Source organism: Streptomyces sp. NPDC101237 (assembly GCF_044767465.1).
GTDB classification, from domain to species: Bacteria; Actinomycetota; Actinomycetes; order Streptomycetales; family Streptomycetaceae; genus Streptomyces; species Streptomyces gramineus.
On record NZ_JBIWNY010000031.1, the window covers coordinates 54,664 to 101,839 of the forward strand.

Genomic DNA, 47,176 nt, shown 5'->3' on the forward strand with positions numbered 1-47,176 from the left:
CGTGCGCGACCACCGGTGACGGGTGGGCTGTCGCGCGGCCCTCCCCCGGCTCTCGGCCGAGGTGACCCAGCGCCCCCGAAGGGGCGCTCCGCCTCGGGGCGTCGAGGAGCTAGGCCGTCGTCGCGTACGTGCCGGCCGGCTTCTCCAGGACGATCATCGTGACGCCGTCCGCGCCCTGCGAGGTGCCCACCGTCTCGTAGCCGACCCGGCGGTACAGGCGCAGGCTGCCCTCGCTGCGGTGGCCCGTGAAGAGGCGGAACCGCTTGGCGCCGCGTTCCTCCTGCAGCGCGCCCTCGGCCGCGCGCAGCAGCCGGGCGCCGATGCCGTGGCCCTGGAGCCGCGGGTGGACGCAGAGTTTGCCGATGGCGGCGGCGCCGTCCTCGGTGACCGAGCCGCGGACCGAGCCGACGACCTCCTCGCCGAGCCGGGCGACGAAGACGCAGTCGGACGCGAGTTCGCGGCGGACCGAGTCGAGACTCTGGACGAGCGGGTCGATGCGGTAGTTGCCGTACAGCGCCGCCTCGCTCTGGAAGCACAGGTACTGGAGCCTGAAGATCTGCTCTGCGTCCTGCTCGGTCGCCACCGAGATGGTCACGCTCATGCCCATGTGCGCACGCCTCCCGCTCACCTGATCGCCTGTCGTTCTCACTCCTATCCCCGCGCTTCGCGGGGCGCAACCTCCGGCGTCAGCAATCTGCGCAGACATCCAAGACATCTGGAACGTTCCGGTCCCAGACTTCCCTGTGAGATACCCAACTCCCCCGCGATCTCGCGGTAGGTGAGGTCGTCCGGGGAGAAGAGGGCCGCGAGGAGGCGGGGGCAGCGGCCGGGGAGGCGGGCGACCGCCTCGCGCAGGGCGCGGTGCCGTGCGGTGGTGACGACGCGCTGCTCGGGCGTGGGCGCGGCGGGGTCGGCGGGTTCGGTCCCGTAGGGGCGTTCGCGGTGTGCCGTGCGGCGGGTGCGGCGGGACTCGGCGCGCACGGCCCTGCGCAGCCAGTCCTCGGGGGACCGGGGCGGGCCGTGGGTCTCCAGCCGCTCCAGGAGGCGCAGCCAGACGCTCTGTTCGAGGTCGCCGGGGTCGCTTCCGCAGGCGTGCGCCTCGGCCGAGGCCTCGGCGGTGAGCAGCGGGCGCAGGGCGGCAACCAGGTCGTCCGTCACATGCGGAACGACGCGGCCGCCCCGGGCAGGGTTGCCGGGGCGGCCGCGGGACACCCCGAACGGGGTGCGGTGGCTCAGCCGTTGACGAAGGCCTCGCGGGCGAGGACCGCGGTGTCGGCGTTGTCCGAGAAGACGCCGTCGATGCCGGTCTCGAAGTACGCCTGGAAGACCGGGAAGACGGTGCCGTACCCGGTGACGTCGCTGCCCTTGCGGTAGGCCGGCGGCAGGAAGGGGTTCTCGTTGCGCATGGTGTACGGGTGCAGGATCAGGCCCACCTTGTGGGCGTCCGCGACCAGCGTGCTCGGCGTGGTGAAGTCGCCGTTCGCGTCCTTGGGGATGACCAGGTCCAGGGTCGGGCCGATGCCCTGCGCGTAGCCGGCGATCTCCCGCAGGCCCTTGGGCGTGATCAGGTCGGCGACGGTGCGCGGGTCGCCGGTCGCGACGAAGTCGTAGGGCCGCGTGTTCGCCGCGGACAGCAGGACGACCAGCGGGTTGTCCACGAGCGTGTTCAGGCGCTGGATGCTGGTCGGCTCGAAGGACTGCAGGATGACCGGCGAGTTCCGCTTGTCCTTGCCGTACTTGCGCAGCAGCTTGGCGACACGCTCCTCCAGACCGAGGCCGAGCTTGCGGAAGTAGGTGGGGTGCTTGGTCTCGGGGTAGATCCAGACCTGCTTGCCGCGCCTGCGGGTCTGCTCGTCCTGCCACTTGAGGACTTCCTCGAAGGTGGGGATCTCCCAGTGGCCGTTGTAGAGCGTGTTGTGCGGGCGGTTGGCCGGGATGCGCTCGATCGCGCGCAGCGTCTTCAGCTCGGCGAGCGTGAAGTCCTCGGTGAACCAGCCGGTGGTGGGGACGCCGTCCAGGACCTTGGTGGTCCTGCGGTCGGCGAACTCCTTGTGGTCGGCGACGTCCGTGGTGCCGCCGATCTCCGGCTCGTGGCGGCAGACCAGGTGGCCGTCCCTGGTGGGGACGAGGTCGCCGGCCTCGACGATGTCGGCGCCGAGGTCGAGCGCCAGCTCGTAGGAGCCGAAGGTGTGCTCCGGACGGTAGCCGCTGGCGCCGCGGTGCCCGATGATCGTCGGTTTCGGCAGGCTCTTGAGGCCGCCGTTGCCGTGGCCGACCTGCCGGGCCTCGGCCGCTCTGGCCGCGCCGGGCAGTCCGAGGACCGCTCCGCCCGCGCCGAGCACCGCGGCGCCGAGCAGGGCCCGCCGTCCGGTCGTGCCGTTCACCGGTGTCCGCTCGTCGGAACCGTTCGTGTTCATGAGCGCTCTCCTGACCTTCGCCCTTGGATGCCGGCCGATCGTAGGGGCGCGGTGGTGACCGGCGGGAGACCGCCGGCCCAACGGCCGGATGACGCCGTATGGCTGATGCACGGCGCGTCGTGACGGTCCGTCGGCGACTTCCGTCACATCGCGGGGGCCGGGCCGCAAGCTGTCCACCGGGCAGCACCGCAGGTAAACCCGCGTCAACAGTGCGTAAGACCTCGGTGAACCGGCCGTGGTCGATGTGCGCTCCCCCTGGGGCCGCGAGTAATGTCCTCACCTGCACAGACTCATACCGCCCCTCGACATCGGAGGACCCGTTGTCCCGCTTCGCGTTCATCAAGGCAGCGCTCGGACCGATCATGCGCCTGATGTTCCGCCTCCGGGTGGAGGGCGTGGAGCACATCCCGGGAGACGGTCCGGTCATCCTCGCCGGCAACCACCTCACGTTCATCGACTCGATGATCCTGCCGCTGGTCAGCAGGCGGCAGGTGTTCTTCATCGGCAAGGACGAGTACGTCACCGGCAAGGGCTTCAAGGGCCGCCTGATGGCCTGGTTCTTCACCGGTGTCGGCATGATCCCGGTGGACCGGGACGGCGCGAGCGGCGGGGTCGCCGCGCTGATGACCGGCAAGCGGATCCTGGACGAGGGCCGGATCTTCGGCATCTACCCGGAGGGCACCCGCTCCCCCGACGGCCGCCTGTACCGCGGCCGCACCGGCATCGCGCGGCTGACGCTGATGACCGGCGCGCCGGTGGTGCCGTTCGCGATGATCGGCACCGACAAGCTGCAGCCGGGCGGCGCCGGCATGCCGCGGCCGGGGAAGGTCACCGTCCGGTTCGGCGAGGCGATGGAGTTCTCCCGGTACGAGGGGATGGACCGGGACCGCTACGTGCTGCGGGCCGTGACCGACTCGGTGATGGCCGAGGTCATGCGGCTGTCCGGGCAGGAGTACGTGGACATGTACGCCACGAAGGCGAAGGCCGCCTGACACCCTTTCGGCGCAAGGGCACGGACCGGGGTCCGTGCCCTTCTGTCTGCCATCCGCCTGACATCGGTCCACGTCCGCCTGGCGGTGGAATCTGGCCCGACACTTCGGTCATTCCCGCGTATTTACCGGCCATATGAGCACACAGCATGTCTTATTTAGATATGCAGAAACCTTCTCGGCGTACCCTGCTCCGTGCTCCGTTCGCTGTCGCCGGCGCGGGGCTCCTGGCCTCCTGCTCCGACGCAGACTCCTCCTCGCGCTCCGGCCCGCAGCACACGGCCGGCACGGCGAAGTTCGTGCCGCAGGGGCCCAAGGGGTTTGTCAATCCGTCGGATCCGGAGGTGCTCGCGACCGAGCGGAAGCGCGGTGCGGGTCCCGTCCGCACGGTCACCTTCACGGCCGCCGAGAGCAAGCTGGACCTGGGCGGGCGGACGGTGCACAGCTGGGCGTACAACGAGTCGGTTCCGGGTCCGCTGGTGCGGGTCACCTGCGGTGACGTCCTGAATCTGACCCTCAGTAACCGGCTGAAGGAGAAGACCACTCTGCACGCGCACGGGGTACGGCTGCGCTGCGACATGGACGGCGTTCCGGATCTGACCCAGGCGAGCATCGAACCGGGGACGGACTTCGTCTACCGGTTCGCCGCCGCCCACCCGGGCACCTACCTGTTCCATTCGCACGTCGGCATGCAGCCCGACCGCGCGCTCTACGCGCCGTTCGTCGTCGACGACCCGAAGGAGCCCCTCAAGTACGACCAGGAGTGGGTCGTCGTCCTGGACGACTGGGTCGACGACATCGACGGCTCCAACCCCGAGCACGTGCTCGACCAGCTGAAGCCCGGCGGCTCCATGGCGATGAACATGCACATGGGCATGGGTCCCGGAGCCGGCAGCCCGAGCCCGCACCGGTCCACGAGTGCGCCTCCGGCCTCGCCGAAGGCCAAGGGCCTGGGTCCCGACCGGGTGCTGCGCGACTCCCACAGCGCCCTGCTGCACGGCGAGGGAGGCAACGTCTCCTACCCGCACTACCTGATCAACGGGCGGGTGCGGACCAACCCCTCCGTCTTCCAGTGCCGCCCCGGTGACCGCATCCGGATCCGCTTCATCAACGCGGGCTCCGAGACGGCCTTCCGGGTGGCGCTCGGCGACCACCCCCTGACCGTCACCCACACCGACGGCTACCCGGTGAAGCACCAGACGACCGACGCCCTGCTCATCGGCATGGCCGAGCGGTACGACGTGCTGGTCACCGCCAAGGACGGCGTCTTCCCGCTCGTCGCGCTGGCCGAGGGCAAGCCGGGCAAGGGGCTCGCGGTCCTCCGCACCAACAAGGGAAAAAACCTTCCGTCGCCGGATGTCCGCCCCGGCGAGCTGGACCGCGAGATCGTGTCGGCCCGCCGCCTGGTGCCCGCCGACTCCGTCCGCATGGACAACCGCAAGACCGACCGCGAGCTGCGGATCAGGATCACCGGCACGATGCAGAAGTACGACTGGGGGTTCGACCACCGGGCGTACGACGTGCGGCAGCGGCACGCGGTACGGGCCGGCGAGCGGGTACGGCTGACGCTCATCAACGCGACCGACATGTGGCATCCGATGCACCTGCACGGGCACACCTTCGCCGTCGGCGGGCTGAACTCGGAGGGAGCCCGGAAGGACACCACGATCGTGCTGCCGCACCGCAAGCTGGTGCTCGACTTCGACGCCGACAACCCCGGGCTGTGGATGCTGCACTGCCACAACCAGTACCACTCGGAGAGCGGGATGATGACGGTGCTCGGCTACCAGAAGTGAGCCGTCACACCGGCACGGTGTCGTCCAGCTGCTGCCCCCTGAGCAGGAACCAGGCCGCCACCGCCGTCGCCAGGAGGACCGCGGCGCCCGCGCCGGAGGCCAGGTGCAGGCCGTGCACGAAGGAGTCGCGGGCCGCGGCGAGCATCTCGTTCGCGGTCTGCGGCGGCAGGTCCGCCGATGCCTGCACGGCCGCGCCCAGCGATTCGCGGGCGGCGGCCGGGGTGCCGGCCGGGGCCGGGAAATCGCGGTAGACGCCCATCACGATCGAGCCGAGCAGGGCAATGCCGAGGGCCGCGCCCAGCTCGTACGCCGTCTCGGAGACCGCCGAGGCGGCGCCTGCCTGTTCCCTGGGGACGCTGGAGAGGATCACGTCCGCCGTGACCGTGAAGGAGAAGCCGGCGCCGACGCCGACCACGAGCAGGGCGGTGCCGAGGAACGGGTAGCCGGTGGCCTGCGAGAGCGTGGTGAGCGCCGCGAGGGCCACGCCGACGGCCGCCAGGCCGCCGGAGACCACCGCCCGCACCGAGAACCGGCGGGCCGCCCGGCCGGCCACCAGACCGGCCGCCACCGCGCCGAGGGCCGCGGGGATCTCGGCCAGGCCGGCCTCGAACGGATGCCTGCCCTGGACCAGCTGAAGGTACTGGGAGAGGAAGAACACCAGGCCCGACATGCCGAGCACGGTCAGCAGGTCGGCGAGGACCGCGCCGCTGAAGCCGCGCCGCCGGAAGAGCCGCATGTCGAGCAGCGGCTTGGGCAGGGTGAGCTGGCGGCGGACGAAGCCGTACAGGCCCGCGCCGCCGAGCAGGGCGGTGGCCGCGGTGACCGGGGTGAGGCCGTGGGTCGCGGCCTCCTTCACCGCGTACACGAGCGCGATCATGCCGACCAGCGACAGGACGACGCTGGCCAGGTCCCAGGGGCCGGGATCGGGATTGCGGGACTCGGGGAGCGTCCTGATGCCGACGAGGACCAGGACCGCCATCACCGGCAGGTTGATCAGGAAGACCGATCCCCACCAGAAGTGTTCGAGCAGGAAGCCGCCCACGATCGGGCCGACGGCGGTGCCTGCGGAGGCGGTGGCGCCCCAGATGCCGACGGCGAGGCTGCGCTCGCGCGGGTCGTGGAAGAGGTTGCGGATCAGGGCGAGGGTGGCGGGCATCAGCGTCGCGCCGGCGACGCCCAGCAGGGCGCGGGCCGCGATCAACGTACCGGGCGTCGACGCGTACGCGTTCAGGACCGATATCGCGCCGAACGCGGTCGCGCCGCCGAGCAGGATGCGCTTGCGGCCGATGCGGTCGCCGAGGCTGCCCATGGAGACCAGCAGTCCGGCGATGACGAAGGAGTAGACGTCGCCGATCCAGAGCAGCTGGGTGCCGGAGGGTTCGAGATCCTCGCTGATGTACGGCGTCGCGAGACCGAGGACGGTCGCGTCGACGGCGACCAGCAGCACGGCGAGCACGAGGACGGACAGCGCGAGCCAGCGGCCCGGGCGCTTCTCCTCCGTCTCCGTGGCGAACGCCGGCCGCACGGTGCTGGTCATGATTCCTCTCTCCGTCGCGCACCGCCGAGCAGCAGCTCGACGATCATGTGGGTGAAGTCCTTGGGCGCGACCCTGCCCTCCGTCACCGCCCAGGCGGCGGAGGCCAGCAGGCCGTACAGCGCCTCGGTGAGCCAGGCCGGGGTGAGGTCGATACGGAACTCGCCGGTCCGCTGGCCGCGCCGGAAGAGGGCCGCGATGCGCTCGTCGATCCGGGTCCAGCCCTGGTTCTGCTGCTCGCCCTCGAAGAGCTGGTTCTCGGTGTAGAGGAAGGCCAGCAGTCCGGCCGACGGTTCGATCTCGCGCACCAGGCGGTGGACGGCGTCGGCCGCCCGGCCCTCGTCCAGACGGGCCGCGTCCAGGGCCGCCTCGCACTCCTCGATGCCGAGCGCCTCCAGCGCGCGGACGAGCGCGTCCCGGCCGGCGAAGTGCCGGTGCAGGGTGGCCCGGCTGATCCCGGCGGCCCTGGCCACCTCGTCCATGGTCGCGGTGGATTTGCGGGTCAGCAACGCGGCTGCGCTGCGCAGCACCTGCTCACGGTCGAGGGCCATGAGACAAGAGTAACCCATGTGAGACATCTTTGTCTCATGCTGGGCATGCGTGCGTCACTCGTCGCGGGTCGGCGACGGTCCGTGTCCGCGCGTCGGGGTCCGGGCGCCTGGGGCCGCCGGACGGTCGGTGCGTCAGGCGGTCGGTGCGTCAGGCGGTCGGTACGTCAGGCGGTCGGTGCCTCGGGCGGTCGGTGCGTCAGGCGGTCGGTGCCTCGGGCGGTCGTCGCCTCAGTGCCAGGGCAGGCTGCCGCGGCGGTCCCAGTACGCGTGCGGCTCCTCGGCCAGCGCGGCGAGGCGGGCCAGCTGGTCCTCGTCCAGGTCCACCGCGGCCGCGTGCAGGTTGGAGGCGAGCTGGGGGAGCGTCGCCGCGCCGGACAGGACGACACCGGCCCACGGCTGCCGCAGGACGACGGCGAGGGCGACGGCGTCGCAGCCGAGACCGGCCTCCTCGGCCACCGCCCGCAGCGCGTCCGGGGCGTGCGGCGCGGCGAGGCGGCCGTTGGCCATGCCCTCCTTCACGATCACCGTCAGCCCGGCGTCGTGCGCCTCGGCGAGGGCGGGGCCGGCCGACGTCTCCAGCGCGTTGTACGTCGACTGGACGGTACGGAAGAGGGGCTCGCCGTCGACCGTGACGGCGAGGGCGGCGCGGACGGCGTCGGCCTGGGCGGGGCCGCTCGTGGAGAAGCCGACGGTGAGACCGCCCGCCGCCGCCTCCGCCAGGCGGGCGTGGAGTTCCTTGTCGGTGAGGGCCGGGCTGTCCGGGGTCACCGAGTGGATCTGGTAGAGGTCGAGGTGGCCGCCCAGAAGCCCGTCGGTCTCGGCCCGCTGGCGGTCGTAGGTCGCCACGCCGTGGTCCTTGACCTCGTGCGTGTCGGCGTCCGCGGACCAGCCGGCGGTGTAGGTGTAGCCCCACTTGCTGCCGACCACGACCTCGGCGGCGGCGTCGGGACGGGCGTCCAGCCAGGCGGCGAGGAACTCCTCGGAGCGGCCGTAGGAGCGCGCTACGTCGACGTAGCGGACGCCCTGGGCGTAGGCGGCGTCGAGGAGTTCGTGCGTGCGGGTGCGCAGGGCGTCGACGCTGCGGTCCTCGCCCAGGTCCTCCTCACGGCCGAGGTTGATGTAGCCGGGGCGGCCGACCGCGGCGAGGCCGAGGCCGATGTGGCAGGTGGGGGTCGTCGCTGTCGCCAGTCGGGCGAAGGGCATCGCGGGCTCCGTTTCGGTCGGCTGCGTCGGGCTGCCGACCAACGTAACCCGCGATGCCCTCCGGTCGTCCGTCCGGCTCGGGCGGTGCGGTGGGCGGGTGCGGAGCGGCCCGTCGGGGGCGCTGCGCTCAGGCCTGTTCCTTGGCCCGAGCCCACTCGTGCTGCCGAGCCAGGTCCGCCTTCACCTCGGCGAGTTGGACCGCCACCGCGCTCGGGGCCGTGCCGCCGCGGCCGTTGCGGGAGGCCAGGGCGCCGGGGACGTTGAGGACCGTGCGGACCTCCGGGGTCAGGTGGGCGGAGATCTTGGCGAACTGTTCGTCCGTCAGCTCGTCCAGTTCCTTGTTCTCGGCCTCGGCCGCCTTGACGCACTCGCCCGCCACCTCGTGCGCCACCCGGAACGGGACGCCCTGCTTGACCAGCCACTCGGCGATGTCGGTGGCCAGCGAGAAGCCGGCCGGGGCCAGTTCCTCCATGCGTTCGCGGTGGACGGTGAGGGTCGCCATCATGCCGGTGAAGGCCGGGAGCAGGACCTCCAGCTGGTCGCAGGAGTCGAAGACCGGCTCCTTGTCCTCCTGGAGGTCGCGGTTGTAGGCGAGCGGCAGCGCCTTGAGGGTGGCCATCAGGCCGGTCAGGTTGCCGATGAGGCGGCCGGACTTGCCCCGCGCCAGCTCGGCGATGTCCGGGTTCTTCTTCTGCGGCATGATCGACGAGCCGGTGGAGAACGCGTCGTGCAGGGTCACGAAGGAGAACTCCTTCGTGTTCCAGATGATGACCTCCTCGGCGATCCGGGAGAGGTTGACGCCGATCATCGCCGTGATGAAGGCGAACTCGGCCACGAAGTCACGGGAGGCCGTGCCGTCGATGGAGTTCGCGGCGCTGCCGTGTTCGAAGCCGAGGTCCTTCGCCACCGCCTCCGGGTCCAGGCCGAGCGAGGAGCCGGCGAGGGCGCCGGAGCCGTACGGGGAGACGGCCGTGCGCTCGTCCCACTGGCGCAGCCGCTCGGCGTCCCTGGACAGGGCCTGGACGTGGGCGAGGACGTGGTGGGCGAAGAGCACCGGCTGGGCGTGCTGGAGGTGGGTGCGGCCGGGCATGGCGACGTCGGGGTGGGCCTCCGCGAGGCCGGTCAGGGCGTCCTGGAGGTCGGCGACGAGGCCGCCGATGACTCGCGCGTGGTCCCTCAGGTACATCCGGAAGAGCGTCGCCACCTGGTCGTTGCGGGAACGGCCGGCGCGGAGCTTGCCGCCGAGGTCGGGGCCGAGGCGCTCCAGCAGGCCGCGCTCCAGGGCGGTGTGGACGTCCTCGTCGGCGATCGTGCCGACGAAGGTGCCGGCGGCGACGTCGGTCGCCAGCAGGTCGAGGCCCGCGATCATGCGCTGGAGTTCGTCGTCGGTGAGCAGGCCGGCCTTGTGCAGCACGCGCGCGTGGGCACGCGAACCCGCGATGTCGTAGGGCGCGAGCCGCCAGTCGAAGTGGACGGACGCGGACAGCTTCGCCAGGGCCTCGGCGGGACCGTCGGCGAACCGGCCGCCCCAGAGACGGACGTCACCGCTGTTGCTGCTCACTTGCGTTGCTCCTAGAGAGATACGGATGTGGCACCGCCTCCCCGGCCATGAACGGGGAGGCGGTCGACACGCTACTGGTTACGCCAGGTCCCGTTTCGACGCGATCTTCGACGACAGGCCGTAGATGTCGATGAAGCCCTTCGCCGCGGCCTGGTCGAAGGTGTCGCCGGTGTCGTAGGTGGCGAGGTTGAAGTCGTAGAGGGACGCCTCGGACCGGCGGCCGGTGACGACCGCTCGGCCGCCCTGGAGCGTCATGCGGATGTCGCCGGTGACGTGCCGGTTCGCCTCTTCGACGAAGCCGTCCAGGGCGCGCCTGAGCGGGGAGAACCACTGGCCGTCGTAGACGAGTTCACCCCAGCGCTGCTCCACCTGCCGCTTGTAGCGGGCGAGTTCGCGCTCGACGGTGACGTTCTCCAGTTCCTGGTGGGCGGTGATGAGCGTGATCGCGCCCGGTGCCTCGTACACCTCGCGGGACTTGATGCCGACCAGCCGGTCCTCGACCATGTCGATCCGGCCGACGCCCTGGGCGCCCGCGCGTTCGTTCAGTTCCTGGATCGCCTGGAGGACGGTGACCGGCCTGCCGTCGATCGCGACCGGGGCGCCCGCCTCGAAGGTGAGGACCACCTCGTCGGGGTCGCGCGGGGTCGCCGGGTTCTGCGTGTACGCGTAGATGTCCTCGATCGGACCGTTCCAGATGTCTTCCAGGAAGCCGGTCTCGACGGCGCGGCCGAAGACGTTCTGGTCGATGGAGTACGGGGACTTCCTGGTGGTCGCGATCGGCAGGCGCTTCGCCTCGCAGAAGGCGATCGCCCGGTCGCGGGTCATCGCGTAGTCACGGACCGGCGCGATGCAGGTCAGGTCGGGGGCGAGGGCGGCGATGCCGGCCTCGAAGCGGACCTGGTCGTTGCCCTTGCCGGTGCAGCCGTGGGCGACGGTGGTGGCGCCGTGCTTGCGGGCGGCGGTGACCAGGTGCTTGACGATCGTCGGCCGGGAGAGCGCGGAGACCAGCGGATAGCGGTCCATGTAGAGGGCGTTGGCCTTGACCGCCGGGAGGCAGTACTCCTCGGCGAACTCGTCCCTGGCGTCGGCGACCTCGGCCTCGACCGCGCCGCACGCGAGGGCGCGCTTGCGGATGACGTCCAGGTCCTCGCCGCCCTGGCCGACGTCCACGGCGACGGCGATGACCTCGGCACCCGTCTCCTCGGCGATCCAGCCGATGGCCACGGAGGTGTCCAGCCCGCCGGAGTAGGCGAGTACGACGCGCTCGGTCATGGGTCCCTCCTCACCTACATCCACTCCCTATGCATGAGTATGCAGAGGTCTGCATGATTCGTCAATCCAGCCGAGGTGATCCGGCCGATACGGAGAAGCCTTGAACGGATGAAACCGCTTACTCGTACCTCTCCCTGAACACCGGCGCCGCGTCCGCAGACCCTCCTCCGACCCAAGCGAGGTAACCGCATGTCCAGGGCTCTCCCGAAGTACAACAAGCGTCGCGTGGCATTCGTCGGCGGTGCCGCCGCCGTGGCGCTGTCCGGGGCGATCGTCGCCGGTTCGGCCCTCGCCGGTACGCCCGACCAGAGCAGCGGCACGAGCGGCGCGCGCACCCTCGCCGCCGCACCCGGCACCGTCGCCTGCCCTGACGTCGCCTCGCGGCTCCCGGCGGTCCCCGCCTCCGCGCGGGCCGAGGTCGACCGCAACCTCGCGCTCCTGCGGACCCAGATCCAGGAGGCGGACAAGCGGCTCGTGGACACGGTCGGCCAGGGCGGGCCGAACTTCGTGAACAACGCGATCCTCGGCCCCCTCAAGGACAAGCGGGTGGCGACCGTGAACCGGATCGCGACCGCGATCGGGCGGACGGCCGCCAGGCCGGCCGGCCTCGACGCGCTGGCGCCGTGCACCCTGAACGCGGGCGGGACGGCCACGAACACCGGCGGCGGCACGGCCACCGGCACGTCCTCGGCGGCGCCGAGCGCGGCGGCGACCGCGCAGCAGCCGGCGGGTGGAGCGAACGGCGGCGCGGGCGGCGTCGGCACGATCAGCTGCCCGGACGTCGCCTCGCGACTGCCCGCGATCCCCGCCTCAGCGCAGGCGGAGGTCGACCGGAACCTCGCCCTGCTCGCGACCCAGATCTCCGAGGCCGGCAGCCGGCTCGCGACCACGGCCGGCCAGGGCGGGCCGAACTTCGTCCAGAACGCCATCCTCGGCCCGCTCGCGGACAAGCGGAAGTCGACGATCGACCGCATCGCCCTCGCGATCGGCCGCGCCTCGGCCAAGCCGGAGGGTCTCGACTCCCTGGCCGCCTGCACGCTCACGCAGTGACGTGACAGGCAGCTGTGACCGCCCCGTGACAGCGCCGGCCGGGGCGGCCACAGTGATGTCCGGATGCCGGAACCTCCCGGACGGCCGACGGATACGCGCCGATAATTTCCCGGTATGGGAAAGACCTATGAGCGCATCGACGGCAGACTCCGCACGTTCATCGAGGAGCAGCCCCTGTTCTTCACCGCCACCGCCCCGCTCGCGGGCGACGGCACGGTCAACCTCTCCCCCAAGGGCCTGCGGGGCTCCTTCGCCGTACTCGACGAACTCACGCTCGCCTACCTGGACTTCGCGGGCTCCAACGCCGAGACCATCGCCCACCTCCGGGAGAACGGCCGCATCACCCTGATGTGGTGCGCGTTCCAGGGCCCGCCGAACATCGTGCGGGTGCACGGCCGCGGCGAGCCGGTCTTCCGCGACGACCCGCGCTTCGCGGACCTCCTCACCCGCTTCCCGGACATCGACCCCTCCCGGCACGGCCTGCGCGCGGTCATCGTCGTGCACGCCGAACTCATCCGGGACAGCTGCGGTTACGCGGTCCCCCACATGGCCTACGAGACCGACCGTGACCTGCACGGGAAGCGCTTCGCGCGGGAGGACGACACCTCGCTCGGCGCCTACTTCGAGAAGAAGGACCACATCGCGGTGAGCCTGGACGGCCTACCCGGGCTGCCGTTGCCGCTGCCGCCGTCTAGCGTCTGAGCCATGCGTCCAGGCGTCGTCGTCACCCTTGTCTCCACGTCCCTGCTGCTGCTCGGTGCGACTCCGGGCGACGGGGACACCGCACCGCTGCCCGCGCGGCTCGCCGACACGGGCGGCGGCGACCAGCTGATCACCGCCGAGGCGCCCACCACGGACTCGACCTCGGGGACCGTGACCTGGTGGGAGCGCAGGGACGGGCAGTGGGCGCAGGTGGGGACGGCGCCCGCGCGGTTCGGCTCGAAGGGCCTGGTCGAGGGTGCCGCACGGCAGCAGGGCACGAACACGACCCCGACGGGCCTGTACGACCTGCCGTTCGGGTTCGGCATCCGGCCCGCGCCGGCCGGGACGTCCGTCGACTACCGCGCGGTGACGGCCGATTCGTGGTGGTGCGAGGACAACGACTCGGCCTCCTACAACCGCTGGGCCGAGCCGCTGCCGGCCGACTGCCGGGCCGCCGAGGCGGAGAAGCTGTCCTCGTACACGACCCAGTACACGCACGCCCTGGTGGTCGGGTTCAACTACGAGCGGCCCGTGCACGGACGCGGCGCCGGGATCTTCCTGCACGTCAACGGCTCGGGCGCGACGGCCGGTTGCGTGTCGGTGCCGGAGGAGGCGATGCAGGAGATCCTCCGCTGGACGAACCCGGCCAGAGCACCCCACATCGCGATCGGCACCACGAGCGGGCAGACGGCGATCACGCGGTACTGAGGCACGCGGACCGAACCAGTCCGCGGCGAACCGCGCAGGCCGCTGAACACTCGGGCGTCACGCCACGTACCTGTGGGCCAAGGGTCAAGTCCCCACGGAGGAACCGTGACCACCACGCTCGCAGGCGGACGTGCCGCCCGACGACAGACGATGCGCCGCATCCGCCCGCGCCGCTCCCCGGCCGTACCGCTGCTGCTCGCCGTATGGGCCGGCGCGGCGGCCGTGCTGTGGATGTGGTGGCACAACACCCCGTCCATCGCCGACCAGAACGGCAAGATCCTCAACGCCGGCCGGATCACCGGCCTGCTGGCCGGATACCTGATGGCCCTCGTCGTACTGCAGATGGCGCGGGTGCCGGCGCTGGAGCGGCGGGTCGGCTCGGACCGTGTCGCGCGCTGGCACGCGATGAGCGGCCGCTACACGCTCTGCCTGGTCCTCGCACACGTCTTCCTCATCATGTGGGGCTACGCGCTGCAGGCCGGCAAGACGCTGAACGACATCGTCCAGCAGACCGTCGACTCCGTGAACCAGCTGCCCGACATGGGCAAGGCGGCCATCGGGACCGGGCTGTTCGTGGTCATCGGCCTCACGTCGATCGGCCCGGTGCGGCGCAGGATGCCGTACGACACCTGGTACCACGTGCACCTGCTCACGTACGCGGCGGTGTTCCTGACCTTCTGGCACCAGATCACCACCGGCAACGACTTCGCCCTCACCCCGGTCGCCAAGACGTTCTGGTACGGGCTGTACGGCGCCGTCACCGCGCTCGTGGTCTGGTACCGGGTGCTCACCCCGATCCGGCTCAACCTGCGCCACCGGATGCGGGTCGAGGCGGTCATCGAGGAGACGCCGGGCATCGTGTCGGTGCTGATCGGCGGGCGCAGGCTGCACCGGATGGGCGCGGAGGCCGGCCAGTTCTTCCGCTGGCGGTTCATGGCGCCCGGGATGCGGTTCAGTTCGCATCCGTACTCGCTGTCGGCGGCGCCCCGCCCCGACATGCTGCGGATCACCGTCAAGGCGATCGGCGACCACAGCGCGCGGCTGCGCGAACTGCGGCCCGGGACCAAGGTGTGGGCCGAGGGGCCGTACGGCGCGATGACCGCGTCCCGGCGCAGCCGCGGCAAGGTCCTGCTGGTGGCGGGCGGTGTCGGTATCACGCCCATGCGGGCGCTGTTCGAGACGCTGCCCGGCGCGGCCGGCGACCTGACCCTGCTGTACCGTGCCAACACCACGCAGGACCTGGCGCTCTGGGACGAACTGGCCAAGATCGCCAACGAACGCGGCGCCCGGCTGATGTACGCGGTCAACAGTCCGGAGGGCGAGCGGCCGGACATCTCCGCGGAGAACCTGCAGCGGAAGATCCCGGACATCGACGACCACGACGTCTTCATGTGCGGCCCGCCCGGGTTCGCGCAGGGCGTGTACGAGGCGCTGCGCGGCGCGGGGGTTCCCGCCCGCCGCATCCATCACGAGTCGTTCGAGATGTGAGCGACGGGACCACGGAATCCAGGGAATCGGGAGTTCGGAAACGATGAGGAAGAGTCACCCCGTCAGGCGTGTGGTGCTGGCCACCGCGGCGACCGTCTCCGGCGTCGTGCTGCTGCTGTCGCTGAAGCCGTCGTCCGACCCAGCGTCGGCCGCGGCGGCGGGATCGGCTCCGTCGGCCGCCGCCGCGGGCCAGGAGTCGCCGCAGGGCGGTACCGGGGCGGCCGGTGCCACCACGGTCACCGGTGACGCCACCCAGACCCAGTACGGGATCGTGCAGGTGCGGCTGACCGTCGCGAACGGCAGGATCACGCAGGCCGAGGCGGTCCAGGCGCCCAAGGGCGGCACCAGCGACCAGAAGACGGCGCTGTCGGTGCCCAAGCTCAACCAGGAGACGGTGGCGGCGCAGAGCGCGGACATAGACGCCGTGTCCGGCGCGACCTACACCAGCAACGGCTACAAGCAGTCGCTGCAGTCGGCGCTGGACAGGATGAAGGCGCAGAAGTCTCCCTCCTCGCCGTCGGGTTCGTCGTCGGGTTCGTCGTCGGGTTCGTCGTCGGGTTCGTCGTCGGGTTCGTCGTCGGGTTCGTCGTCGGGTTCGTCGTCCGGTGCCGCGTCGGGCTCCGCGCAGGCGCAGGCCAGAACGGTGACCGGGCAGGTCGCGCAGACCCAGTACGGGCCGGTGCAGGTCCGGATCACCGTCTCCGGCGGGAAGATCACCAAGGCGGAGGCGGTCCAGGCGCCGAGCGGCGGCACCAGCGACCAGAAGACCGCCCTGTCCGTGCCGAAGCTCAACCAGGAGGCGGTGGCGGCGGGGAACGCGAGCATCGACTCGGTCTCCGGGGCCACCTACACCAGTACCGGCTACAAGCAGTCGCTGCAGTCGGCGCTCGATCAGGCCGGTGGCTGAGACGGTGACGGACGCGGAGGCGCCGGCCGCGGTGCGTCATGCGGAGGAGGTCATGGGGACCGTCTTCTCCTTCGACGTCCGCGGCGGGGAGCCGGACGCCGTGCGGGCGGCCCTCGGCGACGCGGTCGCCGGCCTGCACCGGGTCGACGAGGTGTTCAGCACGTACCGCGAGGACAGCCAGGTGTCCCGGCTGGCGCGCGAGGAGATCGGCGTCGGCGACTGCGATCCCGAGGTCGCCGAGGTGCTGGAGCTGGCGGCCGAGGCGGAGCGGGTGAGCGACGGCTGGTTCAGCACCCGCTACCGGGGGCTCCTGGATCCCACCGGCATCGTCAAGGGCTGGTCCGCCGAGCGGGCCGCGCGGGCGCTGGCCGGGGTGCCCGGGGTGAGCGGTGTGAGCGTGAACGGCGGCGGTGACGTCCAGATGACCGGCGCGCCGGAGCCGACGCGGGCGTGGCGGGTCGGGATCGCCGACCCGTTGCGGCCGGGTGGGCTGGCGGCGGTGATCTCGGCGGCGGGCGTGGCCGAGCTGGCGGTCGCCACGTCCGGCACGGCGGAGCGGGGCGCCCACATCGTCGACCCGCGGACCGGGAAGTCGGCGGTGACGGACCTGGTGGCGGTGACGGTGGTGGGGCCGCGGCTGACGTGGGCGGACTGCTGGGCCACGGCGGCGTTCGCGATGGGGTCGCGGGCCGGGCTGGCGTGGCTGGAGTCGCTGCCGGGCGTGGAGGGGCTGCTGATCACCGCGGGGGACGAGGTGCGGTGCACCGGCGGGCTGGCCGCGCGCCTGGGCTGAGGTGCGGCGGGGTCGCTCACCGGTGCCGGACGGGTGGCGCCGCGCCCGCCCGTGTCGCGCCGCGGCACACCTGCCCGCGGCTCGGCGGCCGAGATGCGCCCCGCAGGGGCGCGGGGAACCGCGCGATCGGCCCCCACCGGCCCGCGGCCGAGAAAATTTCCCGGTTCGTCCCGCAAAAGGCGATCCCGATCGCTTCCCCGGCCGTATCCCCTGTGACGCAAGTTTCGGGAGGAACACCATGGCCGTCTTCAGCAATCTGATGCCGTTCAAGAACCGGCGCAACGACCACTACCGCGACCACGACGACTTCTCGCGGCACGGGCACCGGCACGACCGCGACCACGATCACGGCGACCGGCGCGGCCACGGTCACGACCACGGCGACCGGCACGACCACGGCGACCGCTACTGACCACACCGAAGGCGGAGCGGACCGGCGCCGGGTCAGCCGGTCCGCTCCGCCGGTGTTCTCCGAGGTGTCCCTGTCATGGCACACGTCCTGCGGCGTCTGCTGTCGGCCGCCGACCCTTCGGACACGGTGGTCGCGGCCGCCCCCCGGGTCTCCCCGCGGGAGGTCTTCCGGCGGTTCTGGCCGTACACCCGAGGCGGCCGGCGCTGGCTCCTGCCGCTCGTCCTGCTGAGCCTGACCGGCCCGGCCGTCGACGCCGCCGAGCTCTGGCTCTTCAAGTTCGTCGTCGACGACGTGCTCGTCGGCCGGGACCTGCGGCCCTTCCTGTGGATCGCGCCCGCCTACCTGGGCCTGGTCCTGTGCTCCGGGGTGCTCGGCTTCGCCGACGACGTGACCTCCACCTGGGTCGGCGAACGCTTCCTGCTCGCCCTGCGCGCCGACGTCTTCCGGCACGTCCAGGGCCTCTCGCTCGGCTTCTTCGAGCGCCGTCGGCTCGGTGACGTGCTGTCGCGGGTGACGGGCGACGTCGACGCGGTGGAGACCTTCCTGCTCTCGGGGGTCGCGGACGCCCTGTACTACGTGGTCAGCCTGGGCATCTACCTCGGCATGCTGGTCTACCTGCGCTGGGACCTGACCCTGCTCGCCCTCGTCGTCGTCCCGCTGTTCTGGGGCGCGGCCCGGTATTTCTCGCGGCTGGTCAGGGACGCCTCGCGGGAGCGCAGGCGGCGCGGCGGGGCGCTCGGCGCGATCGCCGAGGAGTCGCTGGGCAACGTCGCCCTCGTCCAGGCCTACAACCGGCAGGCCTGGGAGGCGCGCCGGTTCGAGCGGGAGAACGCCGGCCGGTTCCGGGCGGCGATGGCCTCGGCGCGGATCCACGCGGTGTACGCGCCCGCGGTCGAGTTCGTGGAGGTGGCCGGCGGCCTCGCGGTGCTGGCCCTCGGCACCTGGAAGCTGGCGCAGGGCCAGCTCACGCTCGGCGGGCTGCTGGTCTTCCTCGCGCTGATCGGCAAGCTGTACAGCCCGGTTCACGGGCTGTCCGGGCTGGGCACCGCCTTCTACACGGCGTCCGCCGCCGCGGAACGGATCATCGAACTGCTCGACGAGCGGCCCCAGGTGGCCGAGGCGGCGGGGGCGCGCCGGATTCACCGGGCGCGGGGCGGCGTGGAGTTCGACGGCGTGTGGTTCCGCTATCCCGGCACGTCGGCCTGGGCGCTGTCGGACGTGTCGTTCCGGGCCGATCCCGGGGAGACCCTGGCGCTGGTCGGGGCGAGCGGGTCGGGCAAGTCCACGCTCGCGAAACTGCAGTTGCGGTTCTACGACCCCGACCGGGGCGCGGTCCGGCTGGACGGGACCGACCTGCGCGAGCTGGGCCTGGCGGACGTGCGGGAGAACATCGCGGTGGTGCTGCAGGAGACGTACGTCTTCCACGGCACCGTGCGGGAGAACATCGCCTACGGCCGGCCGACGGCCACGGAGGCGGAGATCGTCGCGGCGGCGCGGGCCGCGGACGCCCACGGGTTCGTCCAGCGGCTCCCGGACGGCTACGACACGCTCGTCGGACAGCGCGGCCGGACCCTCTCCGGCGGGCAGAGCCGCCGGCTGGCGATCGCCCGGGCGATGATCCGGGACGCGCCGGTGCTCCTGCTGGACGAGCCCACCGCCGGGCTGGACATCGGGTCGGCCCGGCGGATCATGGAACCGCTGCGGCGGCTGATGGCCGGCCGGACCACCGTGATCGTCTCGCACCAGCTGCAGACCGTCCGGGACGCCCACCGGATCGTGGTGCTCGACGGCGGCCGGGTCGTGGAGGACGGCACGCACGCGGATCTCCTCCGGCGGGAGGGGCCGTACGCCCTGCTGCACCGGCTCGGCTCGGGAGCGGTGCTGTCATGACCCTTCGGGGGTCACCACCTCGCCCTTCTGCAGCCGGGCGGTGGCGAGGACGGAGCCGTCGGACGAGGCCAGACGCGCGGCCGCGTACCGGGTGAGGTCCACGGGCACGGCCGCACCCCAGCTGCCGCGGCCGTCGCGCAGCGGGAAGTCGCCGATCCGGGTGGTCGTGCCGTCGGCGCGGGCCAGGAGACAGGTGACCCGGCCGGTGTACGAGGTGCCGGCGAGGGCGACGGAGACGAACATCCAGGCGGGGCTGCCGGGATGGGCGTAGATCTCGCCGACGGGTTCTCCGCCGCCCGCCGGGATCATGTCCCCGACCAGCACGGGTTCGGACTCGGCCGGGGGCGCCGAGGCGGTGACGGCGCCCTCGACGGCGCTGCCGACCGCCCAGCCGGCGAAGCCGACCGCGACCACCGCGGCGGTGGCGACCGCGGCGAGCCGCAGCCGCAGCCGCCGGACGCGGCCGGGCCGGCGCTGGGCGCCGCGGACCGGCCGGGCCCCGTCCGCCTGCTCGGCCAGGCTCCGCGCCACCCGGGTCGCGAAGCCGGGGGGCGGGTCGCTCTCCGGCAGCAGGCCGATCAGCCGGTCGCCGACGCCGGTGAGCCGGCGCACGTACTCCCGGCAGTCGGCGCATCCGTCGAGATGAGCCATCGCCTCGGCCCGCTCGCGGCCGGGCAGGACGCCCAGCGCCAGTTCGGCGCCGACGTCGCGCAGCTTCGCGCAGTGCGCGTCACCGGGCATGGCCGCCTCCCTTCGGGGACGCGAGCGCGGTGCGGAGTTTCGCCATCGCGGCTCTGATCCGTGTCTTGGCCGTGCCCAGCGGGATCCGCTCCACGTCGGCGATCTGCTGGGCCGTCATGCCGTAGATGCCGGCCATCATCAGGGCACGGGCCTGCTCGCGGGGCAGGCGGCCCAGCGCGGCCCGCAGCTGGGTGGAGGCCTCGTCGGCCAGTGCCCACCGCTCGGGGGTGTCGGTGACGGCGTCGAGGAGGGGATCGAGGTCCTCGGGCGCCATCGGTTCGGTACGCCGTGCCCGTACGGCGTCGACGGCGAGGTTGTGGGCGATCGTGGTGAGCCAGGTCCCGACCGAGCCGCGACGCGAGTCGTAGATCTGGGCATGCCGCCAGGCGCGCTCGAACGTCTGCTGAGCGACGTCCTCCGCGAGCTGCTGGTCCCCGGTGACGGCCATCGCGACCCCGAAGACCCGGCGCTGAAACCTTCGTACGAAGACCTCGGCGAGCTCCGGGTCTCCGGTGGCCAGCCCGGACAGCAGAGCCTCGTCCGGGAGACGGCCGACAGGGAACCGGAATCCCGACACACCCCTGGGTACGTTCGACGGCCGCCAGGGGATTGCCCGCCCGCCTGACCGCTCGCCGCGGAAGATCACACGGCCATTGTCCGCCGCGGGACCGGGCCCCGCACGCGGGTCGGGGGCGGCCTGGACGGCCGCCGGTGGCGCCCGGCGCCGTCAGTGCCCGTTCTGGGCCAGCCGCAGCAGATGGTCGGCCAGCGCCTGGCCGCCGGTGGGCTCGCGGCTGATGAGCAGCAGCGTGTCGTCGCCCGCGATCGTGCCCAGGATGTCCTGCAGCTCCGCCTGGTCGATCGCCGACGCGAGGAACTGCGCCGCCCCCGGAGGGGTCCGCAGGACGACCAGGTTCGCCGACGCCTCCGCCGAGATCAGCAGCTCCTGCGACAGGCGGCGCATCCGCTCCTCCTTCGCCGACTCCCCGAGCGGCGCGCGCGGGGTGCGGAAACCGCCCTCGCTCGGCACCGCGTAGATCAGTTCCCCGTCGGTGTTGCGGATCTTCACCGCGTTCAGTTCGTCGAGGTCCCGGGAGAGCGTCGCCTGGGTGACCGTCAGACCGTCGTCGGCGAGCAGCTTGGCGAGCTGGCTCTGCGACCGCACCGGCTGCCGGTTGAGGATGTCCACGATCCGGCGGTGCCGGGCGGTCCGGGTCTGCGGTACCGCGGGCCCCGCCCCGCCGGACTGGTCGAACTCCTGCGCCTGGCTCATCGTCGTCTCATTCTCCGGATCGTCCGTCCCCGCTCGCTGCGTCGAGGATGCCGGGCAGGGCCCGCAGCAGGGCGTCCGCCTCGTCGTCGCGAAGGTTCAGCGGGGGCATCAGCCGTACGACGTCGGGGGCGGGCGCGTTCACCAGGAACCCGGCCTCCTGAGCCGCCTGCTGCACCTGGACCGCCAGCGGCTCGGTGAGCACGATACCCAGGAGGAGACCCGCGCCCCGGACATAATCGATCAACCGGTGGCCCAGACCCTCGATTCCGTCCCGCAGCCTCTCGCTCTGCCGCTTGACGTTCTCCAGCAACCCCTCGTTCTCGATGGTGTCGAGCACGGCGAGGCCGGCGGCGCAGGCGACCGGGTTGCCGCCGAAGGTCGTGCCGTGGTGGCCGGGCCGCAGCAGCTCCGCGGCCCGCCCGAAGGCCACCGTGGCGCCGAGCGGCAGACCGCCACCGAGCTGCTTGGCGAGGGTGACGACGTCGGGCAGGACGCCTTCGTGGGCCTGGTACTCGAACCAGGTGCCGGTGCGGCCGATGCCGGTCTGCACCTCGTCCAGGACGAGCAGCGCGCCGGTGGCGGCGGTGATGGCGCGGGCCGCCTTCAGGTAGCCGGCCGGCGGCACGACCACGCCGTTCTCGCCCTGCACGGGCTCGATGACGACGAGGGCGGTGTCCTCGGTGACGGCGGCGGCCAGCGCCTGCGCGTCGCCGTAGGGCACGTGGGTGACGTCGGCGGGCAGCGGGCGGAACGGGTCCTGCTTGGCGGGCTGGCCGGTGAGCGCGAGGGCACCCATGGTGCGGCCGTGGAAGCCGCCGTCGGTGGCGACCATGTGGGTCCGCCCGGTCAGCCGGCCGATCTTGAACGCGGCCTCGTTGGCCTCGGCGCCGGAGTTGCAGAAGAAGACCCGGCCGTCGCGGCCGAAGAGCTGGAGCAGCCGTTCGGCGAGGGTGACGGTGGGTTCGGCCATGAAGAAGTTGGAGATGTGGCCGAGGGAGGCGATCTGCCCGCTCACGGCCTCGACGATCGCGGGGTGGGCGTGGCCGAGGGCGTTGGTGGCGATGCCGCCGACGAAGTCGAGGTACGGCCGGCCCTCGGTGTCCCAGACCCTGACGCCCTCGCCGCGCGCCAGGGGCAGCCGCGGCGTGCCGTAGTTGTTCATGAGCGCGCCCTGCCAGCGCGTGGTCAGTTCCTCATTGCTCATGACTCCCCCTGCGGGTCGGGCACGACCATCGTGCCGATGCCTTCGTCCGTGAAGATCTCCAGCAGGATCGAGTGCTGGACCCGGCCGTCGATGACACGGGCGGTGGTGACGCCGTTGCGCACGGCGTGCAGGCAGCCCTCCATCTTCGGCACCATGCCGGAGCTGAGTTCCGGCAGCAGCTTCTCCAGCTGGGAAGCGGTGAGGCGGCTGATCACCTCGTCGGAGTGCGGCCAGTCCTCGTAGAGGCCCTCGACATCGGTGAGGACCATGAGGGTCTCGGCGCCCAGCGCAGCAGCGAGTGCCGCAGCCGCCGTATCAGCATTGACGTTGTAGACATGTCCGTCGTCCTGGGAGCGGGCGATCGAGGAGACGACCGGGATCCGGCCGTCGGCGAGCAGTGCCTCGATCGCGCCCGTGTCGATCGCGGTGATCTCGCCGACCCGCCCGATGTCGACGCGTTCGCCGTCGATCTCGGGCGTGTGCTTGGTGGCGCTGATGGTGTGGGCGTCCTCGCCGGTGAGTCCGACGGCCAGCGGGCCGTGCTGGTTGAGCAGGTTGACCAGCTCGCGCTGCACCTGTCCGGCCAGCACCATCCGTACGACGTCCATGGCGTCCTCGGTGGTGACCCGGAGGCCGGCCTTGAACTCGCTGACGATGCCGTGCCGGTCGAGGGCGGCGCTGATCTGCGGGCCGCCTCCGTGCACGACGACCGGCTTGAGACCGGCGTGGTGCAGGAAGACGACGTCCTGGGCGAAGGCCGCCTTCAGTTCCTCGTCGATCATGGCGTTGCCGCCGAACTTGATCACGACGGTCCTGCCGTTGTGACGGACCAGCCAGGGCAGCGCCTCGATGAGGGTCTGCGCCTTGGGGAGCGCGGTGTGCTTGCGGGTGGTGCTCATGACGAGTAGGCGCTGTTCTCGTGGACGTAGTCCGCGGTCAGGTCGTTGGTCCAGATCGTGGCGGTCTCCGAACCGGCCGCGAGGTCGGCGACGATGTGCACCTCGCGGTAGCGCATGTCGACCCGGTCGCGGTCCTCGCCGACGCCGCCGTTCCTGCAGACCCAGACGCCGTTGATGGCGACGTTGAGCCGGTCGGGCTCGAAGGCGGCCCGGGTGGTGCCGATCGCGGAGAGCACGCGGCCCCAGTTGGGGTCCTCGCCGTGGATGGCGCACTTGAGGAGGTTGTTGCGGGCGATGGAGCGGCCGACCTCGACGGCGTCGTCCTCGCTGGCCGCGTTGACCACCTCGACCCTGATGTCCTTGCTGGCGCCCTCGGCGTCCCTGATCAGCTGCTGGCCGAGGTCGTCGCAGACCTGCCGTACGGCTTCGGCGAACTCCTCGTACTCCGGGGTGATGCCGGCGGATCCGGAGGCGAGCAGCAGCACGGTGTCGTTGGTGGACATGCAGCCGTCGGAGTCGACGCGGTCGAAGGTGGTGCGGGTGGCGGCCCGGAGCGCCTTGTCCAGGACCTGGCTCTCGACGACGGCGTCCGTGGTGAGCACGACCAGCATGGTGGCCAGGCCCGGGGCGAGCATGCCGGCGCCCTTGGCCATGCCGCCGACGGTCCAGCCGTCCTTGGTCACCACGGACGTCTTGTGCACGGTGTCGGTGGTCTTGATGGCGATGGCGGCCTTCTCGCCGCCGTGCTCGCTCAGCGCGGCGGCGGCCGCCTCGACGCCCGGCAACAGCTTGTCCATGGGCAGGAGCACGCCGATCAGGCCGGTCGAGCAGACGGCGATCTCGATGGCGCCGCGCCCGAGCACCTCGGCGGCCTTCTCGGCCGTGGCGTGGCTGTCCTGGAAGCCCTGGGGGCCGGTGCAGGCGTTGGCGCCGCCGGAGTTGAGGACGACGGCCGAGACCTGGCCGCTCTTGAGGACCTGCTCGGACCAGAGCACCGGCGCGGCCTTCACGCGATTGGAGGTGAAGACGCCCGCGGCGGCACGGCGGGGCCCGTCGTTGACCACGAGGGCCAGGTCGGGACCGCCGTTCCCCTTGATCCCGGCGGCGATGCCCGCCGCCGTGAATCCCTTCGCTGCCGTCACGCTCACGGCGCAACTCCGATCGTGGTCAGCCCGGTGGTCTCGGCGAGACCCAGGGCGAGGTTCATGCTCTGGACGGCACCACCGGCGGTGCCCTTGGTCAGGTTGTCGATGGCGCTGATCGCGATGATGCGGCCGACGGCGTCGTCGTATGCGACCTGCACCTGAACGGCGTTGGAACCGTGGACGGACGCCGTGGCGGGCCACTGCCCCTCGGGGAGCAGGTGGACGAAGGGCTCGTCGGCGTAGGCCTTCTCGTAGGCGGTCCGCACGGACTCGGCCGTCACCCCGCTCCTCGCGGCGACGTTGCAGGTGGCGAGGATGCCGCGGGGCATCGGCGCGAGGGTCGGCGTGAAGGAGACGGCGATCTTCTCCCCCGCCACCGCGCCGAGGTTCTGGACGATCTCCGGGGTGTGCCGGTGGCCGCCGCCGACGCCGTAGGGGGTCATGGAGCCCATGACCTCGCTGCCCAGCAGGTGCGGCTTGGGCGTCTTGCCCGCGCCGGAGGTGCCGGAGGCGGCGACGATCACCGCCTCGGGCTCGGCGATGCCGGCGGCGTAGGCCGGATACAGGGCGAGGGAGACGGCGGTGGGGTAGCAACCGGGTACCGCGATGCGCCTGGACCCCTCCAGCGCGGCGCGGGCACCCGGCAGTTCGGGGAGGCCGTAGGGCCAGGTCCCGGCGTGCGGGGAGCCGTAGAAGCGTTCCCAGTCGGCCGGGTCGCGCAGCCGGAAGTCGGCGCCCATGTCGATGACGAGGACGTCCGGGCCGAGTTGCTCGGCGACGGCGGCGGACTGGCCGTGCGGCAGGGCGAGGAAGACGACGTCGTGCCCGGCGAGGGCCTCGGCGGTCGTCGCGGTCAGTGTCCGGTCGGCCAGCGGCAGCAGGTGCGGCTGGAGCGCGCCCAGGCGTTGCCCGGCGTTCGAGTTGCCGGTCAGGGCACCGATCTCGACCTCGGGGTGGGCGAGGAGCAGGCGCAGGACCTCTCCGCCCGCGTATCCGCTCGCTCCGGCAACCGCCGCACGTACCGCCATGTCCATCCTCCTCCAGATGGCATGACTATACGGTTCCATGCACTTTTATGCAACGGCCTCCACGGGGCCCCGGTCGGCCCCGCGCGGCCCTAGGCGGCCTCGACCTTCGGCAGCATGACCCAGCGCGACACCACGAACGTCACCGGGATCGCCGCCGCCGACGCGAGCAGCGGGGCGAACCGGCTGCCGTCGTGCAGGACGTCGACGATCACGTACACACCCACCGTGGTGATCACGAAATTCGTCGCGTTGGTCAGCGGGAACAGCAGGAATTTACGCCAGGTGGGCCGAATTCGGTAAGTGAACTTCGCGTTGAGGAAGAACGAACCGATCATGCTGAGCAGAAAGGCGAGAATATGGGCTGCGAGATACGGCAAATACATCAGGAACACCAGGTAGAGGCCGTAGTACGTCGCCGTGTTGATGACCCCGACCACCGCGAAGGTGATGATCTGGCCCGATATCGGGCGGGTGGGTCCGGTGGTCGCCAGGGCGTTCGGCATCAGGGGATGAGGTCCTTCGTCGTGCCGCGGGTGCGGTCGTCCGTTCGGTGCACGTTCGTCGCCTTCACCAGGAAGTGCGGACGCCCCTTGACCTCGTAGTAGATCCGGCCGGTGTACTCCCCGATGACCCCGAGCATGATCATCTGTACGCCGGCCAGGGCGGTGACGGCTGTAATGATGGTGACATAGCCCGGCGTCCGGACGCCGTTGATCATCGCTCCGCCCACGATCCACGCGGTGTACGCGCCGGCCAGGGCCAGCAGCGTCATGCCGAGGAAGAGCGCGGCGCGCAGCGGCCGGTTGTTGAAGGAGAGCAGCCCGTCGAGCCCGTAGTTGAGCAGGCCGCGGAACGACCAGGAGCTGGTGCCGTGCTCGCGCACCGCGTTCTCGTACTCGAAGGTGGTGCTGGGGAAGCCGACCCAGGCGAACAGGCCCTTGGAGAAGCGGTTGTACTCCGTGAGGTCCACGATCGCGTCCACCACCCGGCGCGACATCAGCCGGAAGTCGCCCACGCCGTCGACGAGTTCGACGTCGACGAGCCGGTTGATCAGCCGGTAGTAGAGGCGGGCGGTGAAGGTGCGGGTGAGGCGATCGCCCTGCCGGGTGCGCCGGGCTATGACCTGGTCGTAGCCCTCGCCGCGGAGTTCGACCATGTGCCTGATCAGCGACGGCGGGTGCTGGAGGTCGGCGTCCATGACGATCACGGCGTCGCCGGTGGCGTGCTTCAGGCCGGCGAGCAGGGCTGCCTCCTTGCCGAAGTTGCGGCTGAAGGAGACGTACCGGACCCGCGCGTCGCCGTCGGCGATCCGGCTGAGCAGGGGCAGGGTCCGGTCGCGGCTGCCGTCGTCGACGTACACGAACTCCATGTCGTGACCGAGCGGCAGGAGTTCGTTGGCGATCTTCTGCACCTGTTCGTGGAAGCGCTCTATGACGTCCTCCTCGTTGTAGCAGGGCGCGACGATCGAAATCAGCATGGGTTCTCCCCCTGGGGACGGGTCAGTGAGCGGTGGTCATGCGCTCGCCGGAGCGGACGGCGGATCTGCGGCGCAGGGCCGGGACGGTGCCGAGCAGGATGAGGGTCAGCAGCGAGGCGCCGCCGACGGCTGTGCCCAGGCGCAGGCCGGGCGGGTGGAACGTGCAGGTGAGGCTGGTGGCCGAGGCGCCCAGCTGCACGGCGATCAGGCCGTGGAACTCGCCCGCCGCGGCCTCGGCCCCGCCGGTGGAGCAGCGCCAGCCGGCGATCCGTGGGGCGGCCACGACGGCGGTGCCGGTGCTGTCGGCGGGGAGCCGGGCGTGCAGGGTGCCGTCGCCGACGGTCACCTCGGTGGCGCCGGTGGCCTTCAGCCGCCGCACGGCGGCGCGCAGCTTCGCGGTGTCGAGGCAGCCGACCGCGCCTCGCGCCGGTACGCGGGAGAGCCGGTTCGGCGTCAGGGCGACGCGCACCTCGCCGGAGGCGCCGACCGTGCCGAGCGGCTGCATCGCGGCGATCCTCGTGCCCTGGGCGTCGGACCGGTACAGCTGCGGCTCACCGCCGGCCGCCCGCGCCGTACCGGAGTAGTGCGGCGCCCACAGGAACGCCTCGCTGCCCGGCCGGCACCGCGCGGTGAGCGTCCGGTCCCCGCCGACCAGCAGGCCGCGCTGCGCGTCGCCCCGGGGCGTACCGCTGAGGGTGGTGCGGGGCAGGGTGTAGACGCGGGTGCCCAGCAGCAGTTCCTGGTTGCGGTACGGCGAGGTGCCGAAGCCGGCCGGGGTGCTGCGCGGGGCGGCCGGGCGCACGGTGACCAGCGGCGGGACGTCCTCGCGGGTGACGGTCGACGGGCCGCCGCCCTGCGGCAGCCACGTCTGGTGCGGGTCCGGCGGGTTGTGCACCCGGGCGCCGACCGAGAAGACCGCGTCGGTGACGGGGTTGTCGAGACTCTGCAGGCTGCGGCCGCGCGAGGTCCAGCCGCCGCCGAGCGCGGTCAGGGTACGGCTGAGGACGTCGGAGGTGAGGCTGCTGTAGTACTGGGCGCCCTGGCCGCCGACCGTCATCGGGTCGTTGGCGACGGTCTGGTAGCGGCCCGGTTCGGTGCGGTAGCGCGGCCAGGCGTCGGCCCCGGCGACCGCGTCCGCCTCCCGCTGCTGGCGGTCTCCCCAGGGCGCGTAGTCGTCCATCTGACCCAGGCGCGCGCCGGTGTCGACGGCCGCGGTGGCGGCGGCCTCGCCGACCTGGCCGCCGATCAGCAGGGTGACGGCGAGTCCGGCGACGGCGGGCCGGCCGCCCTTGAGGCTCAGCAGCGCCAGCCCGCCGAGCGCCCCGGCGACCGCCAGCAGCACCACCGGCCAGGTGTGGTGGGAGGGGTGCCGGGTCAGCCGGCTGCGGCCGGCGACGGCGGTGATCAGGACCAGGAGCACGGCGGCCGCGCCGAGGGCCCGCCGGTCGGGCAGCCCGTGCGCGACGGCCTGCCAGGCGGCCATCACCAGCAGGGCGCAGAGGACGAAGGCCTGCCGGTAGGAGCTGCCGTTCGGGGCGGCGAAGGCGTGCCAGACCAGGCTGGTCGGCGCCCACTGCAGGGACAGGCCGACGGCGGCCACCAAGACGGTCCAGCCCGCCCGCACCCGCACCGGGACCTTCCGGTGGAAGGGCAGCGCCAGGGCGAGGACCAGCGCCGTGATGCCGACGTAGAGGGCCGGGGAGGTGTAGCTGTAGGTGGTCGGCAGCAGCCGGGCCAGCAGGTCCTCGGTGCCGACCGGGGCGAAGTGGCCCGCGCGGCCCGGGTAGGCGTGCCGGGTGCCCAGGTAGACGACGAGCACCAGGGGCGCGGCCAGGCCGACGCCCAGCGCGACGGTCGCCGCGGCCCGGCCCGTCACCGCGAGGGCGCGCCGCCACGGCAGCCCGGCGAGCACCAGCCGGAGCAGCAGCACCAGGGCGGCGCCGAGGGTGGCCATGTAGGCGGTGTAGAGGTTGGCGGTCCACGCGAGCGCCACGATCAGCACGCCGGGCAGCGGGCGCCGGCCGGCCATGGTCCACTCCCCGACCAGGCAGAGCAGCGGCAGTGCGATCAGCCCGTCCAGCCACATGGGGTTGTAGGAGGCGAGCGCGAGGCTCCAGCCGCACAGGGCGTAGGAGGTGCCGAGCAGACCGGCCGCCCACCAGCGGCCGCGGCGCAGCCCGAGCAGCAGCCAGGCCATGGCGGCGCCGGCGGCCGCCGTCTTCAGCACCGTGATCACGTACACCGCGAGGTCGATCTCGTCGCGCGGGAAGACGCCGACCAGCAGGGCGAACGGGCTGCTCAGATAGGTGCCGACGTCCGGCAGGAAGCTGGAGCCGTAGCCGGACTGCCAGTTGACGAGGAGTCCGCCGTCGGCCCTGCCGTGCAGCAGGTCCCACAGGTGGGCGTGGAAGGGCACGTACTGGTTGCCGAGGTCGTTGACCGCGCGCGTGCGGGAGCCGAAGGGATAGCTGCGGGCCACGACGTCGGCGGCGCAGAGCGTGGCGGTGGTGAGGAGCGCCGCGAGCAGGGCCGCCGCCCGGCGCGGATCGGCGGGACGCCGCACGGGGCGCATTCCCCGCTCCTCGTCCTGCGCCGGTTTCACCTCCTGTTCGCGCCCGGTCGACCTCGTGCGATTCATGCGGTGCGGCCCCCAGAGAAATACGGGGGTGTACTCCCCGTCGGTCGGTGATTCGCCGACTTAGACGGGTTCAAGTTCCTGATGGTTGTGTGTCGTCCGTCAAGTAACAGGTCGAATTCCGAATCCGCCGGTGATATCGGAAAGAATTCGCGACATCAAAGGAAACCAAGGATTTCAGGAAGGTGATTTTCTGGTTAACGGGCTTGCGAGAGGCCCGTGTCCGCGCGGTCGGGCGGGGTGTCGGGCACCGCCGCGGCGGTGTCGGGCACCGCCGAGGTGGCGGCCGTCCGCAGGGCGCGTTCGACGGACTGGGCCCCGTAGGTCCCCGCCACGATCAGCGCCGCTCCCAGCACGGCGAGCGCGGTGAGGCGTTCGCCGCCGAGAAGGACGCCGGCCAGCAGGGCCCACACCGGTTCGGTGCCCAGGAGCAGGCTGGCCCGGGTCGCGGAGGTGCGCTGGACCGCCCAGGTCTGGGCGAGGAACGCGCCCAGACCGCACGCCAGGGCCAGGTAGGCCAGCTGGACCCAGGTGACGGCGCCGGTCCGCGCCAGCACCGGCAGTCCGGGCGCCGCGGGCAGGAGGAAGAGGACCGCGCCGACGACGGTCTGCACGGCCGTCACCTGGAACGGCCGTACGGCCCGGCCCGCGGTCAGCCGCCCGACCAGCACCACGTGCCCTGCCCGGACCACCGCGGCCCCGAGCATCAGCAGATCACCGGCGCCGGGAGCGCGCAGCCCGTTGCCCGACACCAGCAGCGCGACACCGGCCACGCACACCGCGACGGCGAGGAAGAACCGTCCCGGCAGCCGGCCCCGGTCCAGGACCGGGGTGAGGACGAGGGTCAGGCTGATGATCAGTCCCGCGTTGCCGGCGCTGGTGTGGGCGACGCCGTAGGTCTCCAGGACGAGGACGGCGGCCTGGGTGAGGCCGAGCAGCGAACCGAAGCGCCGCTCGTCCCGGGTGGGCGGGCCGGCCGCGCGCAGGGCGGCGAGGCAGACGAGGGCGCCGATCGCGTAGCGCAGGAAGAGGACGATCAACACCGGGAGGGCGTCCGTGGCCGTCTTCGCCGTCAGGTAGCTGGAGCCCCAGACGACGGCGAGGACCAGGAGCACCGCATCGGTACGACGGGTGGTCGGCATGCCGTTCACGATCCCTGCGCGGCACCGTGAAGTAAACGACGACCTGCTCAAACGACCTTGTAGCGGAGCTACACTCACGGCGTGGACGAACGGCAGCTGCGCGTCCTGCGGGAGCTGGGCGAACTGGGCAGCGTCACGGCGGTCGCGGAGGCGCTGCGGGTGACGCCCTCCGCGATCTCGCAGCAGCTGCGGCTGCTCCAGCGGTCCCTGCCGGTGCCGCTCACCGAGCGCTCCGGTCGCCGGCTGGTGCTCACGGCCGCCGGCCAGGCGCTGGCCGACGCGGCGATCGGGGTGGAGACGGCGCTGGCCCGGGCCCGCCACACCGTCGAGGAGTACGTGGGCGACCCCGGCGGCACGGTGTCGGTGGCGGCCTTCCACAGCGGGGCCGCCGCGTTCTATCCGCTGCTGCTGGAAAGGCTGCGCGGCGCGGGGTCCCCGAAGCTCGCGCTGCACGACGAGGACGTGGCCCAGGCCGGCTTCCCGCCGCTGACCCGCGTCTACGACCTGGTCCTCGCCCACCGCCTCGAGCACGCGCCGCCCTGGCCGCGGACCGCCACGACCACCCCGCTGCTGCGCGAACCCCTCGACATCGCCCTGCCCACCGGCCATCCGCTCGCCGCGCGGACCGCCCTGACCGCCCGGGACGTCTCCGGCGAGCCCTGGATCACCGTGCACGACGGCTTCCCGCTGCTGGCGACCGTCGAGGCCATCGCCGCCGCGGCCGGGCACCGGCTCGACATCGCGCACCGCGTCAACGAGACGTCGGTGGTGGCCGAGATGGTCGCCGCGGGCGGCGGGGTCGCGCTGATGCCCCGCTGGACGTCCCGCCCGCATCCGGGCGTCGTCCTCAGGCCCCTGGACGGCATCGAAGCCCACCGCCACGTCGACGTCCTCCACCGCCCCGAGCGGGCGGCCCGCCGGGCGGTACGGACCGTGCTCCGCGAGCTGCGGGCGGCGGCAGAGACCGTCCGCGCCCGGGGCTGACCGCGAGTCCGGCTTGACCTGGAGCACGCTCGAACTCCTAGCGTGCTCCCATGGACGCACGAGCTGACAAGAGCGAGAGCACCACCCGTGACGAGCGTTTCGCCCGCGGCCTCGACGTGATGAGCCAGGTCGACGGCGGGCTCCGGGAGCAGGTCCTCGGATCCCTGGCCGACATCAGCCCCGAGCTGGGCCACCAGGTCGTCGCCTGGGGCTTCGGCGAGATCTACTCCCGGCCGGAACTGGCCCCCCGGGACCGGCAGTTGGTGACCCTGGGCATCCTCACCGCGCTGGGCGGCTGCGAGCCCCAGCTGGAGGTGCACGTCAACTTCTCCCTGAACGCCGGACTCACCCCGCAGGAGATCGTCGAGGCGCTGCTGCACTCCGCCGGGTACTGCGGTTTCCCGAGGGCGCTCAACGCCACCATGGTCGCCAAGAAGGTCTTCGCCGAACGCGGGCTGCTGCCGGTCGAACCGCGGGCGTGAGCGGGCCCGCGGGGCGGGCGTAGGGTCGGGGCATGCAGACGCCGCCGCCCTCCGAGAGCCGCCGCCACGACCCCGCCGGACGGCACGAGGGCGGCTTCTGGCCGGTGACGGACGTGCTGGCCCATCTGGCCGGACGGTGGCGGGTCGAGCGGACCGTACGGGATCTGACCGGCGGGACCGAGGGGCGGTTCGAGGGCGGCACGGTGTTCCGGGCGCTGGACGGTGGCGGGCTGCTGCACGAGGAGTCGGGGACGTTCACCTGGCAGGGGGTGGCGCGGCCGGCCGAGCGGACGCTGCGGTTCCTGCCGGGGCCGCGGCCGGGCACGGCGGACGTCCGGTTCGCCGACGGACGGCCCTTCCACGACCTGGACCTGACCTCCGGGCGGTACGTCGCCGACCATCCGTGCGCGGCCGACCTCTACCGGGGCGAGTTCACCGTCCGGGACGCCGACCACTGGCGGACGGTGTGGCGGGTCGGCGGCCCGGCCAAGGACCTGGTCCTGACCACCGACTACGTCCGCGCGGACTGACGGCGGCCCGCCCCGCGAACCCTCAGCTCAGGGGCGCGCGGCCTGGGACGGCGAGAGGTCGAACCGCAGGTTCCAGCGGCCGCCGCGGCCCGTCACCGTCACCGTGGACAGCGGGCGCACGTCGATGTACCAGTACGTCGACGGCGGCGCCTTGAGGGCGTAGACGAGGGCGGCGCGAATCACCGACGGCTCGGCCACGGCGACGATGCGGCCGCCGTCGTCCACCGGGCGGGTGTCCAGCCAGCCGCCGACCCGGGAGATGAACGACAGCAGCGACTCCCCGCCGTGCGGAGTGGCCCGCGGGTCGGCGAGCCAGGCGTCCACCTGGTCCGGTTCCCTGGCCATCGCCTCGCCCAGCGTCAGGCCCCGCCAGCGGCCCATGTCGCAGTCGCGCAGGGCGAGCTGCACCAGCGGGGCGTAGCCCAGGCCCTCGCCGGTCGCGCGGCTGCGCGGCGTCGGCGAACAGTAACGCAGCTCGGCCGCCGCGAGCGGTAGCAGGTCGGCGGCGACGCGCTGCACCTCGTCCCAGCCCGCCTGGTCCAGGGGGCGGGCGTCCTCGAAGCGCTCGGCGAGCAGCGGTGCGCTGCGTGCGGACGCCACGAACGTGACCCGAAGTGACATGCGGCGATGGTGTGACGCTCAAGTGCGCAGGTCAAGGCCTCTTGATACGTGAATTGCGCGAGGAGGGGGAAACGTTACCCAATGGTCCGGAGGAGTCCGACAAGTCAACCTGAACGTCACTTCGGCGACTCGTAGGAGAACGCCATCCACTGGTCCGGGTGTTCGAGCGGGGCGAAACCGAGCTTCTCGTAGACCCCGTGGGCGTCGTGGGTGGCGAGCAGCACCCGGCGTACGCCGTACGGCCGCAGGTGCTCGCGGATCGCCCCGACCAGCGCCGTGCCGACGCCCTTGCCGCGTACCGACGGGTCGACGTACACGTCGGCGAGCCAGGCGAAGAGGGCCTGGTCGGTGACGACGCGCGCGTACGCCACCTGCTCCCCGCCGGCCTTCTCGTAGACGCCGAAGTTGAGGGAGCCCTCCATGGCCCGCCGGTGCTGCGCGGGCGGACGGCCGGTCGCCCAGTAGGCGTCGGTGGACAGCCAGCGGTGGACGCGTTCGACGTCCACCCGGGCGGTGTCCGCGGAGAACTCGTAGCCGTCGGGGAGGGCGGGTGTGTCGGTCATGCGGGGATCCTCGCCGGTCCCCCGCAGCCGCGTCGATCGGATTTCCGGGGCCGGGGCCGGCTGTTTCAGGTCCCGGCGCGCGGCATCTCGTCGCAGGCCGCCCGCAGCCGCCGTACGCCCTCCAGCAGCTCGCCCGTCCCGGCCACCGCCGCGAAGCTGAGGCGGACGTGGGCGGCCGGGGGTTCGGCGCTGAAGTAGGGGCGGCCGGGGGTGACGGCGACTCCGGCCCGCAGGGCCGCGGCGGTCAGGGTGCCGTCGTCGACGCCCTCGGGCAGGCGGAGCCAGAGGTGGTAGCCGCCGGAGGGGATGTGCGGGAGGGCCAGTTCGGGCAGGTGGTGGGCGAGGGCGCCGGTGAGGGTGGACCGGCGGATCCGCAGCGCTTCCGACAGGGCGCGCAGGTGGCGGGGCCAGGCCGGGGAGCCGACGAGTTCGAGCGCGGCCTCCTGGAGGGGGCGGGGGACGAAGAAGGTGTCGACGATCTGGATGGCGCGCAGCCGTTCCAGGACCGGGCCGCGGGCGGCGAGGGCGGCCACCCGGAAGCTCGGCGAGGTGGCCTTGGTCAGCGAACCGACGTGGACCACGACCCCGTCGGGGTCGTCGGCGGCGAGCGGCCGGGGCAGCGGGCCCGCGTCGGCGTGCACCAGCCGTCGTACGTAGTCGTCCTCGATCACGAAGGCGCCGGCCCGGCGGGCGATGGCCACCACCTCGGTGCGGCGGTCGGGGGCGAGGACGGCACCGGTCGGGTTCTGGAAGAGGGGCTGGCAGACGAAGACCCGGGCGCCGGTGGCGCGGAAGGCGTCGGCGAGCAGGTCGGGGCGCACCCCGTCCGGGTCGACCGGGACCGGGACCGGGCGCAGGCCGGCGGCGCGGGCGATGGCGAGCATGCCGGGGTAGGTGGGGGACTCGACGAGGACCGGGGCGCCGGGCGGGGCGAGCGCGCGCAGGGCGGTGGCGAGTGCGGACTGGCCTCCGTTCGCGATCAGCACCTCGGCGGCGGTGACCGCGCCGCCGATGTCGCGCGCGAACCATTCGCGCAGCTCGGGCAGCCCGTCCAGCGGCGGCCGCCCCCAGGCGCCGGGCCGCCGGCCGGCCCGCGCCAGCGCCGCCGCCATCGCGCGCTCGGGTTGCAGGGAGGCGTGCAGGTAGCCGCCGCTGAGTTCCAGGACGCCGGGCGGCGGGACGGCGAGGCAGACCGTGACCCCGGACGCGTCGACCGTGCGCGGGACGACGTCGAGGGCGCCGTCGGCGCTGAGCGCCACCTCCTGCCAGGAGGTGTCCCCGGCGGGCCCGGCCGCGGGCCGCGGCCGGGCCTTGAAGGCGCCGGCGCCGGGCCGGGTGACGACCAGTCCCTCCGCGACCAGCTGGGCCAGTGCCCGCGAGACCGTCACCGGGCTCACCCGGAACTGCTCGACGAGCGCCCGGCTCGACGGGAGCTTTCCTCCTGGAGAGTAGCGGTCGAGGTCGCTCCGCAACCGTTCCGCCAATTCACCCACACTGCTACACTCTTGCATGAGAGTACAGAGTAGCGCTACTGCATCGACCCCGATAGCGGTCGGCACTCCCCCGGGGGCCGCTCCCGTCTCCCACCGGGCCGGCACCCTGCAGGCCGCGCTCGGTGTCGTCGCCTTCTCCCTCACCTTCCCGGCCACCGCCTGGGGGCTGGAGGGGTTCGGGCCCTGGGCTCTGGTGGCGGTGCGCAGCGTCCTCGCGGCGGCCCTGGCGGGCGGCTGCCTGCTGTTCCTGCGGGTACGGCTGCCCGAGCGGCGGCACTGGGCGGGGCTGGCGGTCGTCGCGGCCGGCGTGGTGCTCGGCTTCCCGCTGCTCACCACCCTCGCCCTGGAGACCTCCACCACCGCGCACGCGGCCGTCGTGGTGGGCCTGCTGCCGCTGACCACCGCCGCGTTCTCTGCCCTGAGGACGGGCGTCCGCCCTTCCCGCACCTTCTGGGCCGCGGCCCTGGCCGGTGCGGCGGCCGTGCTGGCGTTCACCGTCGCCCAGAGCGGCGGCGCGCTCACGGCCGCCGACGGCTACCTCTTCGCGGCGCTCCTGGTGTGCGCGGCCGGATACACCGAGGGCGGCCGGCTGGCCCGGGTCATGCCGGGCTGGCAGGTGATCGGCTGGGCGCTGGTGTGCTGCCTGCCGCTGACCGTGCCGGCCGCGGTGGTCGCGCTGTCGTACGAGCCGGTCGTCTGGAACGCGCACGGAGTGGCCGGCGTGCTGTGGGTGGCGGTGGGTTCGCAGTTCCTCGGCCTGGTGGTCTGGTACCGGGGCATGGCGGCCGTGGGCGTCCCGAGGGCCAGCCAGTTGCAGTTGGCCCAGCCGCTGCTCACACTGGTGTGGTCGGTGCTGCTGCTGGGCGAGCACCTCACCGCGGCCGCTCCACTCACGGCCGCCGCCGTCCTCGTGTGCATCGCCGTCACCCAACGATCGCGATCGTGAGGAGGCCCTGGAAATGCGTGCATCCGAGGGCGACCAGCTCGTCCAGCACGGCAGGGTGGTCGGACAGCACGACCATGTCGCGGAGATCGTCCAGGTGCTGGGCCCCGGGGGCGACCCGCCCTACCGGGTCCGTTTCGAGGACGGCCACGAGGCCATCATGTCGCCCGGCCCCGACTGCCAGATCAGGCACCGCGAGACCCATCAGCAGACCTAGTCCCCAACGACGGGGTCGCCGGCCGCGCGCCGGTCAGCCCGGCGGGAGCGCCGGCTGCCGGTAGTGGTCGGCGACCACCCGGGACAGCGCGCCGATCGGATCGGCTGCCACGTCCCGGGCGGCGAAGTACACGTGCCCGCCGACCTGCGGGTACTGGGCGGCCAGCGTCAGGTGCCGGGACAGCTCGGCCGGGTTCTGCCAGGCCGAGGGTTCGCCCTTGCCGCCGGCCCGGTACAGCGCCTCGCCGATGTAGAGACGGGTTCTCGAACCCTTGGCCACGCCGGCCCACCAGTCCACGACCCTGGCGTAGTCGGCCGCCGCGTTGCCGATCTGCCAGTAGACCTGCGGGACGATGTAGTCGATCCAGTTCTTCTGCACCCACTTGCGGGTGTCCGCGTACAGGTCGTCGTACGTCTCGACGCCCGCCTCGGTGTCCGAGCCGCGCGAGTCGGTGGTGGCGTTGCGCCACACCGCGAACGGGCTGACCCCGAACAGGGTGCCGGGCCGGAGCCTGCGGACGCCGGCGGCGGTCTCCGTCACCAGCTTGTCGATGTTGTCCCGGCGCCAGGCCGCGCGCGAGGAGAAATCGCCGCCGTGGGCGTCGAAGGCGTCGTCGTCGTCGAAGGTCTGGCCGGCCACCGGGTACGGATAGAAGTAGTCGTCGAAGTGGACGCCGTCCACGGGGTACTTGGCGACCGCGTCCAGGATCGCCTCCACCACGAAGGCACGGACGGCCGGGATGCCCGGGTTGTAGTAGAGCTTGCCGCCGTACCGCACCACCCAGTCCGGGTGCTTGCGGGCCGGGTGCGAGGCGACCAGCTTGCCGGTGTCGGTGTCGGTGGCGATCCGGTAGGGGTTGAACCAGGCGTGCAGGTGCAGGCCGCGGGCGTGCGCCTCCTCGACGGCCGTGCCGAGCGGGTCCCAGCCGGGGTTCTTGCCCTGGGTGCCGGTGAGGTACGTGGACCAGGGCTCGTGGGCCGAGGGCCAGAACGCGTCCGCGGTCGGGCGCACCTGGAACATCACCGTGTTGAGCCGGTAGTCGACCGCCTTGTCCAGGAGGGCGGTCAGCTCCTTGCGCTGGGCGGAGGCCGACAGCCCGGTGCGCGAGGGCCAGTCCCGGTTGGAGACGGTCGCCAGCCACATGCCCCGCATCCCGGTGGCCGTGCGCCGGGGCCGGGCCGCCGCCGTCGCGCCCGGGACCGCGGACGCCAGCGTCGCCAGCGCCGCCGCCGTGAACGCCCTGCGAGACACCTGTGCCATCGTAAGACCCTCTTACTCTCCGGATCCGCCGGGTCACGGATCGCCTCCGCGCCACAGGATGCCCGCACCCGCACGATCGATCATCGATACTTACGGGTAACGTGCACGAACGGAGCAGGCACCGGATCAGGAGGACCTGCCGGCCGCCCGTAGATCAGCGAAAGGGACGATGTGACCGACATCGAGAAGGTCGGAGTCGTGGGCTGCGGCCAGATGGGAGCGGGCATCGCCGAGGTGTGCGCCCGCTCCGGCCTGGACGTGAGGGTCGCCGAGACCACCGGCGAGGCCCTGGAGATCGGCCGTACCCGGCTGTTCAACTCCCTGGCCAAGGCCGCCGAGCGCGGCAAGATCAGCGAGGAGGAGCGGGACGCCACGCTGGCGCGGCTCAGCTTCACCACGGACCTCGGCGAGTTCGCCGACCGCGACCTGGTGATCGAGGCCGTCGTGGAGAACGAGCAGGTGAAGACGGAGATCTTCCAGGTGCTCGACCAGGTGGTGACCCGTCCGGACGCGATCCTGGCCTCCAACACCTCCTCGATCCCGCTGGTGAAGCTCGCGGTCTCGACCTCCCGGCCCGACCACGTGATCGGCGTCCACTTCTTCAACCCGGCCCCGGTGCAGAAGCTGGTCGAGCTGATCCCGGCGCTCACCACCTCCGAGGGCACCATCAGCCGCGCCCAGGTCTTCGCCGAGAAGGTGCTCGGCAAGCACGCGATCCGCGCCCAGGACCGCTCCGGCTTCGTGGTCAACGCGCTGCTGGTGCCCTACCTGCTCTCGTCCATCCGGATGTTCGAGTCCGGCATCGCGAGCCGCGAGGACATCGACAACGGCATGGAGATGGGCTGCGCCCACCCGATGGGTCCGCTCAAGCTGTCCGACCTGATCGGCCTGGACACCATCGTCTCGATCGCCAACAGCATGTACGCCGAGTACAAGGAGCCGCTGTACGCCGCTCCCCCGCTGTTGCAGCGCATGGTCGAGGCGGGCCGGCTGGGGCGGAAGACCGGGTCGGGGTTCTACACGTACTAGGAAGTGCGGCGACGCCGTCAAGTGGCGCTGTTCGAGGGCGAATTCACCCGGAACAGCGCCAACGGCGGCGCTGCCGGCGAGTGGCTCTCGCGGCGCTCGCCAGGTCCTTATCCGCGCGTCCTCGCCCAGCCCACTTGGACTGCTCGGGGACACGGCCTTGTGAGCGGCATCGACCGCCACCAAACCTGCCCTGACCTTGAGGCTTTGTGTCTTTCGAAGCTGTCAGGGCCTTTCTCGCTTACTCAGCGGAAAATCCCTGGAAAGTCCCTGGTCGCAGCGGCCTGTCCAGCACTTGCGAGCCTCCACATGGGGGCGCGCCTCCGTGACTCGCTTTCGAACCCCGGCAAGCCCCTGGCGCGGCTGCTGAAGGCGCTGGAACGGGCTGGTGAACCGGCGTTGCCGCCGGTCGTACCGGTGTCGGCCGATCCTGCCGCAACGACGGACATCCGCGAGTGCCGGATGCTGTCGCCGGACGAAGTGGCGGAGCTGGTCGAGGCATACACCGGCATGGGGTCGAGATGAACGAGCTGTCTCGGCGATATGGCATACATCGGCGCACAGTGGACCGACACCTGGAACGTACAGGCTTCACGAAGCGGCCGATGGCCAAGATGACACCGGGGAGGGTAGGGCAAGCGAAGGAGCTTTATGCGCAGGGGCTGGGTACGAACGAGATTGGAAAGAGGATGGGCGCTAGCAGAAGCACAGTTTGGAAGGCGTTGAAGCGGGCGGAAGTGCGGATGCGACCGCCACTGGCTTGATACAGATACTTCCTCAGTAGGAGGAATAGCGCCCATTTCGCTGATCAATACTACCGTTCGGACTTTTCTACCAAGTCCCCCACGCCAAAGGCGCCGACAAGTAGCAGCTGATCCAGCAGGTCAAGTACCTGTCCACGGCTTTCCCCGGACGTGGACTGTGCATACGCCCGAACAAGCAACTCACCAACATGCCGCGCATCATGTGCTGCACGATTTTGGATGTTTCCGGAAGCGCTCCCTTGGAGCTGGATGAACCGGCGCGCGCACTGCAAAGCCAAGTCATCAACGCGGTCTGGGGCGTGCTCAAGAGTGATTAGCAGTTGCGGTAGAGCCTCCTCGAAGGAGGCAGACTCAATAAGTGCTTTAAAAGAGGCCTTCAGGGGACGTAGGCGCTTACCGCGCACAACCGATGCAAACTCGGCAATTGTCTTGCGAACCTCCTCTTCAGGATCATGAATAAGTTGCTCGAAGGCTCCCTGAGCGACAGAGGTATCGGTCGCACTGGACAGTCCGTGGGCACAGGCCCCGGCAGCTCCAATGCGGCTGGCTACGTCTTCGCCTGAAAGTACCGAATCCAACAGCTCCGCCAAACTCCACTGCATCGCAGCCAGGGCAGCCAATTGCCCACCGCACTGTCGCGTCTCGTAGGTTTCTGATTGAAGCATACGCTCAATCACCGGTCTTACTACGTCAGGGTCTTCAAAACCAATGTGAGCCATAAGCCGCACTACAGCATGGGTGGCAAGAAGTTCGTCGCCTGCGTTGATCAACTGACCGAAAGCCTGCAACGCTTCAGGACGAGCGTGCCGCATTGAAGCGTGGATCACATGTGCAACGCAAGAACGCACGGTGATGGCAGGATCCCCGGCCATTGTGTCGAGCACAGGAAGAACGAGTGCCGTTCGAGAACCACCCGCATCATAGATGAGGAGGTCACCCAAAATCTCTGCCGCACTTCCGCGTGAAGAATTAATCCCCGACGTGTACAGGTCCCGTCCCTGAGTGTGCTCTTGATTTTCAGTTCGGACAGTCAAGCTGCCGTCAACCGGATCAGCAGCACTGATCGCGCGGTCAACAATAAGCTGAACAATATCTTGAGGAACTGTCTTGAGATACTTTCGAATGGCAGATCCCAGCCACCGATTGTTTTCCTCGTTCCCGAGGGAAGCAATGTGTCGGACAGCTTCAAACACCGATGCAGGGTCAGCAAGGACTTCGGCATTACCTAGTCCCATAAGGATTGCATCACCGTAAGCAGGGTGCACGCTTTCATCAAATCGAAGAGCTAGCCGGGAGAACCTCTCAGGATCGCTCTTTGTTTGCTCCTGTAGGATATGTGACTGCTCGTAAGCGCCACCGGTGTGTGTCCGCCAGTCGGTCCTTTCTGAATTATGTTTTGCTATTGCGCCCAACCACTGTTCATCGTTCATGTGCTCAGCGGCAGCCTGATTGATGGGGGCGCCGATAGCTCCACCCATTATGCCCTGCGGCTCTGCTGGTTGATCTGTGTCAAACTTCCTGCGCAGTTCGCCGAGTCGACGGCGCCCCTGCTCAGATAGCCGATCTTCCTGCATCGCCGAAAGCAAGTTGAAAGGGTACCAGCCCGTCGGCTTGGACTCCCAGGGAAAACGAACTTCGAGAATCGCAGCTTCAAGCCTGGCAAAGGTCTCATCAGACATGAACTGACTCGCGTTCTGGATCAGTTCCCGCGTTTTCCACACAGCATTTGCCGCATAGTATCCACTGATGAATCGGTGAGTCCCTTGAAGCAGAAGTTCAGCCACCCACTCCGCGCAATTTCTGCCCGCCGCCCGCAATGCTTCGTAGAGGAGCCACTGCGCAGTGTCATGAGGATCAGACGCGAGGCTTTCGAGAACAGGACGAGCCGAATCAGCGTCCTTGTCAACCAATCCACGAAGCGCCGTAGCAGCCCCTGCTAGAAGTGCGTCTTCAAGCTCATGAACGTTAGTCCGTGGGTGCCTATGTGAGAAGTGCCGATCCCTACGAGGGCGATTATCATCATCCTCGGCGTAGGCCGTAACGGCCATCACTTGCAAAGTGTACGGGATAAGAAGCTCGCAGAACAGTTCAGGCGCTCCAGCTGCCGCGAGCTGTACTAGTTGGATTACGGAGTAATCTCGATCAAGGAGGGCCTCAACCTTTCCCTTGTCGTCTACGACCATTGCGTCAGGCCGATCGACAAGGTGAGCGGCCAGCAATTCAACCGCCCATTCTGGCTCATGCTTACCGAGGTCGTGAGCTGCTAGCCACAGCTCATCCGTCCTAGTCGAATATTGACCGCTCCTCACTGAATCGAGAACTAGCTCAAATAGCGAGCGACTACGGTAGAGGTCACAGATTCGGGTTACCCAAAGAAGCCACTGCGGATACTCTGGCGCAGCTTTGCGTGCCCCAAGGATCGCTGCTAGGCGATCTGGATCAGATTTCGCGGCGCCTACCATGATGTCAATGGCTCGACCTTGATAATCTTGGTCGGCCCCATCAAGCCACTCTTCGATTACCCCTTCAGCATCAAGACGCTCAAACCACCCTGCGGCTTGGAGCGAGCGCCACAAACGTTCCTCAAAAGCTGGACCCGTATCCTGCACGCTTGCCACCATTTCCCATTCACGGGCCGATGGTTTCGACAAGGATCCAATAATTTTGAGAGCGACATCCTTGATGTGAAACCGAATATCAGAACTTGTTAGTAGAGCCTCCGTCTCGACGGCAAAGCGATCTGGCTCAAGTTCTCGGAGATGGTTCATGATTTGCCGAACTTGTGCCCGTCGGAAGAGTTCTTGTTCTCCTCCCGACAAGAACGTTACAAGTGACTCACCGCGCTCGATCCAACCGCGAGCAAAGGCGTAGTCGAAGAACGCCTCATGGAAGAACGCAATTTGCTGACCATCACGAACCAGGACATGTTCCGAGACAAGAACGGCAGCGTCATCAGCCAGATCATCGACGTCAAGAGCAGTAATCGGGACAGAGAGTCTCTGTCTCGCACTGATAGCCTCAGCAACGGTCGAGATAACCTTGTTAAAGCGAACCGTGTCACGCCTCTGGCGGCAGTCGGTGAGCTTGCGCTGCCAGAAGGCATCAAAGAGATTCTTCGTGGTTTGAAACGCCATGGCGTCTTCGTTGCCGGCGATGCTCTTCAGCAGTACAAGATTCAGCGGAGAGCGCAGGAGCTTCTTTTGATGGTCAGTTAGGGCGTTCGCATCCAGCCCCATTGCACGAACCGACTCTGCGACTTGCTCGTCTGAAATTTCCCCAACTTCAACGTGCGCACAATTCTTGGCATCGACGAGCTCGCGGATCCGATAATCGTTATCTACATCAAATTTCCGGCAAGCAAGAATTACAGTCATTGCAGGAAACGCTGACGCTTCGCGCACCAAACTCGCAACGGCGTCAAAGTTCCTTGGCATTCCTCCTGAAGTCAGACTCACCGCGTCCAACTGGTCCACGATCAGGACACTAGGGCGCTCTCCAGCAACCGCAGCAAGCGCGGTGACAGGCGAAACACCGACGCCAATCCTTTCCCCCAGCTCAGTCGTAGAAGAGAAGGGCTCGAGGCGGTCAAGCCGGAAAGCTAGAAGCGGCACCGAATCCGCATCAAGGGATTCGTAGACCTGATGAAGTGTGGCACTCTTTCCGCCGCCGCCATGGCCCATCAACAGAAGGAGGTGATTCGACCCATTGACCAGCTCTACTAGCTGGGCGGTCTCAGGACGATCGATAGTGGGCTGAAGGAGCTCTCGCTCAATACTCGAAGCCCATCCCTTACAAACCGAGCCAACCTGTTCGGCAATCCCACTCGTGTTAAGCAGCCGAGCCCGACTCAGACCATAGGTACCCAAGCGAGACTCAATTGCCGGGGCATCAAGTGTGACGCCGAGAGCGTTCTGGACCAAGTCTCCCAAGCCAACTGCCGCGAGACTTCCGGCCGCACCTTCCAAGAGTAGCTCCGCCAGTGCTCCGTTCATATTTACAATGTCTTGCTCATCCGGCCAAGAGATCCAGAAGCCCCGCAAGATCTCCCAGACTTTCTCCGCAGATCCAAAGATGTCGGGAGAGGAAAGATCATCGAAGGTGTCCCTAAGCCCCTCTGTTAGCCAATGCTTAATGAAGTCCTCTTGACTCTCCGAACGTCTTGCGCGATCGGCAAGTTCTTGGAGGGAGTTGGCGGGCAACAGGGAGACAAAGTGGAACTGACGTCCATCTTCTACGTGCGAGCGAACATTCTCCCAAATCCCTTTGCTTTGAAGAGACTTGACCGTCCAGGTGTTAGCACTGCCGTTCTGTCGCTTTAGCTGATGAACCTGCACCGTATCGCCATGGAGATAAGTGAACTCGACGCCCTTACTCAGATCACCGACGCCCTCGACCGTTAGAGAATTGCCTGCACCAAGAAGCACGTAGAGAATGTGCCGAATCGTCCAAGCGCCTTCGTAGCGGTTACCAAATTTGTCCGCCTCACCTCCCGGCCGAGGACTCATGAGACCCTCCATTTCTGTTGCAAGTCTTGTTCAAGATCGATCATCTGCGACCAAGGAACCCTCGTCTCGGTCGCCACCTTCCTTTCCACCATTCTGCCACTTATAGTGACTTAATCGCCACGCTAGGTAGTAGCTCAGTCGGGCCGTTCGGTTGCAGCAAGCTCCGTCAGCACCGGGATAGCCTCGATCCTCTCCGCCGTGAGGTCGTTCAAGACGAGCCCGCGGAGCCGGCGACGCCTGGGGCACTGAATCACCTCGTCAGGCGTGATGATGAGATCGACGCTGAAGTCGTGCTCGGTCTCGGGGATCTCCTCGTCGACCACCTGGAGCTGGTGGACAGGAGCGACGATGACCGTCTCGTCCGTCACGAGGCCCGCCTCGATCAGGAGCGCTACCTCCAGGTCGGAGTACCCCGCGCCCTTGCCGATGCGTGCCCCGGAACGGTTGACGGCGACGCTGCCGCAGATCACGACGTCGATGGGCCGCATGTCTTCAACGCCGACCCGGCGAGCCGCCTGCGCGGCGCCCCTCTTCTCCGCGGCGTGCTCGACGGGTAGTTCAAGCGTCTCGGGATCCAGCAGGTAGAACGGCTGGGGGCTCGCCATCCTCGGCACGGCCATATAGAGGAGCTTGCCGTCCTGGAGCGCACGGACGCGGACGGGCAGTTGGGCCCAGTCAGGGTTCGCCTTGATCATTCGAGCGCGTTTCCAAACGTCCAACTCGGCCAGGCGGTCGGCGGTCGCCACTGCACCGTAGAACCCGGGGATCTTGCCGTACGAGCTTTCCGGCACAGCGCCCTCGCGTTCGAGCAGGCGCCACACCTGGTCTCGGACGGCTTCCTTGGCCTGGTCGATGTTGCTCACGCGCCCCTACCGATCCTGTCAGATCGCCGCAATGAGAGCCAGCAGGTGGTCGTTGACATCCTGCACCCCCGGCTCGTGCCGCCACTCGCGGAGTTCTCGACCAGCGGCGAATGCCAGGTTAAGACCGCCACCACCGCGTGTCAGCTCTACGGTGTCGATCGTCCGATGCATGGTCGCGGACGCCTCGTCGAGCTTGCGCTGGCGGATCAACGACCGGGTGCGGTTCCCGAGCGCGATGGCCTGGCTCTTCTGCTTCGCGCCCAGTGCTCCGACCGTCGTGCGCAGGACAGGCTCGGACCGCGCCGGCAGACCGAGGAACAGGTAGCACGGACCAGCAAGCCGGTTGAACTCGTTGATCGTGTAATACTCAGCGGCGACATCGTCCGCGTTGCCCCGGTCGAACTGTGCCTCGGCCTTTTCTAGCGCTTCCTCGCACTACTTCACGTTCCCCGACATGGAACATCCCTCGGCGACGTGCAGCAGGCTCGACCCGGTGAGGGGGCTGGCGTACTGTGCGACCTCGGCCGCCTGTCCCGCGAGCGTCGCGCCTTTGGCGAAATCCTTCTCGCCGTAGAGGGCGACGAAGCTCTTGCGCAGTGTCGCGTATGCCTCGGTGTACGGATCGCGTACCTATGGCGGCCACCTTTCGACCATGTTGCCTCGGAGGCCGAGTTAGCGCAGGTCGTCCGATGTTGTCGGGCAGCGTGGTCAGGTGATTGTGCTGCGCACGGGACTGGAGAGACGCCCGTTCCCACCCTCCGCTGACTCACTCACATCGTGGCCAGGGGCACCACGCCGGCGCTGCGCCTGTGCGGGCTGGTGGGCATCAAAATTCAGCCTGCATATGGCCGTCTCACCGCCGTCTTTGAAATCAACAACCTTGCGGCTTAAGGCTGTTCGATACAGTGGAGGATCCTTACGCACACGATCAGCCTCCAGGAGGATTGCGTGGAACCGTCGCTCGTCGATGCCATGATGCCGAGCCTGACGGCGGCCGTGGCCGCCTACGGAGCGAACGTCTTGGTGCGGGCCGAAGACATCGCAGCTGTGGAGACCGTACGCCCGGGGCAACGGCTGCTGGCGCGGCTGAGGAGGAACGAGGACGCTCGCCCCCGCATCGATGTTGCTGTTCAGGAGCTGGCAAGTGCCCTCGACGACGAGGACTTCCGCGGCGCACTGCGCGCACAAATCAAAAGTGCCCTCAAGGAAGACGTCGACTTGGCATCCGAGCTCGAGTCGCTCCTAGCCGGATCACGTGTGACCGCTCAGGCCATGGGGGCGCGTTCCGTCGCCGTCACGCGCAACGACGGAATCATCTCCACGGGCGACAACGCGACCATCCAGAGGTAGGTATGGACCAGGGCTTCGAGCGGTCCGTCTTCGTCGGGAAAAACACTGGGATCGTATCCACCGGCGACAATGCCTCCATCACTCAGATCACCCTTGCAGCGGGCGCACCGAAGCCGACCGAGGCGGTGCCTGCCCTCCTCGATGTGTTCGGTTTGCACAGCGGCGAAAGCCCAGTGTTCAGGGGGCGGATCAGCGAGCAGCAGCACTTGAAGGCGATTTTCGATGGACCACCCGGTTCCGTCGCCGTGATCACCGGATGTGGCGGCGTGGGAAAATCGTCGTTGGCCGCTCAGACGGCATCCAAATATCGGGGTCGCTACAACCCCGTTTGGAAATCTCAGCCGGAGACGCAGCCCAGATCGAGTTCGGCCTGTCCCGGCTGGCCTGTCGTATCGACCCCGGACTGGTCGATCATCCGAGCGAAGCGGCCGCAGAGTGGGCGCGGGGCCTTGACCCCGGATCTTGGACACCGGAGAAACTTGGATCTTGATGGTCCAGGAGAACGGAGTCCCCTGTGGGGATGAAGCATTACCCCGCCGAGTTCAAGGCGGACGCGGTCGCGTTGTGCCGGTCGAGGCCGGGAGCGACGATCAAGTCGGTCGCCGGTGATCTCGGGGTGAACACCGAGACGCTGAGGAATTGGATCCGGGCCGCTGATGGGCACCGAGCCGGCGCCCACCCCGCACCGTCGGCCGCCTCGCAGGCCGTCGGCGACGCGGTTCAGGCGGAGCTGGCCGCCGCCCGCAAGAGGATCCGTG

The 47,176-nt window shown here is 70.1% G+C and carries 46 protein-coding genes; 21 read left to right on the plus strand and 25 right to left on the minus strand.

The genetic code is table 11. The features are described from left to right. Positions 1–109 precede the first annotated feature (109 nt). The 3 genes from ACIRQ9_RS34460 to ACIRQ9_RS34470 form a co-directional block, all read right to left on the minus strand. On the minus strand, positions 110–607 hold the full coding sequence (locus tag ACIRQ9_RS34460) for a GNAT family N-acetyltransferase (protein WP_404182645.1): 498 nt from the start codon (positions 605–607) through the stop codon (positions 110–112). Positions 608–651: 44 nt separating this feature from the next. After that, on the minus strand, positions 652–1,158 hold the full coding sequence (locus ACIRQ9_RS34465; protein ID WP_404182648.1) for an RNA polymerase sigma factor: 507 nt from the start codon (positions 1,156–1,158) through the stop codon (positions 652–654). Positions 1,159–1,232: 74 nt separating this feature from the next. Next, entirely contained in the window at positions 1,233–2,417 is a 1,185-nt protein-coding gene (locus tag ACIRQ9_RS34470) for a glycerophosphodiester phosphodiesterase (protein ID WP_404182651.1), read from the minus strand. A 320-nt stretch (positions 2,418–2,737) separates the two neighbouring features. Between ACIRQ9_RS34470 and ACIRQ9_RS34475 the strand changes: the two genes are divergently transcribed. After that, a complete protein-coding gene (locus tag ACIRQ9_RS34475) occupies positions 2,738–3,409 on the plus strand; it encodes a lysophospholipid acyltransferase family protein (protein ID WP_404182654.1) in 672 nt (223 codons plus the stop codon). Positions 3,410–3,570: 161 nt separating this feature from the next. Next, positions 3,571–5,202 (plus strand): multicopper oxidase family protein, encoded by a 1,632-nt coding sequence (locus ACIRQ9_RS34480; RefSeq protein WP_404182657.1) that lies wholly within the window; start codon positions 3,571–3,573, stop codon positions 5,200–5,202. A gap of 4 nt (positions 5,203–5,206) precedes the next feature. Here ACIRQ9_RS34480 and ACIRQ9_RS34485 read toward each other — a convergent pair whose 3' ends face one another. From ACIRQ9_RS34485 to ACIRQ9_RS34505, 5 genes are all read right to left on the minus strand, one after another. Further along, a complete protein-coding gene (locus tag ACIRQ9_RS34485; protein WP_404182660.1) occupies positions 5,207–6,739 on the minus strand; it encodes an MFS transporter in 1,533 nt (510 codons plus the stop codon). Further along, positions 6,736–7,287: a TetR/AcrR family transcriptional regulator gene (locus ACIRQ9_RS34490; protein WP_404182663.1), complete on the minus strand. Its 552-nt coding sequence runs from the start codon at positions 7,285–7,287 to the stop codon at positions 6,736–6,738. The genes ACIRQ9_RS34485 and ACIRQ9_RS34490 overlap by 4 nt, the downstream gene beginning before the upstream one ends. A gap of 228 nt (positions 7,288–7,515) precedes the next feature. Continuing rightward, positions 7,516–8,490 (minus strand): aldo/keto reductase, encoded by a 975-nt coding sequence (locus ACIRQ9_RS34495; RefSeq protein ID WP_404182666.1) that lies wholly within the window; start codon positions 8,488–8,490, stop codon positions 7,516–7,518. 127 nt (positions 8,491–8,617) lie between these two features. After that, positions 8,618–10,051 carry an argininosuccinate lyase gene (argH, locus tag ACIRQ9_RS34500; protein WP_404182669.1) on the minus strand — a complete coding sequence of 478 codons (1,434 nt, stop codon included), beginning with the start codon at positions 10,049–10,051 and terminating at the stop codon, positions 8,618–8,620. A 78-nt stretch (positions 10,052–10,129) separates the two neighbouring features. Then, a complete protein-coding gene (locus ACIRQ9_RS34505; RefSeq protein WP_404182673.1) occupies positions 10,130–11,323 on the minus strand; it encodes an argininosuccinate synthase in 1,194 nt (397 codons plus the stop codon). 189 nt (positions 11,324–11,512) lie between these two features. On the opposite strand from ACIRQ9_RS34505, the gene ACIRQ9_RS34510 reads away from it, so the two are divergent. From ACIRQ9_RS34510 to ACIRQ9_RS34545, 8 genes are all read left to right on the plus strand, one after another. Beyond that, positions 11,513–12,373, plus strand: coding sequence for a hypothetical protein (locus ACIRQ9_RS34510; RefSeq protein WP_404182676.1), 861 nt, complete (start codon positions 11,513–11,515; stop codon positions 12,371–12,373). Positions 12,374–12,487: 114 nt separating this feature from the next. Beyond that, positions 12,488–13,075, plus strand: coding sequence for a pyridoxamine 5'-phosphate oxidase family protein (locus ACIRQ9_RS34515; RefSeq protein WP_404182679.1), 588 nt, complete (start codon positions 12,488–12,490; stop codon positions 13,073–13,075). Positions 13,076–13,078: 3 nt separating this feature from the next. Beyond that, positions 13,079–13,783, plus strand: a complete 705-nt coding sequence (locus ACIRQ9_RS34520) for a L,D-transpeptidase (RefSeq protein ID WP_404182682.1) — start codon at positions 13,079–13,081, stop codon at positions 13,781–13,783. Positions 13,784–13,888: 105 nt separating this feature from the next. Then, the gene (locus ACIRQ9_RS34525; protein WP_404182685.1) at positions 13,889–15,271 is read left to right on the plus strand and encodes a ferric reductase-like transmembrane domain-containing protein; all 1,383 of its coding nucleotides are present in this window, start codon (positions 13,889–13,891) and stop codon (positions 15,269–15,271) included. A gap of 43 nt (positions 15,272–15,314) precedes the next feature. Next, the gene (locus ACIRQ9_RS34530; RefSeq protein WP_404182688.1) at positions 15,315–16,178 is read left to right on the plus strand and encodes an FMN-binding protein; all 864 of its coding nucleotides are present in this window, start codon (positions 15,315–15,317) and stop codon (positions 16,176–16,178) included. Positions 16,179–16,230: 52 nt separating this feature from the next. Continuing rightward, positions 16,231–16,971 carry an FAD:protein FMN transferase gene (locus ACIRQ9_RS34535; RefSeq protein ID WP_404182775.1) on the plus strand — a complete coding sequence of 247 codons (741 nt, stop codon included), beginning with the start codon at positions 16,231–16,233 and terminating at the stop codon, positions 16,969–16,971. Between the two features lie 238 nt (positions 16,972–17,209). Then, positions 17,210–17,383, plus strand: coding sequence for a hypothetical protein (locus ACIRQ9_RS34540; RefSeq protein ID WP_404182691.1), 174 nt, complete (start codon positions 17,210–17,212; stop codon positions 17,381–17,383). A 75-nt stretch (positions 17,384–17,458) separates the two neighbouring features. Then, positions 17,459–19,273, plus strand: coding sequence for an ABC transporter ATP-binding protein (locus ACIRQ9_RS34545; protein WP_404182694.1), 1,815 nt, complete (start codon positions 17,459–17,461; stop codon positions 19,271–19,273). Here ACIRQ9_RS34545 and ACIRQ9_RS34550 read toward each other — a convergent pair. The 11 genes from ACIRQ9_RS34550 to ACIRQ9_RS34600 form a co-directional block, all read right to left on the minus strand. Then, the gene (locus tag ACIRQ9_RS34550; protein WP_404182697.1) at positions 19,268–20,014 is read right to left on the minus strand and encodes a zf-HC2 domain-containing protein; all 747 of its coding nucleotides are present in this window, start codon (positions 20,012–20,014) and stop codon (positions 19,268–19,270) included. The genes ACIRQ9_RS34545 and ACIRQ9_RS34550 overlap by 6 nt on opposite strands. Further along, entirely contained in the window at positions 20,004–20,591 is a 588-nt protein-coding gene (locus ACIRQ9_RS34555; RefSeq protein WP_404182700.1) for an RNA polymerase sigma factor, read from the minus strand. Before ACIRQ9_RS34555 ends, ACIRQ9_RS34550 begins: the two co-directional genes overlap by 11 nt. Positions 20,592–20,741: 150 nt before the next feature. Beyond that, positions 20,742–21,287, minus strand: coding sequence for an arginine repressor (locus tag ACIRQ9_RS34560; RefSeq protein WP_351320293.1), 546 nt, complete (start codon positions 21,285–21,287; stop codon positions 20,742–20,744). Between the two features lie 7 nt (positions 21,288–21,294). Beyond that, positions 21,295–22,491, minus strand: coding sequence for an acetylornithine transaminase (locus tag ACIRQ9_RS34565; protein ID WP_404182705.1), 1,197 nt, complete (start codon positions 22,489–22,491; stop codon positions 21,295–21,297). Beyond that, positions 22,488–23,390 (minus strand): acetylglutamate kinase, encoded by a 903-nt coding sequence (gene argB, locus ACIRQ9_RS34570; protein ID WP_404182708.1) that lies wholly within the window; start codon positions 23,388–23,390, stop codon positions 22,488–22,490. The genes ACIRQ9_RS34565 and argB overlap by 4 nt, the downstream gene beginning before the upstream one ends. Continuing rightward, positions 23,387–24,538, minus strand: coding sequence for a bifunctional glutamate N-acetyltransferase/amino-acid acetyltransferase ArgJ (argJ, locus tag ACIRQ9_RS34575; RefSeq protein ID WP_404182711.1), 1,152 nt, complete (start codon positions 24,536–24,538; stop codon positions 23,387–23,389). The genes argB and argJ overlap by 4 nt, the downstream gene beginning before the upstream one ends. Further along, positions 24,535–25,563, minus strand: a complete 1,029-nt coding sequence (gene argC, locus ACIRQ9_RS34580; protein ID WP_404182714.1) for an N-acetyl-gamma-glutamyl-phosphate reductase — start codon at positions 25,561–25,563, stop codon at positions 24,535–24,537. The genes argJ and argC overlap by 4 nt, the downstream gene beginning before the upstream one ends. Before the next feature lie 89 nt (positions 25,564–25,652). Then, positions 25,653–26,066 (minus strand): GtrA family protein, encoded by a 414-nt coding sequence (locus ACIRQ9_RS34585; RefSeq protein ID WP_404182717.1) that lies wholly within the window; start codon positions 26,064–26,066, stop codon positions 25,653–25,655. After that, on the minus strand, positions 26,066–27,040 hold the full coding sequence (locus ACIRQ9_RS34590) for a glycosyltransferase family 2 protein (RefSeq protein ID WP_404182720.1): 975 nt from the start codon (positions 27,038–27,040) through the stop codon (positions 26,066–26,068). The genes ACIRQ9_RS34585 and ACIRQ9_RS34590 overlap by 1 nt, the downstream gene beginning before the upstream one ends. A gap of 22 nt (positions 27,041–27,062) precedes the next feature. After that, a complete protein-coding gene (locus ACIRQ9_RS34595) occupies positions 27,063–29,612 on the minus strand; it encodes a YfhO family protein (RefSeq protein ID WP_404182723.1) in 2,550 nt (849 codons plus the stop codon). A 260-nt stretch (positions 29,613–29,872) separates the two neighbouring features. Continuing rightward, positions 29,873–30,817 (minus strand): DMT family transporter, encoded by a 945-nt coding sequence (locus tag ACIRQ9_RS34600; protein WP_404182726.1) that lies wholly within the window; start codon positions 30,815–30,817, stop codon positions 29,873–29,875. An 81-nt stretch (positions 30,818–30,898) separates the two neighbouring features. Here ACIRQ9_RS34600 and ACIRQ9_RS34605 point away from each other — a divergent pair, with 81 nt between their 5' ends. The 3 genes from ACIRQ9_RS34605 to ACIRQ9_RS34615 are packed head-to-tail and all read left to right on the plus strand — an operon-like array spanning position 30,899 to position 32,813. Then, the gene (locus ACIRQ9_RS34605; RefSeq protein WP_404182729.1) at positions 30,899–31,801 is read left to right on the plus strand and encodes a LysR family transcriptional regulator; all 903 of its coding nucleotides are present in this window, start codon (positions 30,899–30,901) and stop codon (positions 31,799–31,801) included. Between the two features lie 50 nt (positions 31,802–31,851). After that, positions 31,852–32,283, plus strand: a complete 432-nt coding sequence (locus ACIRQ9_RS34610; protein ID WP_404182732.1) for a carboxymuconolactone decarboxylase family protein — start codon at positions 31,852–31,854, stop codon at positions 32,281–32,283. Between the two features lie 32 nt (positions 32,284–32,315). Continuing rightward, positions 32,316–32,813, plus strand: coding sequence for a DUF6314 family protein (locus tag ACIRQ9_RS34615; protein ID WP_404182736.1), 498 nt, complete (start codon positions 32,316–32,318; stop codon positions 32,811–32,813). Positions 32,814–32,840: 27 nt separating this feature from the next. Here the strand turns inward: ACIRQ9_RS34615 and ACIRQ9_RS34620 are convergent, their stop codons facing one another. The 3 genes from ACIRQ9_RS34620 to ACIRQ9_RS34630 all read right to left on the minus strand — a co-directional run bounded on the left by ACIRQ9_RS34620 (position 32,841) and on the right by ACIRQ9_RS34630 (position 35,508). Continuing rightward, positions 32,841–33,434: a histidine phosphatase family protein gene (locus tag ACIRQ9_RS34620; protein ID WP_362174387.1), complete on the minus strand. Its 594-nt coding sequence runs from the start codon at positions 33,432–33,434 to the stop codon at positions 32,841–32,843. Positions 33,435–33,550: 116 nt separating this feature from the next. Further along, entirely contained in the window at positions 33,551–33,997 is a 447-nt protein-coding gene (locus tag ACIRQ9_RS34625) for a GNAT family N-acetyltransferase (protein WP_404182739.1), read from the minus strand. 65 nt (positions 33,998–34,062) lie between these two features. Next, positions 34,063–35,508, minus strand: coding sequence for a PLP-dependent aminotransferase family protein (locus ACIRQ9_RS34630; protein ID WP_404182742.1), 1,446 nt, complete (start codon positions 35,506–35,508; stop codon positions 34,063–34,065). On the opposite strand from ACIRQ9_RS34630, the gene ACIRQ9_RS34635 reads away from it, so the two are divergent. Together ACIRQ9_RS34635 and ACIRQ9_RS34640 are read left to right on the plus strand one after the other, a co-directional pair. Next, a complete protein-coding gene (locus ACIRQ9_RS34635) occupies positions 35,507–36,436 on the plus strand; it encodes a DMT family transporter (protein ID WP_404182745.1) in 930 nt (309 codons plus the stop codon). The genes ACIRQ9_RS34630 and ACIRQ9_RS34635 overlap by 2 nt on opposite strands. 13 nt (positions 36,437–36,449) lie before the next feature. Next, complete coding sequence (locus ACIRQ9_RS34640) at positions 36,450–36,650, plus strand: DUF1918 domain-containing protein (RefSeq protein WP_404182748.1); 201 nt, start codon at positions 36,450–36,452, stop codon at positions 36,648–36,650. A gap of 33 nt (positions 36,651–36,683) precedes the next feature. Here ACIRQ9_RS34640 and ACIRQ9_RS34645 read toward each other — a convergent pair whose 3' ends face one another. Then, positions 36,684–37,910: a glycoside hydrolase family 10 protein gene (locus tag ACIRQ9_RS34645; RefSeq protein WP_404182751.1), complete on the minus strand. Its 1,227-nt coding sequence runs from the start codon at positions 37,908–37,910 to the stop codon at positions 36,684–36,686. 171 nt (positions 37,911–38,081) lie between these two features. On the opposite strand from ACIRQ9_RS34645, the gene ACIRQ9_RS34650 reads away from it, so the two are divergent. The 3 genes from ACIRQ9_RS34650 to ACIRQ9_RS34660 all read left to right on the plus strand — a co-directional run bounded on the left by ACIRQ9_RS34650 (position 38,082) and on the right by ACIRQ9_RS34660 (position 39,700). Then, a complete protein-coding gene (locus ACIRQ9_RS34650) occupies positions 38,082–38,939 on the plus strand; it encodes a 3-hydroxybutyryl-CoA dehydrogenase (protein WP_404182754.1) in 858 nt (285 codons plus the stop codon). Positions 38,940–39,098: 159 nt separating this feature from the next. Beyond that, on the plus strand, positions 39,099–39,461 hold the full coding sequence (locus tag ACIRQ9_RS34655; protein ID WP_404182757.1) for a hypothetical protein: 363 nt from the start codon (positions 39,099–39,101) through the stop codon (positions 39,459–39,461). Between the two features lie 89 nt (positions 39,462–39,550). Beyond that, the gene (locus ACIRQ9_RS34660; RefSeq protein ID WP_404182778.1) at positions 39,551–39,700 is read left to right on the plus strand and encodes a helix-turn-helix domain-containing protein; all 150 of its coding nucleotides are present in this window, start codon (positions 39,551–39,553) and stop codon (positions 39,698–39,700) included. 50 nt (positions 39,701–39,750) lie between these two features. On the opposite strand, the gene ACIRQ9_RS34665 is transcribed toward ACIRQ9_RS34660, so the two are convergent. After that, positions 39,751–44,205 carry a hypothetical protein gene (locus ACIRQ9_RS34665; protein ID WP_404182760.1) on the minus strand — a complete coding sequence of 1,485 codons (4,455 nt, stop codon included), beginning with the start codon at positions 44,203–44,205 and terminating at the stop codon, positions 39,751–39,753. 134 nt (positions 44,206–44,339) lie between these two features. Beyond that, on the minus strand, positions 44,340–45,068 hold the full coding sequence (locus tag ACIRQ9_RS34670; protein WP_404182763.1) for a 5-formyltetrahydrofolate cyclo-ligase: 729 nt from the start codon (positions 45,066–45,068) through the stop codon (positions 44,340–44,342). A 45-nt stretch (positions 45,069–45,113) separates the two neighbouring features. Between ACIRQ9_RS34670 and ACIRQ9_RS34675 the strand changes: the two genes are divergently transcribed. The 3 genes from ACIRQ9_RS34675 to ACIRQ9_RS34685 all read left to right on the plus strand — a co-directional run. Then, entirely contained in the window at positions 45,114–45,491 is a 378-nt protein-coding gene (locus ACIRQ9_RS34675) for a hypothetical protein (RefSeq protein WP_404182766.1), read from the plus strand. A gap of 525 nt (positions 45,492–46,016) precedes the next feature. After that, complete coding sequence (locus ACIRQ9_RS34680; protein WP_404182769.1) at positions 46,017–46,418, plus strand: hypothetical protein; 402 nt, start codon at positions 46,017–46,019, stop codon at positions 46,416–46,418. A 520-nt stretch (positions 46,419–46,938) separates the two neighbouring features. Then, positions 46,939–47,176: transposase (locus ACIRQ9_RS34685; RefSeq protein WP_404182772.1), on the plus strand; the 238-nt coding region annotated here is incomplete at its 3' end.

What these genes read in the sequence shown, in the direction of transcription:
- ACIRQ9_RS34510 (WP_404182676.1), top strand. Translation starts at nt 11,513, where the DNA reads ATGTCCAGGGCTCTCCCGAAGTACAACAAGCGTCGCGTGGCATTCGTC.
- ACIRQ9_RS34460 (WP_404182645.1), bottom strand. Translation starts at nt 607, where the DNA reads ATGGGCATGAGCGTGACCATCTCGGTGGCGACCGAGCAGGACGCAGAG.
- argC (WP_404182714.1), bottom strand. Translation starts at nt 25,563, where the DNA reads ATGGCGGTACGTGCGGCGGTTGCCGGAGCGAGCGGATACGCGGGCGGA.
- ACIRQ9_RS34565 (WP_404182705.1), bottom strand. Translation starts at nt 22,491, where the DNA reads ATGAGCAATGAGGAACTGACCACGCGCTGGCAGGGCGCGCTCATGAAC.
- ACIRQ9_RS34640 (WP_404182748.1), top strand. Translation starts at nt 36,450, where the DNA reads ATGCGTGCATCCGAGGGCGACCAGCTCGTCCAGCACGGCAGGGTGGTC.
- ACIRQ9_RS34625 (WP_404182739.1), bottom strand. Translation starts at nt 33,997, where the DNA reads ATGACCGACACACCCGCCCTCCCCGACGGCTACGAGTTCTCCGCGGAC.
- ACIRQ9_RS34560 (WP_351320293.1), bottom strand. Translation starts at nt 21,287, where the DNA reads ATGAGCCAGGCGCAGGAGTTCGACCAGTCCGGCGGGGCGGGGCCCGCG.
- ACIRQ9_RS34490 (WP_404182663.1), bottom strand. Translation starts at nt 7,287, where the DNA reads ATGGCCCTCGACCGTGAGCAGGTGCTGCGCAGCGCAGCCGCGTTGCTG.
- ACIRQ9_RS34480 (WP_404182657.1), top strand. Translation starts at nt 3,571, where the DNA reads ATGCAGAAACCTTCTCGGCGTACCCTGCTCCGTGCTCCGTTCGCTGTC.
- ACIRQ9_RS34535 (WP_404182775.1), top strand. Translation starts at nt 16,231, where the DNA reads ATGGGGACCGTCTTCTCCTTCGACGTCCGCGGCGGGGAGCCGGACGCC.
- ACIRQ9_RS34595 (WP_404182723.1), bottom strand. Translation starts at nt 29,612, where the DNA reads ATGCGCCCCGTGCGGCGTCCCGCCGATCCGCGCCGGGCGGCGGCCCTG.
- ACIRQ9_RS34470 (WP_404182651.1), bottom strand. Translation starts at nt 2,417, where the DNA reads ATGAACACGAACGGTTCCGACGAGCGGACACCGGTGAACGGCACGACC.
- ACIRQ9_RS34520 (WP_404182682.1), top strand. Translation starts at nt 13,079, where the DNA reads ATGCGTCCAGGCGTCGTCGTCACCCTTGTCTCCACGTCCCTGCTGCTG.
- ACIRQ9_RS34545 (WP_404182694.1), top strand. Translation starts at nt 17,459, where the DNA reads ATGGCACACGTCCTGCGGCGTCTGCTGTCGGCCGCCGACCCTTCGGAC.
- ACIRQ9_RS34505 (WP_404182673.1), bottom strand. Translation starts at nt 11,323, where the DNA reads ATGACCGAGCGCGTCGTACTCGCCTACTCCGGCGGGCTGGACACCTCC.
- ACIRQ9_RS34660 (WP_404182778.1), top strand. Translation starts at nt 39,551, where the DNA reads ATGACACCGGGGAGGGTAGGGCAAGCGAAGGAGCTTTATGCGCAGGGG.
- ACIRQ9_RS34620 (WP_362174387.1), bottom strand. Translation starts at nt 33,434, where the DNA reads ATGTCACTTCGGGTCACGTTCGTGGCGTCCGCACGCAGCGCACCGCTG.
- ACIRQ9_RS34645 (WP_404182751.1), bottom strand. Translation starts at nt 37,910, where the DNA reads ATGGCACAGGTGTCTCGCAGGGCGTTCACGGCGGCGGCGCTGGCGACG.
- ACIRQ9_RS34585 (WP_404182717.1), bottom strand. Translation starts at nt 26,066, where the DNA reads ATGCCGAACGCCCTGGCGACCACCGGACCCACCCGCCCGATATCGGGC.
- ACIRQ9_RS34485 (WP_404182660.1), bottom strand. Translation starts at nt 6,739, where the DNA reads ATGACCAGCACCGTGCGGCCGGCGTTCGCCACGGAGACGGAGGAGAAG.
- argB (WP_404182708.1), bottom strand. Translation starts at nt 23,390, where the DNA reads ATGAGCACCACCCGCAAGCACACCGCGCTCCCCAAGGCGCAGACCCTC.
- ACIRQ9_RS34515 (WP_404182679.1), top strand. Translation starts at nt 12,488, where the DNA reads ATGGGAAAGACCTATGAGCGCATCGACGGCAGACTCCGCACGTTCATC.
- ACIRQ9_RS34630 (WP_404182742.1), bottom strand. Translation starts at nt 35,508, where the DNA reads ATGCAAGAGTGTAGCAGTGTGGGTGAATTGGCGGAACGGTTGCGGAGC.
- ACIRQ9_RS34550 (WP_404182697.1), bottom strand. Translation starts at nt 20,014, where the DNA reads ATGCCCGGTGACGCGCACTGCGCGAAGCTGCGCGACGTCGGCGCCGAA.
- ACIRQ9_RS34600 (WP_404182726.1), bottom strand. Translation starts at nt 30,817, where the DNA reads ATGCCGACCACCCGTCGTACCGATGCGGTGCTCCTGGTCCTCGCCGTC.
- ACIRQ9_RS34665 (WP_404182760.1), bottom strand. Translation starts at nt 44,205, where the DNA reads ATGAGTCCTCGGCCGGGAGGTGAGGCGGACAAATTTGGTAACCGCTAC.
- ACIRQ9_RS34610 (WP_404182732.1), top strand. Translation starts at nt 31,852, where the DNA reads ATGGACGCACGAGCTGACAAGAGCGAGAGCACCACCCGTGACGAGCGT.
- ACIRQ9_RS34590 (WP_404182720.1), bottom strand. Translation starts at nt 27,040, where the DNA reads ATGCTGATTTCGATCGTCGCGCCCTGCTACAACGAGGAGGACGTCATA.
- ACIRQ9_RS34540 (WP_404182691.1), top strand. Translation starts at nt 17,210, where the DNA reads ATGGCCGTCTTCAGCAATCTGATGCCGTTCAAGAACCGGCGCAACGAC.
- ACIRQ9_RS34615 (WP_404182736.1), top strand. Translation starts at nt 32,316, where the DNA reads ATGCAGACGCCGCCGCCCTCCGAGAGCCGCCGCCACGACCCCGCCGGA.
- ACIRQ9_RS34635 (WP_404182745.1), top strand. Translation starts at nt 35,507, where the DNA reads ATGAGAGTACAGAGTAGCGCTACTGCATCGACCCCGATAGCGGTCGGC.
- ACIRQ9_RS34495 (WP_404182666.1), bottom strand. Translation starts at nt 8,490, where the DNA reads ATGCCCTTCGCCCGACTGGCGACAGCGACGACCCCCACCTGCCACATC.
- ACIRQ9_RS34530 (WP_404182688.1), top strand. Translation starts at nt 15,315, where the DNA reads ATGAGGAAGAGTCACCCCGTCAGGCGTGTGGTGCTGGCCACCGCGGCG.